This is a genomic window from Mongoliibacter sp., from assembly GCF_007692705.1.
Taxonomy (GTDB): Bacteria; Bacteroidota; Bacteroidia; order Cytophagales; family Cyclobacteriaceae; genus Mongoliibacter.
Map to the genome: position 1 here is coordinate 1 of NZ_REBN01000161.1, position 41,202 is coordinate 41,202.

The 41,202-nt window shown below is 40.1% G+C and carries 38 protein-coding genes; 18 read left to right on the forward strand and 20 right to left on the reverse strand.

What is annotated here, in order from left to right:
- From EA341_RS10375 to EA341_RS10390, 4 genes are all read right to left on the reverse strand, one after another.
- Nucleotides 1-2,266 (reverse strand): outer membrane beta-barrel protein (locus EA341_RS10375; RefSeq protein WP_293013826.1); only part of this gene is annotated, 2,266 nt, incomplete at its 3' end.
- 376 nt (nucleotides 2,267-2,642) lie between these two features.
- Complete coding sequence (locus EA341_RS10380; RefSeq protein WP_293013828.1) at nucleotides 2,643-3,248, reverse strand: superoxide dismutase; 606 nt, start codon at nucleotides 3,246-3,248, stop codon at nucleotides 2,643-2,645.
- A 103-nt stretch (nucleotides 3,249-3,351) separates the two neighbouring features.
- Nucleotides 3,352-3,795 (reverse strand): nucleoside deaminase, encoded by a 444-nt coding sequence (locus tag EA341_RS10385; RefSeq protein WP_293013830.1) that lies wholly within the window; start codon nucleotides 3,793-3,795, stop codon nucleotides 3,352-3,354.
- 79 nt (nucleotides 3,796-3,874) lie between these two features.
- Nucleotides 3,875-5,005: a hypothetical protein gene (locus EA341_RS10390; protein WP_293013833.1), complete on the reverse strand. Its 1,131-nt coding sequence runs from the start codon at nucleotides 5,003-5,005 to the stop codon at nucleotides 3,875-3,877.
- A 385-nt stretch (nucleotides 5,006-5,390) separates the two neighbouring features.
- On the opposite strand from EA341_RS10390, the gene EA341_RS10395 reads away from it, so the two are divergent.
- Entirely contained in the window at nucleotides 5,391-6,515 is a 1,125-nt protein-coding gene (locus tag EA341_RS10395; protein WP_293013836.1) for a Na/Pi symporter, read from the forward strand.
- On the opposite strand, the gene deoC is transcribed toward EA341_RS10395, so the two are convergent.
- Nucleotides 6,512-7,174: a deoxyribose-phosphate aldolase gene (gene deoC / locus EA341_RS10400; RefSeq protein ID WP_293013839.1), complete on the reverse strand. Its 663-nt coding sequence runs from the start codon at nucleotides 7,172-7,174 to the stop codon at nucleotides 6,512-6,514. The two genes, EA341_RS10395 and deoC, sit on opposite strands and share 4 nt — an antisense overlap.
- Nucleotide 7,175: 1 nt before the next feature.
- The gene (locus EA341_RS10405; protein ID WP_293013842.1) at nucleotides 7,176-8,390 is read right to left on the reverse strand and encodes an NAD(P)-dependent oxidoreductase; all 1,215 of its coding nucleotides are present in this window, start codon (nucleotides 8,388-8,390) and stop codon (nucleotides 7,176-7,178) included.
- Between the two features lie 124 nt (nucleotides 8,391-8,514).
- Here EA341_RS10405 and EA341_RS10410 point away from each other — a divergent pair, with 124 nt between their 5' ends.
- Nucleotides 8,515-9,111: an isoprenylcysteine carboxylmethyltransferase family protein gene (locus EA341_RS10410; RefSeq protein ID WP_293013845.1), complete on the forward strand. Its 597-nt coding sequence runs from the start codon at nucleotides 8,515-8,517 to the stop codon at nucleotides 9,109-9,111.
- Between the two features lie 25 nt (nucleotides 9,112-9,136).
- Here EA341_RS10410 and EA341_RS10415 read toward each other — a convergent pair whose 3' ends face one another.
- Genes EA341_RS10415 through EA341_RS10430 form a run of 4 tightly spaced genes read right to left on the reverse strand, consistent with a single transcriptional unit; the run spans nucleotide 9,137 to nucleotide 12,212 of the window.
- Complete coding sequence (locus tag EA341_RS10415; protein ID WP_293013848.1) at nucleotides 9,137-9,685, reverse strand: FKBP-type peptidyl-prolyl cis-trans isomerase; 549 nt, start codon at nucleotides 9,683-9,685, stop codon at nucleotides 9,137-9,139.
- Nucleotides 9,682-10,242: an FKBP-type peptidyl-prolyl cis-trans isomerase gene (locus tag EA341_RS10420; RefSeq protein ID WP_293013850.1), complete on the reverse strand. Its 561-nt coding sequence runs from the start codon at nucleotides 10,240-10,242 to the stop codon at nucleotides 9,682-9,684. Before EA341_RS10420 ends, EA341_RS10415 begins: the two co-directional genes overlap by 4 nt.
- Nucleotides 10,243-10,246: 4 nt before the next feature.
- Nucleotides 10,247-11,185, reverse strand: coding sequence for an FKBP-type peptidyl-prolyl cis-trans isomerase (locus EA341_RS10425; protein WP_293013853.1), 939 nt, complete (start codon nucleotides 11,183-11,185; stop codon nucleotides 10,247-10,249).
- A complete protein-coding gene (locus EA341_RS10430; protein WP_293013856.1) occupies nucleotides 11,172-12,212 on the reverse strand; it encodes a bifunctional oligoribonuclease/PAP phosphatase NrnA in 1,041 nt (346 codons plus the stop codon). Before EA341_RS10430 ends, EA341_RS10425 begins: the two co-directional genes overlap by 14 nt.
- Before the next feature lie 190 nt (nucleotides 12,213-12,402).
- On the opposite strand from EA341_RS10430, the gene EA341_RS10435 reads away from it, so the two are divergent.
- Nucleotides 12,403-12,825, forward strand: coding sequence for a nucleoside-diphosphate kinase (locus EA341_RS10435; protein WP_293013859.1), 423 nt, complete (start codon nucleotides 12,403-12,405; stop codon nucleotides 12,823-12,825).
- Nucleotides 12,826-12,955: 130 nt separating this feature from the next.
- Here EA341_RS10435 and EA341_RS10440 read toward each other — a convergent pair whose 3' ends face one another.
- From EA341_RS10440 to EA341_RS10450, 3 genes are all read right to left on the reverse strand, one after another.
- On the reverse strand, nucleotides 12,956-14,155 hold the full coding sequence (locus EA341_RS10440; RefSeq protein ID WP_293013861.1) for a redoxin domain-containing protein: 1,200 nt from the start codon (nucleotides 14,153-14,155) through the stop codon (nucleotides 12,956-12,958).
- Between the two features lie 308 nt (nucleotides 14,156-14,463).
- Entirely contained in the window at nucleotides 14,464-15,324 is an 861-nt protein-coding gene (locus EA341_RS10445; RefSeq protein WP_293013864.1) for a TIM barrel protein, read from the reverse strand.
- Nucleotides 15,325-15,335: 11 nt separating this feature from the next.
- On the reverse strand, nucleotides 15,336-16,646 hold the full coding sequence (locus tag EA341_RS10450; RefSeq protein ID WP_293013868.1) for a Gfo/Idh/MocA family oxidoreductase: 1,311 nt from the start codon (nucleotides 16,644-16,646) through the stop codon (nucleotides 15,336-15,338).
- 189 nt (nucleotides 16,647-16,835) lie between these two features.
- Here EA341_RS10450 and rbsK point away from each other — a divergent pair, with 189 nt between their 5' ends.
- The 5 genes from rbsK to EA341_RS10475 all read left to right on the forward strand — a co-directional run bounded on the left by rbsK (nucleotide 16,836) and on the right by EA341_RS10475 (nucleotide 22,833).
- Nucleotides 16,836-17,744: a ribokinase gene (gene rbsK / locus EA341_RS10455; RefSeq protein ID WP_293013870.1), complete on the forward strand. Its 909-nt coding sequence runs from the start codon at nucleotides 16,836-16,838 to the stop codon at nucleotides 17,742-17,744.
- Between the two features lie 22 nt (nucleotides 17,745-17,766).
- Entirely contained in the window at nucleotides 17,767-19,206 is a 1,440-nt protein-coding gene (locus EA341_RS10460; RefSeq protein ID WP_293013873.1) for a hypothetical protein, read from the forward strand.
- Between the two features lie 97 nt (nucleotides 19,207-19,303).
- Complete coding sequence (locus tag EA341_RS10465; protein WP_293013876.1) at nucleotides 19,304-20,788, forward strand: nucleoside hydrolase-like domain-containing protein; 1,485 nt, start codon at nucleotides 19,304-19,306, stop codon at nucleotides 20,786-20,788.
- Nucleotides 20,789-20,800: 12 nt separating this feature from the next.
- A complete protein-coding gene (locus EA341_RS10470) occupies nucleotides 20,801-21,826 on the forward strand; it encodes a nucleoside hydrolase (RefSeq protein WP_293013878.1) in 1,026 nt (341 codons plus the stop codon).
- 8 nt (nucleotides 21,827-21,834) lie between these two features.
- A complete protein-coding gene (locus EA341_RS10475) occupies nucleotides 21,835-22,833 on the forward strand; it encodes a GRP family sugar transporter (protein ID WP_293013879.1) in 999 nt (332 codons plus the stop codon).
- Here the strand turns inward: EA341_RS10475 and EA341_RS10480 are convergent.
- The 3 genes from EA341_RS10480 to EA341_RS10490 are packed head-to-tail and all read right to left on the reverse strand — an operon-like array spanning nucleotide 22,830 to nucleotide 26,588.
- Nucleotides 22,830-23,867, reverse strand: a complete 1,038-nt coding sequence (locus EA341_RS10480) for an ABC transporter ATP-binding protein (RefSeq protein WP_293013881.1) — start codon at nucleotides 23,865-23,867, stop codon at nucleotides 22,830-22,832. The genes EA341_RS10475 and EA341_RS10480 overlap by 4 nt on opposite strands.
- Nucleotides 23,868-23,876: 9 nt before the next feature.
- The gene (locus EA341_RS10485) at nucleotides 23,877-25,514 is read right to left on the reverse strand and encodes an iron ABC transporter permease (protein WP_293013883.1); all 1,638 of its coding nucleotides are present in this window, start codon (nucleotides 25,512-25,514) and stop codon (nucleotides 23,877-23,879) included.
- A gap of 9 nt (nucleotides 25,515-25,523) precedes the next feature.
- Nucleotides 25,524-26,588 carry a Fe(3+) ABC transporter substrate-binding protein gene (locus EA341_RS10490; protein ID WP_293013885.1) on the reverse strand — a complete coding sequence of 355 codons (1,065 nt, stop codon included), beginning with the start codon at nucleotides 26,586-26,588 and terminating at the stop codon, nucleotides 25,524-25,526.
- A 99-nt stretch (nucleotides 26,589-26,687) separates the two neighbouring features.
- Between EA341_RS10490 and EA341_RS10495 the strand changes: the two genes are divergently transcribed.
- The 3 genes from EA341_RS10495 to EA341_RS10505 all read left to right on the forward strand — a co-directional run bounded on the left by EA341_RS10495 (nucleotide 26,688) and on the right by EA341_RS10505 (nucleotide 30,755).
- Nucleotides 26,688-27,620, forward strand: coding sequence for a hydrogen peroxide-inducible genes activator (locus EA341_RS10495; protein ID WP_293013888.1), 933 nt, complete (start codon nucleotides 26,688-26,690; stop codon nucleotides 27,618-27,620).
- A 177-nt stretch (nucleotides 27,621-27,797) separates the two neighbouring features.
- A complete protein-coding gene (locus tag EA341_RS10500; RefSeq protein WP_293013890.1) occupies nucleotides 27,798-28,928 on the forward strand; it encodes a BamA/TamA family outer membrane protein in 1,131 nt (376 codons plus the stop codon).
- A gap of 678 nt (nucleotides 28,929-29,606) precedes the next feature.
- On the forward strand, nucleotides 29,607-30,755 hold the full coding sequence (locus EA341_RS10505; RefSeq protein ID WP_293013892.1) for a DUF4221 family protein: 1,149 nt from the start codon (nucleotides 29,607-29,609) through the stop codon (nucleotides 30,753-30,755).
- Nucleotides 30,756-30,943: 188 nt separating this feature from the next.
- Here EA341_RS10505 and EA341_RS10510 read toward each other — a convergent pair whose 3' ends face one another.
- Entirely contained in the window at nucleotides 30,944-31,954 is a 1,011-nt protein-coding gene (locus tag EA341_RS10510; RefSeq protein ID WP_293013894.1) for a dipeptide epimerase, read from the reverse strand.
- A gap of 89 nt (nucleotides 31,955-32,043) precedes the next feature.
- On the opposite strand from EA341_RS10510, the gene EA341_RS10515 reads away from it, so the two are divergent.
- The 3 genes from EA341_RS10515 to EA341_RS10525 all read left to right on the forward strand — a co-directional run bounded on the left by EA341_RS10515 (nucleotide 32,044) and on the right by EA341_RS10525 (nucleotide 34,916).
- The gene (locus EA341_RS10515; protein WP_293013896.1) at nucleotides 32,044-33,519 is read left to right on the forward strand and encodes a M14 family zinc carboxypeptidase; all 1,476 of its coding nucleotides are present in this window, start codon (nucleotides 32,044-32,046) and stop codon (nucleotides 33,517-33,519) included.
- Between the two features lie 27 nt (nucleotides 33,520-33,546).
- Nucleotides 33,547-34,278 carry an SIMPL domain-containing protein gene (locus EA341_RS10520; protein ID WP_293013898.1) on the forward strand — a complete coding sequence of 244 codons (732 nt, stop codon included), beginning with the start codon at nucleotides 33,547-33,549 and terminating at the stop codon, nucleotides 34,276-34,278.
- Between the two features lie 176 nt (nucleotides 34,279-34,454).
- Nucleotides 34,455-34,916 carry a DUF1456 family protein gene (locus EA341_RS10525; protein WP_293013900.1) on the forward strand — a complete coding sequence of 154 codons (462 nt, stop codon included), beginning with the start codon at nucleotides 34,455-34,457 and terminating at the stop codon, nucleotides 34,914-34,916.
- 61 nt (nucleotides 34,917-34,977) lie between these two features.
- Here the strand turns inward: EA341_RS10525 and EA341_RS10530 are convergent, their stop codons facing one another.
- The 3 genes from EA341_RS10530 to EA341_RS10540 form a co-directional block, all read right to left on the reverse strand.
- Nucleotides 34,978-36,549: an Rne/Rng family ribonuclease gene (locus EA341_RS10530; protein ID WP_293013902.1), complete on the reverse strand. Its 1,572-nt coding sequence runs from the start codon at nucleotides 36,547-36,549 to the stop codon at nucleotides 34,978-34,980.
- 185 nt (nucleotides 36,550-36,734) lie between these two features.
- Nucleotides 36,735-37,553, reverse strand: coding sequence for a tetratricopeptide repeat protein (locus EA341_RS10535; RefSeq protein WP_293013904.1), 819 nt, complete (start codon nucleotides 37,551-37,553; stop codon nucleotides 36,735-36,737).
- Between the two features lie 20 nt (nucleotides 37,554-37,573).
- Nucleotides 37,574-37,882, reverse strand: a complete 309-nt coding sequence (locus EA341_RS10540) for an HU family DNA-binding protein (protein ID WP_293013906.1) — start codon at nucleotides 37,880-37,882, stop codon at nucleotides 37,574-37,576.
- A 161-nt stretch (nucleotides 37,883-38,043) separates the two neighbouring features.
- Here EA341_RS10540 and mutY point away from each other — a divergent pair, with 161 nt between their 5' ends.
- The 4 genes from mutY to EA341_RS10560 form a co-directional block, all read left to right on the forward strand.
- Nucleotides 38,044-39,117, forward strand: a complete 1,074-nt coding sequence (gene mutY / locus EA341_RS10545; protein WP_293013908.1) for an A/G-specific adenine glycosylase — start codon at nucleotides 38,044-38,046, stop codon at nucleotides 39,115-39,117.
- Nucleotides 39,118-39,168: 51 nt separating this feature from the next.
- A complete protein-coding gene (ssb, locus tag EA341_RS10550; protein ID WP_293013910.1) occupies nucleotides 39,169-39,615 on the forward strand; it encodes a single-stranded DNA-binding protein in 447 nt (148 codons plus the stop codon).
- Between the two features lie 63 nt (nucleotides 39,616-39,678).
- Nucleotides 39,679-41,028: a gliding motility-associated protein GldE gene (gene gldE / locus EA341_RS10555; protein ID WP_293013912.1), complete on the forward strand. Its 1,350-nt coding sequence runs from the start codon at nucleotides 39,679-39,681 to the stop codon at nucleotides 41,026-41,028.
- Nucleotides 41,009-41,202 (forward strand): hypothetical protein (locus EA341_RS10560; protein ID WP_293013914.1); only part of this gene is annotated, 194 nt, incomplete at its 3' end. The genes gldE and EA341_RS10560, both read left to right, overlap by 20 nt.

Below are 41,202 nucleotides of genomic sequence, written 5' to 3' on the forward strand. Positions count from 1 at the left end.
GACTTCTGAAAAGATCTGTACCATTTACAGTCAATGTCAGCTTTTCCTTCATCAGTGGCTTGGTAAAGCCCAAGTCCACCCAGCCGAAGCCTTTAATCACAGCCTGACCGTATTGTGCAGGTCCTACATACATTCCCATCAGTTCCGCCTTCAGTCCTAATGGTAGGGTAAAGGTGTGCTGCGTTCTCATGGTAACATTGGTCTGTGCCACATCCAATAAATCATCTCCAATCATGGATTTCCATTGGGATCTCGTGACCTGAAGCATATTAGAGGTATTCCACCAAGGCCTGATTTCTACTGGGATCATAGCCCTGAAATTCCAATTTTGTGCCCTGTCCAGGTTATCGGTAAAGGTAGTGGTTGTCCTGCTTTCCTCATCCTGGGTAAATATCTGCTGGAATACGTCAGTAGTCACAGAATAACCCATAGTGAACTGATACGCCCCTTTCAACACATGGTTCATTTCGAAGTTGTGGGCATATTGTGGCCTAAGGTTAGGATTACCTTGCTCTGTGGTCAGAGGATCTATGTAGAACACAAATGGATTCAACAACCTGTAGTTCGGCCTGGTAATCCTTCTGTTTGCAGAATAATTGATCTGGTATTCTTTGCTGATCTTTTGCTGTACAAAAACACTTGGGAATAGATCTAAGTATCTTTGTTTATTCACCTGATCCAAGGTCACCGAAGTCCCGGTGATATCAGAATGCTCAGCCCTAAGCCCGGCATTAAAACTTACCTTTTCAGAAATATTGCTCTTGTATGAAGCATAAGCCGCCAAGACATTTTCCTCATAGATAAACCTGTTGCTGTTTGGATCGGGAATAAAAGGTCCTTCTCCATCCGCACGGCTAAGGTCCAGGTTATTATCGGAATTCACCCAACTGCCTTTCAGACCGGTTTCGAGAACTCTGCCTTTTCCAAAAGGTTTTACAAAGTCTACCTTTGCCGTGAAAATACTGTAGTCCATGTCATTGAGGGTTCTGATAAAATCCCCTGTAGCCTGGTTTTCGTTGTCATTTACCCAATTGCTGTTGGTCAGTAAGGCTTCACTGTCCTGAACCATTCTGGTAAAATCCACATCTGCAGAAAGTCTGGTTCCTAAGGTATCCAATAAGCCTACATAATGCAGGTTACCAAAAATCCTGTTGTTGTTTACCCGCGTATCATTATCAGAACGGATAAACCATAGGTCATCAGTTCCCGGATTGCTGATTTCTGTCAATGATTTCCCGATATTTTCTTCCTTTCTCTTTGAAGCCTGAATACTGCCCCCGACACTGTGTTTGTCATTGATTTCATAATCAGATCCCCCCTGAAAAAAAAGGCTTTCATTGTACATGGTAATCGGACTATCCTGTTGGAAACTGGAGACTCCTTCATCAATTTGGAAATTCCTGTCAATATTCAGTTCGTTTTGGAAATTAAACTGATTGTAATTCAAACTGGCAGTATTGGTCCACTTGCCTTTTTTGACGTTTAGGCTGACGCCTGTATTGGGGCTTAAAAGACCATTGTACATCCCACCAACAGACACATTTCCAAAAACACCATCGATATTATTCTTTTTGAGCTTGATATTCACGATACCCGCCGCACCTTCAGCATCAAACCTGGAAGTAGGGCTATTGATGATCTCTATACTTTTGATGTTTTCTGCGGGCATTGACCTCAAGAAATTAGCCAAATCATTGGAGCTCATATAGGTCTGCCTGTCATTGATCATGACCGTGACACCTGGTCTACCGTTCAGATTGATGTTGTTGTCCTGATCTACATATATTCCCGGAGATCGAGCAATGACATCCAAGGCTGTATTCCCCTCAGCCATCACCGTACCTTCTACGTTCACAGTGGTTTTATCTGCCTCAATAGTGATTTCAGGCCTTGTTGCCCTTACTGTCACTTCCGAAAGGTTACTTGCCTCTTCAACTACTTTGATACTTCCAAAATCCTTTTTGATTGAGGCACGAATTTCAAATGGTTCAGACCTGAAAGTTTCAAATCCAATTGAAGAAATCACCAATTGAAATTGACCTGTTTTGGAAGTTTCAATTAAAAACTTTCCGTTTTCATCAGAAACAGTTCCCGTAAGCAATTTTTCAGAACCGGCTTCAAATAAAGCAATATTTGCAAAGGGAAGACTTTCCCCTTTTTCGTCTGTTACTTGACCGGTAAGGGTGCTGATATCTTTAGCGGCAAGGTTGCTCATTCCCAAAAAGAAGAAGAAAAGCGCTGTAAAAACTTGTGTTGAGGTTTTCATAATGTTGGTTTAGTATTCATGTCAATGTGCCAACTCTTTTGAAAAATTAATGCCACTAAATATATATTGGTCTATATCATTGATTTACAGTAATTTAACAAAAAAACAAGTTTTTAAACCTGTATCGTCACCGTACACTTTTACCGTACGATAGAGATACAGTAATGTCCATTCAAGGATGATTTTTGAACCACAACAGGGACAAGAGGGAACAAAAATGGGAGGCTAATGGTAACAGTTAGCCATATTACTTTTGGGACTTGTCTACTTTTCCCGATTTCGGGACCGGTAGTGGTGAAACAATTCCCATGACTTGCTCAAAAAAAAAACCCTGAAGTCTAAACTCCAGGGTTTGATAACTTACCGCAATTAGCAATTATTTTGCTGCAGCGTATCTTTTACTTACCTCGTCCCAATTGATCACATTCCAAAAGGCAGATACATAATCAGGTCTTCTGTTTTGATAGTTAAGGTAATAAGCGTGCTCCCAAACATCAAGTCCAAGGATTGGTGTTCCTTTTTTCTCAGCAACATCCATCAATGGATTATCCTGATTTGCTGTAGAACACACACAAAGTTCTTTTTTCTCATCTACACAAAGCCAAGCCCATCCAGATCCAAATCTAGTTGCAGCTGCTTTTCCAAATTCTTCTTTGAAAGCGTCAAAAGACCCAAATTTTGCATCTATATCAGCTGCAAGATCACCAGATGGGTTACCTCCTCCGTTTGGAGAAAGAATAGTCCAGAATAAGCTGTGGTTGTAGTGTCCACCACCGTTATTTCTTACGGCATTATTGGAACCAGCTACTTTCATCAAGTCTTCTATGCTTTTACCTGCCATGTCAGTACCTTCTACTGCATTATTCAGGTTGTTCACATAACCGTTGTGGTGTTTGCCATGGTGAATTTCCATGGTTTTAGCATCAATATGCGGCTCTAGCGCATTAAAGTCATAAGGTAATTTTGGTAGTTCAAATGCCATTTTCTAAAAGGGTTTATGATGAAACATTAAATAATTCTTCTTTCAATTTACGCTTTATCAACCAATTCTTTTTTCAAATGGTTCTGCTATCGTCAAAAAGGATTCAATTTCTCAGTTTTTTGAAGAAAGCGTCCAATAATTCTTTGGACTGTTCTGCCATTAACCCCTTACTGATTTTGGTTTTAGGGTGCAGGAGTTTTTCAGGATTATTGGAAAAACCTCTCTTGGGATCTGTGGCAGCATAATGAATTTCACCTATTTGAGACCAAAAACAAGCTCCCGCACACATGATACAAGGTTCCAGAGTGACATAGAGCTTACATTCCGGAAGGTATTTGGCTCCTAGTGAATTGGCTGCTGAGGTAATAGCCAACATTTCTGCATGGGCTGTAACATCAGTGAGTTTTTCGGTCTGATTATATGCGCGTGCAATGATTTTATTTCGGCAGACAATTACGGCGCCTACAGGGATTTCATTTTCTTCAAAAGCAATTTTAGCTTGCTTGAAGGCTTCATTCATAAAATAAGCATCGGTATAAATCTCCATAGTGCAAATTACTCATTACAAAAAAAAGACGCGGGTTTTTATGAAAAACCTGCGTCTTTTTTTTAGATATAAATGTTTTTTACCAGATCATTTCCCAGATTTCAGTTCTTATGCCTTCATTAATAATCAAGGCCAATATTAATGAGACCAACAGACCAATTCCTGCTTTAATAATGTCTTTACGGGCCAGGGAATAAGCTCTAAAAATCCTGGCTTTTCTCTTGGATAATTTTTTTGACTTGGCAAGCGCTATCGCCAATTCTCTTCCTCCCAAAAGCCCAATAAATACCCAGGTGGTACTCATAGGAATATTGTTGAGCATTTTGAAATAGAATAAAATAATAGCGTAAACAAAATCCACCAATGTGGCAGCCCTTACATCAGTCACCTTTGTTTTTTCATTTACGATGCCCTGGATCCTATCCCCTTTCATGTAGAAAAGGAATCCAAGACCAAAGAAAACAAAGCCTGCATAGCCTACAAACTCCCACACGTCAAGCTGCCTTGGAAGAAAAACAGCAATATTTGCTGCATCCTGCATGATCCACACTGCCCATAAGGTTCCTGATGTAATCCATTGCGCGACATACCAAGCGGGGTGAGCCTTTCCTTTGAGGAAGTTCTTCACAAATCGCTCTACTGCAAACCATACTGTGATGGCAATAAAAAAGGCCAAGACGTAGCCAAACAAACTTTTAGTAACAACATCTACTATTGTGCCTGCCTTATATGTGAAAACATTAAGAAGTAAAAACGTGGTAGACACCGGCATTCTTAACCTGGTCATTACCAGAAGGACAATAGGAGCTGCCAGTTGAAGGAAAACAAAACTCTCAGGGGCCTTGTCCAATCCAGGAACCTGAAGCCTTTGGTAGCTGACGTCTCCATTGAATGTAAACCAGCTGTATGTGACGGTACCTACGAAAATCAAACCCATAAATAACCACAACCAATACCACTTTCTGGTATGGTTGGAAGCTATGAAGGTACCAATGGTTTGTATACTGTCATTGGCAATTGCTGAATAGGCAGCCAAGCCAAATCCAAACCACATTGACAGGTATGTATATTCTGTAATGACCCCAGCGATGGAAATCAGAATACAGATAATAACTAGAAAGGATTTTTCTTTTTTGGTAAAATCAAAAAGTGAGTAGGCTACTTTGGATAAAGCGTCCTGATTAATATTCTGGTCTTTAAGTTTGGCCATAAGGTCGAATTGTCGGATGAATTATCCTGTGCAAATTTAAAGAAGATTAATTGGCTTCTATGTTAACAAATTGTTAAGAGACCTTACCCTGTCATTAAATTTTTGCGGTATAGGCCTCAAATTCTTATTATAAACTTAATATTGAATTTACATTCTTATTTCGAATGACAAAATTGGGGATATTTTCATAATAATGAAGCCTTGTTTGTGATTCCTGTTTCAATGTTAACAAAATCTTCATATTAAAAGCCCGATTTATTGTAAACCTTGTTTTTACTTTGTGTCAATTTAAACAGATTTCAAAACCCCAAAAGGGGTTTTTCTATAAATGGGCATAATCCAAGATTCCAGCGCTTCAATAAATAAGGTTTTTACTTTATTTAAAATGCTTCTTGCATTTTTACTTTTTATGCTCTCCATTGACATGCTGACAGTTTCACTGGTACAGTTCAACAGTGAATTTGCGCAACAACTATTTCAGGCTACCAACAACCCTTTTGTGGGGCTTTTCATTGGTTTGTTGATGACTGCTTTAATTCAGAGCAGCTCAACGGTAACGGCCATGGTAGTCGCTGTCGTTGCAGCGGGGACTTTGAGCCTCGAGCAAGCTGTTCCTTTGGTGATGGGGGCAAATATCGGAACGACTATCACAAGTACCTTGGTAGCTTTTTCATTTATCATGAAAAAAAATGAATTCAAGAAGGCCCTTTCTGCCGGTGTGCTACATGACATATTCAATATCCTAACTGTATTGGTGCTTTTCCCTTTGGAAGTGTATTTTGGTTTTCTCAGTCAGATGGCCATTTACATCACCAACACCTTTTTTGACACTACTGTAACGGACAATGGAAACTATACCTACAATGTACTCTTCACGAGGCCGGTAACGATGTGGCTGGTCAACCTTATTTCGCAGCCACTCATTTCCTTGCTCCTGGCGATTGCCTTGGTTTTTGCCTCCATCAAGTTTCTATCCGTATCTGTATTCAGAGTATTTATGTCTCCGAGTTACAACAATGCCAGCAAGCACATATTCCAAAGGCCTTACATTGCTTTTTTGTATGGGATATTTTTCACGGCAGCTGTTCAGTCAAGTACAGTCACAAGCTCTTTGATAGTACCGGCAGTGGCCAATAGAAAAGTTTCTTTGGTAAAAGCATTTCCATTTATCATAGGAGCGAATATTGGAACCTGCATCACCGCAGCCATTGCGGCAATTTACAAAACAGAGGCTGCGATCAGCATTGCTATTGTTCACTTCCTTTTCAACTTCTTTGGTGCCCTGCTATTCCTCCCCTTTCCAGCTATTAGAAAAATTCCTGTAAAACTCTCCACTTACTTGGGAAGGGAGTCCGTCAGGACGCGATTTGTAGGCTTTGCATATATTGTATTTACCTTTTTTATCATTCCTTTCTTGTTGATTTATTTCAACAAAGACGGGGATATAAGGCAAATGGGTATCAACCAAATTCAGAAACCTCAAACAGAGGAAGTTTTCAAAGCACCCTAATTATTACTCTGCGCTTCCTTTACAATCTCCACTCCTGAACTGGTACCAATTCTATCAGCTCCAGCCTCTATCATCGCGATTGCCTGCGCATAGCTCTTGATACCTCCACTTGCTTTGATACCCACATTAGAAGGCAGATTTTCCCGCATGAGTTTGATATGGCGGATCTGAGCACCATCTGCCGCAAAACCAGTAGAAGTCTTTACATAATCTACTCCTGCATCGGCACAGATTTTACAGGCATCTATGATTTCCTCATCACTCAGGTAGGCCGTTTCAATGATCACTTTGAGGATTTTTTCATGCTCATGGCAAAGGGAAGCCAATTTGGCCAATTCAATTTTTGGCCAATTCATACCGGTTTTAAAAGAAGTAGTAGACCAAACCACATCAATCTCATCCGCTCCATTTTTGATGGACTGTTCTGTTTCAAAGACTTTTGTTTCAGTCATATTATAACCTAATGGAAAACCCACTACAGTAACCAACTGTATATTGGCATCTCCAATTTCCCGTCTTGCTTTCTTCACCCAGAAAGGAGGCACACAAATCCCTACAAAACCATGTTCTTTGGCTTCAATTATCAATTTGTCTATATCCGCATCAATGGTTTGTGGTTTGAGTACGGTTTGTTCTATAAAACGCTGTATGTTCTTCATGTCAATCTGTTGTCTTTCCCTCTACAAAATCCTTTAGGTAAATAAACTCTATCGTGAGGTCCCCTTCTTTTGTAATGGTAGCTCGGTCAAGGATCTTCGACTCTTCTTTCAACAATTCAGGTATAAAATGTTCACTCAACTGACTCCCGAATTCCTCTGAGGCATCTCTAGGCAACTCTGTTGGTAGGTTGTCTATGGCCATCACCGAAATACTGTTCTGCTTTCCAAAAGCATCAATAATTTCAAAAGTTTCCCGATCCACATCATATACGGGGTCAGCAATGGTTGCGGGCTTAAGTGTAGTAGGTATAGAACCTTCTATATCACAGGTAATGTCTGCAATCACAGAAATACTGAAGTCTTCGGAATCAATATCTTTTCTAGTGAATAGCTCAGGCGCCCGATTATCCCAATAAGCTGCGGCAATCAACATGTCAGAAACTTCGGCATATTTCAGAAAATGACTTTCGTATTTGTGAGGCTCAGTATAAAATTCCTGTTGCTCATAGCCTCCATCTGTTTTTCTCCTGTTATAATCATCATTGTCCAAGACCGCAAAAACAGCCTCATCATAATAATAATGAATCAGGTCATGTGGACTTACTTGGCGGAGATTTATACTTTCCAAAACCTCAAGTACTCCTTTGCCTACTCTTCCGGTTCCTGTCACGACAATCTTGATGGGAGGAAGCTGTACTTTCTTCAATTCTTCTTCCATCTCCGCCCTGTCAAAACACTCAAAAGCTCGTTTTAAATCAAAAAGTCCTGACTTTTTCCCATAAGTCCATAGCCCATTGTAGGCTCCTACTATTCCTGCCCATCTGCCAAAAGCCACCGTTCGCTGGCCATTTTGATCTTTGAGCACTTCATAGTCCATCAGCTCTATGTTTTTTTCCAAGATTGCCTGAAGGAGGGGACGGTTGTACGCCTGTTCTTTGATGGTATGCGAAAAAAAGAGGTATCTCTTATTGGGAATCAATTGGGGAATAGGAACCTCCTTGACACCAATAAGGAGCTCACATTCGGAAACATCATCAACCACAGGTATTCCCAATGCACTATACTCTTCATCTGAAAAACAGCGGATGGGACTAGACTCAACAAGAAATTCAAATCTTCCTGGGAATTTTTCTTGTATTTCTTTTATCTGTTGAGGTGTATATGCTACCCTCTTGTCAGGTGGGTTTTTTCCTTCTTTGATCAGGCCTATTTTCATACATCGGTATTTAAAGCTTCAAATTAGAAAAACCCTTCCAATCAAAAAACTGAAACCTAAAAATCTCTAATCAAGGGAACTTCTAAAGATTTGATTTACTTGCATTACAAAGCCGCATCAATCTATGTCATACCTCATTCTCATAATCCTTTGGGCACTGTTTTATTCCACGCATACCTTCTTGGCGTCGCTAAAGGCAAAGGAAAAAATAAAATCTTCCCTGAAGTCAGGCTATAAATGGTACAGGCTGATCTATACCTTGTTTTCAGGTGTTTTCTTTCTGGGAATTCTGATTTATGCTGCTACGATTCCGGCTGAAAGACTTTTGGCAAGTACAGACCTCCTTACATACCTGGGCTATATGCTTGCCACCTTCGGAACCATCATCATTGTAAAATCATTTAAAAATTTTTCAGGGGCAAAGTTTGTCGGACTGATGCCTCATGATGATTTGGAAGAAAATGAGGCCCTCATCGCGAAAGGTGTTCATGCTTGGGTACGTCACCCAATATATGCAGGTCTGTTTTTGATTTTTCTGGGTTATCTTCTGTTTGCACCTTTCCTCAGTTCCCTTGTACACCTGATATGTCTCATCATTTATCTGCCTATCGGAATATATTTTGAGGAAAAAAAACTGATCAATATTTATGGTGAGGTCTATAAAAAGTATAAAAATGAAGTTCCCTCAATTTTTCCCTATAAAAAACCAAAGGCCGTCTAATCAGACAGCCTTTGTATTTTATTGATTAATCCATTCCGAGGAATTCAACCTCGAAGATAAGTATGGAATCTTCCGGTATAAAGGGTCTTTCCTGATCTCTATACGCCCATACTGATGGCACTATAAAAATTGCCTTGGAACCACTTTTGATATTTCTAAAACCAATACTGAATCCCTGAATGGCATCTCCACCTCCTAATGTAAACTGGAAAAGACGATAGAGCCTATTTTCTTCCCATATATCATTTTCGATAGCCAAGTCCTCCATATTAGTGTCCACTATTGTACCATCTAACAGCCTTGTAACATAATTACAATAGACCAGTGCAAATTCCTGTGGTCTCGCCCCATCTCCTTCTTCTTGCACAATAATAACTACTCCGTTTCTGTCATGAATACGGGAAATGCTATCCACTTCGTAGGTTTGAAGAAATTCCTCAATAATCGGAGCCTCTCTTGCCAAGTTGGCGTCCACATCATATGTAGGGCCAAAGAAGTTTGGGGGCTCTTGATTACAGGCAATCGCAAAGACAAGAAATGTCCCAAATAAAACTACTTTACTCAATCTAATCATATATCCTCCTCATCTTCAGAAGTAATCTTCCCTATTCTTACAATTTCCAATTCAAAAAGCAAAGGCGAATTTCTAGGAATATCAGGTCTTCCGTCATCACTTCCATAGCCGTAAAGAGAAGGAAAAAGTGTGGTAGCCTTATCTCCCTCTTCCATGATCGACAATGCGAATTCAAAGCCTAAAATCACCTGTCCATATCCTAAAAGCACTTCAAAAGGCTCATAAGGTCTATTGGCATTATAAATATTGTTTTCCCTTGCTACGGATTCAATGGAGGTATCGAAAACATTATTGTTTAGCAATTTACCCGTATAGTTTACAAAGAGCGTATCTCCAATCTCAGGCTTTATCCCACTCTCTGACAACTCTTGCCAGATTACCCTAATTCCAGTAGGCTCGTCAATAAACTCTTTTACAGATAAGATTGCATTGTCCTGAAGGTAATTTTCTATGGCTTCTTTATCTCTATTTAAAAGAACCTCAAGATTAGCATCATCGGAAATACAACCCGCAAATACCAAGAACAAAGCAATTGCTAAAACACTTAATTTTTTCATATGTTTATTTTTGAACGTCTGTGATTTCTACGTCGAAGATCAAGACAGAGTTGGGTTGGATCGGGCCACCTGCATTTCTGTCGCCATAGGCTAAGGTAGACGGAATCAAAAACTTGGCTTTTGCACCCTTGGTCAATAAGGCCAAACCTTCATCCCAACCTGGAATTACCTGTCCCATGCCAACCCTTACTTCTAACGGTCCGTAACCTCCCTGAGTATCTCTTGACTCATTGTAAGTACCTTGCTCTTGTGCAAGTGCCTTCATACTGGTGTCAAATAGAGTTCCATCCATCAAGTAACCTGCATAATGAACAAATGCCAAATCACCTGTTTCAATCTCTTTTCCATCACCTTCTTCTTCGATGACGTAATATAACCCGGATTGTGTCCTGGTGGCGTTCAAATTATTTTCAGAAATGTAATCTTCGATAAGCTGTGTATCAATTTCCAACTGCTTGATGGACTTCTCAGCCTGCTGTTTGGCCTGAGATTCCTGCATAGCTTGGAAATAGGTTTCTAATCCCTCCTGACTCAATACATCTACAACACCTATTCTTATTTTAACATTTTCATCTGCCTGTATAAAGAAAGGCACATTCTCTGCACCAAATATTTTCTCAGCTTTGGATTCAAATGCAATGCTATCACCTTTTTTCAAACCCAAGAATATCTCATCCATTCCCGTCTGCTTGGGAAGAGAATCATTATATTGGAGGTAACCTGGCATGTTCTGCTCATATGTAGAGATAAAAGTAGAATCGGAACTGGTTTTAACAATCAGGTGATATAGCACATACTCACCGTTTTTTGGAGATTCTTTTCCTTCCTTGATGTAAGTATATTCTATTCCATCAGAAGTGGTTTGCGTCTTTTTACAAGACATGGTTCCAAAGGCAATAATGGCAAATGCCAAGGAGTACAAAAGTGATTTAGTTTTTTTCATGGATGAGTTCTAATTGATTGAACAACGTTTTTTGATTTTCTTTAATTAGTTTTTCGAATTTTTCTGTAGTTTTCTTCAAGCCTAAAGGAGACTTTCCGCCTGAAGCATTTTTATGACCACCCCCATCAAAATATTCTGCCGCAAATTTATTAATAGCAACATCTTCAACAGACCTGAAGGAAATTTTAACTCCGTCTTCCCTTTCTGTAAACAAAGCAGCAATTTTGATCCCGTCCAAAGAAAGGGCGTAGTTGACCAAACCTTCAGTATCACCGGTTTTGGAGTGGTATTTACGTAGGTCCTTTTTGCTGATGGTAAAATATGCCGTCTGTAGGTCTTCAAGGATTATAAGCCTCCTGGTGATCGCAAAACCGATAAACTTGAGCCTGTTGATACTGTTGGTGTCATAGATTAAGCGGGAAATCTTACTGTTGTCAGCACCCATCTCAATCAATTCCGCAGTAATAAGGTGAACATTTTTGGTGGTATTGGGATGTCTGAAGCCTCCTGTATCGGTCATTATACCTGCATAAAGACAGTCGGCGATATCCTTATCAATAGCAGCTTTCTCTCCGAGCTTCGCAATCAGTTCAAAAACCAGTTCACAGGTAGCTGCCGCCTTGGTGCTCCAATACCTAAAATCTGCAAAATCCTTTGGATCCTGATGATGGTCTATGTTGACCTTATAGGCTTTGGATTCCTCCACTGATTCCTGCATATCCTGTATTCTACTCAAACAGGAGAAGTCAAGACAGAATATAACTTCAGCCTCGTCAATGTGTTTTTTTGCTATTTCCTGCTTACCCTTGTCTTCAAAATTGATGACCTTCTCATTACCTTTCATCCAATGAAGAAATGAGGGATAATCAGATGGAGTAATAACAGTAACCTTGTGCCCCTTCTTGATAAGAAAGTTAGCCATACCCAAAGATGAGCCCAAAGCATCAGCGTCGGGCTTGTGATGGGTGGTAATGACAACTTTTTTAGGGGTGGAAAGTACTTCTTTAAATGACTCTAATTCTTGCATTTGATTGCTTTAATACGTCCTCTACAGAGAGACATAGTCCGCAAAGGTCAGGATAATTTTTTAAATTTCCCAATCTGCATAATGGACTTAATTTGAAGACGATAAGCTAGATTTCATAACCTTTACATGGAGTTTCGACTAATTAAACTAATTTTGCACCCTGATTTAAAACTTCAAAAATAAAACGACAATGGCAGGAAAAAGAACATTCACCATGATTAAGCCTGATGCATTTGGAGCAGGTAACTCTGGTGCTATTTTGAAAATGATAGAAGAGGCTGGATTCAAAATTGTAGCATTGAAAGCTACTCAATTGACTTCTGAGCTTGCAGGTAAATTTTATGAAGTCCACAAGGAAAGGCCTTTTTATGCAGACCTTTGCAAATACATGTCTTCCGGACCTATCATTGCTGCTATCCTTGAAAAAGACAATGCAGTGGAAGATTTCAGAAAGCTTATCGGTGCTACTGACCCAAGCAAAGCTGAAGACGGAACCATTAGAAAAATATTCGCTAAATCTATAGAGGCCAATGCAGTACATGGCTCTGATTCTGATGAAAATGCTGCACTGGAAGGAAATTTTTATTTCAGTCAGTTTGAAAGAGTATTATAATTCCTCCAAATCCCCATAGGCTTTGTTTTAAGGATAATCCCGGAACTGGCAAAATAGGAATTCAATAAACGAAAAATCCCCACAGCAAACCTGTGGGGATTTTGTTTTTTTCCACTATCATATCATTATTTTAATAATACCTCCCTATCATAGGGTGGTCCACAATAGCCCGCTTCAATTCCAACGGCTTGATTTCTCCCATGACTTTGTGGGCAATATTTCCTCCCGGTTCGATCAAAAGGGTTATCGGCAAACTTCCATCCCAATCTTTTCCTACAACATCAATGACGGCATACTTATCTTCCGTGTCGATGAGGTAATTGGGGACTGCCGAATATTTGCTTTTCAGGAACTTGAGAACTTTGTCCTCTTGATTGGGATTATCCATGCTGAGGCTGACAAATTGAAAATCTCTATCGCCATACATACGCTGTATTTCAATGAACTCCGGGTATTCCACAATGCATGGCCCACACCAAGTAGCCCAAAAATTGATCAGAAGCAATTCATCAGTTTCGTTTTTGAGTAATTTGGCTAATCCCTCAGGTGAGATTTTCTCTACATCTACAGGCTTTTTCTTCCACTCCTCATTTGTCTTTTTGGTGAATTCGTTTTTCCAAGCCCATTTGGTAGAACAGCCAAACGCCGGGGTGATGGCTTCATCTTCATCCAAAGCCTCTCCAGCCAGTGTTTTTTCAATAGCCTTTCTTAGATCTTCAGCATTTGCTGTTCCTGGTTTTTCGGAAGCATCCAACCTTCCCGAGTAACTGAGTTTTCTTTCTTTGTCAAAAACAAAAACATGTGGGGTAGCAGTGGGACCGTAGGCCAGTGAATATTCGTGAATATCTCCGTCATAGAGGTAAGGGAAGTTGTAATTCATATCCTCGTACCGGATCTGCATGGCTTCAAAATCATCACTCAGGTCCGTATAGCCCAATTCTTCGGGAAGTAATCCAATGGGGCTATTGGGTGAAATGGCCACAAAGGCTACATTTTTGTTTTTATATTCATCTACCACATCGATAAAGCGCTCCTCGTAGGCTTGTGCTGTAGGACAGTGATTGCATGTAAAGTTGATCACCAAGACATCTGCATCTTCAAAATCATCTATGGACACAAATTTCCCATCTATATTGGGTAACCTGAAATATGGAGCCTTGTCACCAATGGCCAATTTGGATACCTCTTGTTCTTCAAGTTCCTGAGGATTTGGAACAAAAGTTTCTACCTCTTCATAAGCATTGGAATCTGTTTTTTCTTCCTGAGCACCACATGCAAATAGCAAAATGGAGAAGCTCAGAATAGCTGTGGATAATCTTATTGTCTTCATAATAATAGGGTTTACCAAGTGAATTACTGGCTATGGTGCAAAGGATTTTCCTTGCTACTGAAACTCCCCCCAAAACTCGTGGGAAGTTCGATATCGGCAGTTTATTTATAGAAATCGTGTTTTACTGTAATTGGTCCTTTAGAATATTTCCATTATTCTGTAATTCGCATGTTCAACAAGATATAAACAGGAAGGCTTAGCGATTGGATTTCCCTTAAACTTATATCCTTGCATACCGTCAAAAAAACAGATCAAGCCTGTTGAAAGTAGACTTAGTTCATGTTTTTTGATCAAAAATACCTTAGGCTTTATTTGACAAAGGAGGAGCTGTTCAGGTATTCAAAACTTTTCATGACACTTTCAAGCGGTTCATAATTGTAGCGTTCTACTTCTACAAAGAAATCTTTCATACCATGAGCGTATGCTGTTTCAAAGATATCCTTGAAATCCATGGTGCCACTCGCTCCGATTTCTTCCTCGTCTTTGATATGGAGTACAGGAAACCTTTTTGGGTACTTGTTTAAATAATCTACAGGGTCCTGTCCACCTTTTTGAGCCCAATACACATCCAATTCATAAAAGACCAGTTTTTCATCTGTATTTTCGATCATGTAGTCCAGCATGATTTTTCCTTCAATTTGCTCAAATTCACGGGCATGATTGTGGAAACCGAACATCATTCCTGATTTTTTGGCTACCTCTCCTATAGAATTGTAGTAATCACACCATTTATCTAATTCACTGAGTGTTGTTGGGATGGGCATAGAGGGCTTGATGATGTACTTTGCCCCGGTAGCCTTATGGTCAGATACTGCCTTTTTCCACCAATCCATCAAGTCCTCTTTGTTGCTGCCATCAAACTGAGGCCCACCCACATGAGCACTCCGCATTTTGAGTCCTAGATCTTCAATATACCTACGGAAAAATACTGGTTCCATACCATAAATGAGCCCCTCACTATAATTGGCAGTTTCCAAGGTTTTGTATCCTATGGATGCAACCATTCTCAGTGTATTCTGAGGATCTTCTCGCATATCGGCGCGTACAGAATAAAGTTGAAGTCCGATTGGTTTTTTAGCAGGAAGACCTGCAAAAAGATCGGATGGCTTCAACAAGGCCCCTACAGCTAAGGCTCCTGTGGCTTTTAGAAATGCTCTTCTGTTATTCATGGTATATGGGTTTAAAGTGTATAACCGTTCTCGTAATTGTAGTGCATTTTCGACTGTGCTTCCCAGTCCTTAGGAAATGTTTGTTTGTCAGGATCCCAATCCAGAGGTCTTCCCAATTCATTGGCAATATTTCCTATGGTACAGATGACACAGGTACTATGACCAACCTCTACGGGTACTATAGGGTCTTTTCTTTTAATGACGGAATCAATAAAATCCCAATAATGAGCTGAATATCCCAAGTTTGGCCTTTCCATAGTTGGATTAAGGGAAGGATCTGAAGATTCAAAATTTCCTCTTGAGACCTTGATCCAGCCTTTATCGCCTATGAATTTCACTCCTTGCCTGCCTTCATCAAAGGGCCCAACAATCATGTCTGCGCCATTGGCATATTTGTAAGTTAGCGGGCTATTTTCTGTTCCGGGAATTACTTTTATAGGACCACTTCGATCCATGCCAAGGCCCCACTGCGCAATATCAAACATATGTGCTCCCCAATCAGTCATATATCCTCCGCCGGTTTCTCTAAACCAGCGCCAGGCACCCCAAAGTTTTTCATTTTCCTCCGGATCTAAAGAAATAGGGGGATTCAGTTGTTCATTGAAATGCATATGGGGTAAAGGGCCAAGCCAGGCTTTCCAATCCAAGCCACTTGGGATAGCTTGCTCTTCAAGGTCGTAGGGTTTGGGGTGTTCGGGTTGGCCTACATGCACCAATACCTGATTGATTTTGCCGATTTTACCTTTGAGTGCCATACGGGCTGCATGTTGGAAATTGAGATCAGAACGTTGCTGACTTCCCACTGCCAATACAGCTCCGTGACTTCGCACAGCTTTTATAAGTTCCTGCCCTTCTCGAATGGTAAGCGTAAGTGGTTTTTCGAGATATACGTCCTTACCTGCTTTGCAGGCATCAATGGCCATCAATGCATGCCAATGATCCGGTGAAGCAATGACTACGGCATCAATGTCCTCTCTTTTCAACAGTTCTTTGTAATCTGAGTAGACATCTACTTTCGAAGAATTTGATCCCAATTCTTTGCTTATCCTATCGAAGCGTTGTTTGAATCGCTCTCTTTTGATCTCATAAACATCAGCACAGGCTTTGACTTCTACACCCGGGATGCGCATCATGCCATTGAGAATTCCCATGGCCTGACGGCCAACCCCTATGAAGCCTAATCTTACCTGATGAATGTCTTCTGCAAAGAGTCTCTGAGGAAATGCCTCAGACCATCCTGGGAGAAAGGAAAATCCGGCTGCACCTAAAAGGGATGTTCCAAGAAATTTTCTTCTGGAAAAAGTAAACTTATTGTTTTTCATGCTACAATGGGTTTAGGTTGATTCGCTCATCACTTACTTTAGCCTGAAATCATATAATTATTTGCTAGTTAGAAATAAGCGCAGTATAATATTACTTTAAAAAGTGCTTTATTGAAAATTAAAAAACCTAAAAAGGCCAGAGCTTCAGCTACAGTTTGATAAAGGGCCTTAATCTTTATTTGTAAGGTAATGCCAGATTCTCCCAAAATTCTTGTCATCGGAAGTGCCAATATGGACATGGTAATTCAGACCAGTCATTTCCCAAAACCGGGAGAAACAATCATGGGTGGAAATTTTTCTCTTATTCCTGGAGGAAAAGGGGCCAATCAGGCAGTGGCGGCAGCAAGGTTGGGTGGATCTGTATGTTTTATATCGCAATTGGGCACTGATGTTTTTGGAGAAACCAATCTGGAAAACTTCAAAAAAGAAGGCATTGACATTTCCCAAATCAGACAAAACCCTCATCAACCTAGTGGTGTAGCTTTGATCACAGTTGATGGAAAAGGAGAAAACACAATTATTGTAGCACCAGGAGCCAATCATCATATCAGAGAAGAAGACATTCAGGCTGCAGAAAAACATTTTTTGGAGGCAGATGTCATTTTAATTCAGTTGGAAATCCCGCTGAGTGTGGTTTTGGCCTCTCTGCAAATGGCTAAAAAATTCGATAAAAAACTGATTCTCAACCCTGCTCCCGCAACAGACTTAGGGCCTGAATATTATGATGGTTTGTATATGCTTACTCCTAATGAAACAGAGGCGGAATTGCTTACAGGCATCAAAATCATAGATGAGCGTTCAGCAAAAGCAGCCTCGGCTGTCCTTATTTCCAAAGGGGTATCAAATGTAATTCTAACAATGGGGGCTTCCGGCGCATATGTGTATTCTGAAAATTATCATGGCTTATTGCCCACTGAAAAAGTAAAAGCCATAGATACTACAGCCGCAGGGGATACCTTTAACGGTGCTTTGGCAGTTGCCTTAGGTCAAGGAAAAGGGATAAATGATGCAGTTCATTTTGCAATGCAGGCAGCTACCTTTTCTGTTCAAAGGCTAGGTGCCCAGTCTTCTATTCCCCATTTGAGAGAATTGAAATAAGCTTCTATTTCCGACTAAAATCATGAAAATCAGATTCGCTCTCTTCTATATTTCTATATTCCTTAACTTCAATTCTCTCTCCTCAGGTTTTGCTCAAACCGAAAGGAAGACAGCAGTAAGTATTGAAGGTGAAAAATTCCATATTAATGGAAAACCAATCTTTGAGGGTAGAGTATGGAATACGGCAGAGGGTGAAGCATTTCCTATTGAAGGCCTTTTGTTTAATTCCAGAATGGTTCAGGGAGTTTTTGATGACCTTAATAAGGATACTCGTGGGCAGTGGGCCTATCCTGATACCCAAGAATGGGATCCCGACCGCAACACAGATGAGTTTATCCAAGCCATGCCTGCCTGGTATGCCCATGGCTTGATGGGTTTTACGCTGAATCTTCAGGGAGGGTGCCCTTTTGGTTATTGCAATAATTTTCCCTGGGACAATTCTGCATTCAATCCAGACGGCTCTTTAAGGGATTCTTTTATGCATAGAACAGCACGGATCCTTGACCGTGCAGATGAATTGGGAATGGTGGTCATTTTGGGCCTTTTTTATTTTGGCGAAGACCAGAATTTAAAGGATGAAAGAGCGGTCAAAAACGCAGTCAGGAATGCTGTGACTTGGGTTTTGGAGAAAGGTTATTCCAATGTCATTATCGAAATCAATAATGAGTGTTCTGTAGGAGCCTATGATCATGATATTCTCAAATGTGACAGGGTGCCCGAGTTGATCATGCTGGCCAAAGAACAAGAAAAGTATGGAAGGAGCTTATATGTATCCACTTCTTTGGCAGGAGGCCATGTGCCTACAGACAAAATCGTGGAAGCTTCAGACTTTATATTAATTCATGGCAATGGAGTTGATGATCCAAATAGGATAGCAGAGATCTCTGAAGAAATCCGCAGAAAAAATGTGTACAGTCCAAAGCCGTTGGTGAATAATGAAGATGATATTCCATGGAGAAATCCAAATCAAGGTTGGGAGGATCAAGGAAACAACTTTGCAGCAAGCGTCCGAAGCTATACTGGCTGGGGCTTTTTTGATTTTAGATTACCCGAAGAAAATGAGCTTTACAATCAGGGATACCAAAGTATTCCTGTCAACTGGCAGCTTTCTTCTGATCGTAAGAGGGATTTTTTCAAACTATTGGCAGAGATCACCGGAAGTGAAGGTACTCCCTATTTGGATTTGAAATTTTCAGAGAAAATCGGGGAATCCATCCAAGTGGAAATGGAAAATGTACCTGGTGCAATGGTCATCCAAAGCTTTGAAGTGATAATTAACAATCAGGTAGTGGCTACCTATTCAGAATTAACAAAAGAGTTATCCACAAAAAACCTGGAAAATGAATTCCTATCTTCAACCCATTGGATCAAGGTTAGACTTATATACATGACAAAAGGCCAGGAGGTAATGGTGGAATCTCCCTATTACAAAAACCCTTGGTGGCCCTATGGTGGATTTTGAATGAAATTCTTCATTTAAGTTCAACTTTCAAGATGTACCTATAATATTATCAATAAGCTCAGAAATGGCTTTGTAGAACAATTTAGACCAAAATCAAATGACCAAAAGCCTACCTTTTCTTCCTATCTTGATTTTATTCCTAATCGCTTGTGAATCTACGGATCAAAAGGGGAAGGTTTTGGAAAAAGAAAAAATCCGAACAGTAATTCTGACGGATATGACCCATGACGATGGCAATTCTTTAATCAGGTATTTGTACTATGCTTCTTATTTTGATTTGGAAGCCATGGTAGTCACCAATCAGCTTCCTGACTTTAAACACGACGAAACGGGGCCTTGGGATAAGGCCATGTCTATTTTAAGTGCTTATAAAGACGAGTTACCTCAACTGCACAAGCATGATCCGGATCTACCCGAATATGAAGATTTGATGGCAATAACCAAACAAGGACGAGGAGCATTGCCTATTGTTTGGCTAACCAATACATTGGAATTTTCTGACAACATAGCAGAACGCTATGTGACAAGTTCGTGGGATTCTGTGTATTACCATGATTGGATTGGTGAAGGAATGACCCCTAATCAGGAACCTAAAGATTCTGAAGGCAGTGACTTTTTGGTAGAGATTTTCGAAAAGGATGATGAGCGGCATATTTTCGTACAAGCTTGGGGAGGAACCATCACCCTTGTGCAGGCAATGTATCGTTTTCGCGAAAAACACGGTGAAGAAAGATTCAGAGAACTGCTTCCAAAGATTCACTTGTTTGGAATACTTTTTCAGGACATCTCCTTCGAGTTTTTTGCGGATTTTGTAAAAATGCAGGAGGAAACCTGTGCAGACTTTGGAACGGCCATCCCCACCTATGGATATGAACCAGTTACATTGGGTTCAGTAATGTATGACAATGGACACTTTTGGCACTACGTATGGAGCAGGGATCCCAACTGGAAAAAGCCCGTAAGTCCTGCGGATGTTAATGGTCATGGACCCATGTCCGAGATTTATGACAATGGCGGTGAGGGAGACAGTCCTTCCTATTTTTACCTTTTGAGTTCAGTCTTTGGATTGAATGATCCGCTTGACCCCACTCAGGGAAGCTGGGGTAGTTTGTTTAAACCTATGGGAAGTAGTTTTCCTGAAAACTACTATGCTACCTGTGATGTAGCACAAGAGGAACTGAGCAGATGGGATATGGCAGTTACAAACAGTTTTAAAAACCGTCTACTTTGGTCTGTGAAAGAGCCTGGAGAGGTTAACCGCGAGCCTGTAGCCGTAATCACTGACTATCCTTCGGATCAGATTATCAAACTATCTGTAGCACCGGGAGAGGAAGTCACCTTAGATGCCACTTCATCTTATGATCCAGATGAAGATGCTCTTTCCTTCAATTGGTTCAGGTATAATATGGCGGATAGCTATACGGGAAATTTCGAAATATCATCTCCCTCCCAGCCCATGCAAAAACTAATCATACCCAAGGATATTGGAAATTCAAGCATACACGTGATACTGGAAGTGGAAGATAATGGAACCCCTTCACTCACCACTTACAGAAGAGTAATTATAGAAGCACAAAAATAAACCTAAAAGCACATGAAGAAGTACTATCTCTTACCGATTATCTGCATACTGTTGTTATGCTCCTGCCAGCAGGAGAATAAGGAAGCTAAACAATCTGAAGAAGAAGCAAAGCCAAAAATAAGGTTGATTTATGATACCGATGCCAACAATGAGCTGGATGACCAGTTTGCCCAGATGTATATACTGGTCAATGGCGAAACCTTTGACCTGGAAGGAATAACAGTCAATGCGACTTTTAATGGTGGCGACATAGATGAACAATACGAGGAAGCCAAGCGAATTCTTCAATTAGGTCAGCGATATGGGCAGATACCTCTACTGAAAGGAGCAGATGGTTCATTTGCCAATATCAAAGAAACTATCAGTGACGCTGATTTTGACGGAAAAGCAGGAGTGGACTTTATTATTGAGCAAGCTAATCGGAGTCATGATCAGGAGTTGATACTGCTCGCTGTCGGTAAGCTGACCAATGTAGCATTGGCTTTAGAAAAAGACCCTAGCATTGCCCAAAAGATGAGGGTAGTTTGGTTGGGTTCCAACTATCCAAAACCAGGCGAATACAATCAAGATAACGATACGGTTTCCATGAATTATGTCTTGAATACTAACGTTCCATTTGAAATGGTGACGGTGCGTTATGGAGAGCCCAGCGGAACAGATGCCGTAAAGGTCACCCAATCCGAAATCAATGATCAAATGCCCGGCATGGGGCCTCAAATTGAAGACCCCATCACAGGCCGTCATGGAGGTGAGTATTATAATTTTGGAGACTATGCAGTCAGCCTTTTTCAGCATATAGATTATCATGGTGACCCTCCCTCAAGAGCATTGTTTGACATGGTAGCTGCAGCAATTTTAAAAAACCCAAAATGGGGAGAAAAATCAGAAATCCCTGCACCGATTTTGATAGACAACCAATGGGTGGAAAGACCAGATAATCCAAGAAAGATCTGGGTTTGGGAAAATTTCGATAGAGATGCCGTCATGCAGGACTTTTATCAGACGCTGGATAATTACAAATTAGTAGACCCTAAATAAGCCTTGTCATGTATATCATAGAATCATATTCACTGGCTGTAGTTTTTTGTATCATTACGATGCTATGTTGGGGTTCTTGGGCAAATACCCAAAAACTTGCCGGGTCTTCTTGGAGATTTGAGCTTTTCTATTGGGATTATGTGATAGGAATCGTCCTTTTGTCCCTGGTATTTGGGCTGACACTTGGAAGCACAGGGGATGCAGGAAGGAGTTTTATGGAAGATCTTTTTCAGGCTGATTCCAAAAGCTATACCCTCGCATTTGTTGGAGGTGTCGTGTTCAACTTAGCCAATATTCTTATAGTGGCAGCGATTGCCTATGCTGGCATGTCTGTAGCTTTTCCGGTTGGAATCGGACTTGCTCTCGTATTGGGTGTGGTTGTCAATTATATTTCGGAAAAGCAGGGAGACCCCTTACTATTGTTTTTTGGGGTGGCTTTAGTTGTGATGGCGATCGTCATGGATGCCTTTGCCTATAAAAAGCTGGCACAGAGTTCCCAAAAGAGTCCGAAGGTAGGTTTGATGTTGGCTTTGGCAGGAGGGTTTTTGATGTCCTTCTTTTACTTTTTTGTAGCCCAGTCTATGTCTTTGGATTTCAGCAATCCAGCAGGAGGAAAGTTCACCCCTTATGGGGCTGTATTCATATTTTCCATAGGAATACTATTCAGTAACTTCATTTTCAATACCATATTGATGCGCAAACCCATAGAGGGAGGTCCACTAAAAGCGACAGACTATTTCAAAGGGGGGCTTGGGGTACACTTGGTAGGAATTCTTGGAGGGATAATCTGGTGTGTTGGGATGTCGTTTAGCATCATAGCAGCAGAAAAAGCCGGTCCTGCCATTTCATATGGACTTGGTCAGGGTGCAACTTTAGTAGCTGCATTTTGGGGGGTATTTATCTGGAGAGAATTTAAGACTGCACCCAAAAACACCAATTTCCTTTTGGGAGGAATGTTCCTCTTATTTATAATTGGGCTTTCCTTGATCGTGTATGCGGGTGTTTAAAATGCGGCTTCCACATCGTATTTCCATAGGTAAAAAAAGGCCCTTTCCATTCCTTCAAATGACCGTCCGGGATTGGTCCGGATGGTTACCCTTTTGCCCTCTTCATCGGCTAATTTTACCATTTGATGGCTTCCAAAATAGGAAATTTTGACAATCCTACCGCTGAGTTGCTGCCCATCTCTCCGAACCACTTCCCCATGTTCAGGCCGGAATATCAGCCTGACTTTTTCTTTGTACTTTTTTGCTAGAGGATCAGTAATAAACCCAAAAGTGGTGTGAAAACCATCTTCTCTCGGCACAGCCATGATTTCATTTCTTTTACCGAAAAAATTGGCTACGTAAGGGTTGATAGGGGTTTCATAAAGGTTTTTTGGAATATCAATCTGCTGAAGGTATCCCTTGTGGAGGATGGCAATTCTATCTGCGGTAGATAGTGCATCCTTGGTGTCATGAGTCACAAAAATTGCGGTGACTCCTGTCTTTTTGATGATTTGACGAATTTCTTCCCGTACCTGATCTTTGAGCATGGCATCAAGATTACTGAAAGGCTCATCCATCAAGAGTATTTTTGGGTTGGGCGCGATTGCCCTAGCCAGTGCAACACGTTGCTGTTGTCCGCCAGAAAGTTGATGAGGATACTTTTCATAATCATCGGTGAGTCCTACAAGTTTAAGGGTATCTTTGGCTACCTGAAGCGGGTCACTCACGTTTTTTTTGAGGCCGAATTTCACATTTTCCAAAATGGTCAAGTGTGGAAATAAGGCATAGTCTTGAAAAACCATACCCACCTGTCTTTCATGTGCAGGTACTGACCTTTTGCCTTCTACTATCACCTGACCCATCAGGGAAATGCTTCCTGCATCGGGGTGCTCTAATCCTGCAATCAATCTCAGTACAGTGGTTTTGCCAGAGCCACTTTCACCGATAAGCGCTAGTATTTCTCCTTCTTCCACCTCGAAAGAAACATCATTGACGGCAAAATCTTTTGCCTGTTGGTATTTTTTTGAAATTTGCTTGAGTGAAAGAATCCTCATCCTGTTTTTCTAAAGTTCTCTTTTTTTGATCAGCCTATTAAGGAAAATGATAGGTATGATGCCAGTCAGGATAATGATCAGGGCAGCATTGGCAGACTCAGCGATCATTTCGTTGGTAGCCATATCAAATGCCTTCGTAGCTAAAGTTTGATAGTTGAATGGGCGCAGGATCAAAGTTAAGGGTAATTCTTTCAATACATCTACAAAAACCAGCAATATCCCAGAGATTAGACTGGTTTTGATAAGTGGCAAATCTATTTTCCAGAGGGTTTTGGTACTTCTTGTTCCTAAAAGCCTACTTGCTTCATTGACGTGAATTCCTATTTTTTGAAAGCCTGCTTCCACAGGATTGTAGCCTACTGCCATAAACCTGACTATATAAGCAAAAACTAGGGCAAATAAAGTTCCCGATAGAAATAAGCCGGCTGCTTTTGAGGAAAGAAAAGTAGCAAAAACCCATTTGTCAAAAGCCAAAAATGGTATCATCACTCCTACAGCAATCACTGCTCCAGGTACTGCATAGCCTAGCGTGGCTATCTTTGTAATGTTTTTAACCCACCTAAATGGACTTAACCTTAAGGCATAAAGTAAAACAATTGAAAGGATAACGATCATTACCCCACTTATGGCAGCTAGTCCAAAACTTCTGAAAATCAACAGGAAAAAATCCTGGTTGACTACCTTGGAATAGGTCATGCTTACCCAGTGTAATAACTGAAGAAAAGGAAAAAGGAAACTTAAGAGGAAAATAGAGCCACAAAGTGCTGTATAAAAGATTTTCTTTCCCAGGGTAGGATGCAACCTAACCAAAGGCTTTTGGACATCTTTTCCCGAAGAATATTGCCTGTTACCTCTTTGGATGGACTCAAGGTATAATATGACAAATACAAAAACCATAAGAATAGCGGCCAAGTAAATGGCAGTGCCTGCATCTCCCATGGAAAACCAAGCCCTGAAAATCCCTGTGGTGAAAGTGCTTACTCCAAAATATTTTACTGTTCCATAATCGTTCAACACCTCCATGGATGCCAAAGCAATCCCGGCAACTATTGCCGGCCTAGCCATAGGTAAGGCTACTTTAAAAAAAGTCTCAAACCTGTTACTGCCTAATAAAAAAGAGGCTTCCTGCAAAGTCTTGCTCTGCTGTACAAAAGACGACCTCGAAATCAAAAATACGTACGGAAAGAGCGTAATGGAAAGGATGAATATGGCACCTGGCAAATTCATAATATCCAATAAGCTGCCCTTGATGTGTATGTCAAAGCTGTTTCTTAAAAACACCTGTATGGGCCCGGTATAGTCCAAAATACCCACGTAGGTATAGGCCATGATATAGCCGGGAAATCCAAGTGGCAGAATCAGCAACCATTCAAAATATCGCCTTCCTGGAAATTCATAATTGGAGACTAGCCATGCAGTGCTTACGCCCAAAAGAAAAGTGAGGGCAGCTACCCCTAATAGGATAAGGATAGTGTTCTGAAAATAACCAAAAAGGAGATTGTTCGCAATATGCGACCAACTCCCTCCTGGTTTTTCAAATAATTTGAAGAAAATGGTAAATAATGGTGTAGCTATCAACAGCAAAATCAGCAATGAGTAGCCAGTCCACTTATTCCACCAATAATAATTGCGTTTAACTGTATTCAAAACTCCGGGTTATTTCCAGCCTACCTGATCGAAGATGACCACTGCATCACTGTTGTTATCGCCCAATACTGAAAGGTTAAGGTCATCTGATTTAAAATCACCCCAGTTTTTCAACATTGGTGAAAATTCCACATTTGGATTGACAGGGTATTCAAAGTTGATATTTGCCAAAAATTCTTGTGATTCAGCATTAGATAAGAATTCAATAAGTTTGATTGCATTTTCTTTATTTGGAGCATATTTTGTAACTCCAGCACCTGAAATGTTGATATGCGTGCCTCTGTCATCCTGATTAGGGAAGAAAATTGCAATTTTTTCTGCAGCTTTTCTTTCTTCTTCATTGGAGTCATTCAACATGATTCCGATATAATAAGTATTGACAATTGCTACATCCCCTTCACCTGCTGCAACTGCTTTGACCTGATCCCTATCCGAACCTTTTGGGTCTCGGGCCATATTGGCTAAAAGTGCAGTGGCCCATTCTTGAGCACCCTCTTTACCATGATGAGCAATTACAGATGCCAAAAGGGATTGATTGTAAATGTTCTCAGAACTACGTGTAAGTACTCTACCTTTCCACTCAGGCTCTGCCAAAGCTTCATAAGTGCTAAGCTCTTCAGGATTTACCCTTTCTTTGCTGTAAGCTAAGATCCTAGCCCTGTAAGTCAAACCAAACCAAAATCCATCAGGATCTCTAAATTTGGAAGGAATATTGGACGCCAAAGTTTCTGAAGAAACCGATTGAAGCAATCCTTTTTCTTCTGCCCTATGCAACCTTCCAGCATCTACTGTAATCAAAACGTCAGCAGGAGAACTTGCTCCTTCGAGTTCCAGTTTTTGGATAAGTTCATCAGCAGAGGCAGATACGACATTTACCTTGATGCCGGTGGCTTCGGTAAACTTGTCAAACAGCTGTTGATCTGCTTCGTAATGTCTATGCGTATACACATTGACTACATCTTCTTTTTCTCCGCTTCCGCAGGAAAACAGGATGGCTCCGAATATGGTTATTAGTGTTGTTTTTAGGATTGTTTTCAACATAATAGATATCAATTTGAAGGCGAAATTAATCATTATTTAAATCAAATCTAAATAAAAAGAAAAAGATTTTTATATTTGCCACACCCGGTAAAATGGGCTTCTATACAGTATGGTGGCTTTTTTCTAAATATTATGACAATCCAACAGCTAGAGTATATCATCGCAGTAGACAAGCAAAGGCATTTTGGTCATGCGGCAGAGTCCTGCTTTGTGACCCAGCCCACACTCAGTGCCCAAGTAAGTAAGTTGGAAAGGGAATTGGATGTGATCCTCTTTGACAGAACAAAAATGCCTGTGATTCCAACAGAGATTGGTATGCAGGTAATAGAACAGGCAAAAAGGGTGGTTTCTGAAAGTAAGGGGATATATGAACTTTTGGCGCAGCTAAAAGGGGATGTAAGTGGTGTGATCAAAATAGGCATTATTCCCACCTTGGCACCTTATCTTCTTCATAGGTTTATCAAATCGTTTTTGGAAAAATTCCCCAAAGTCAAATTGCAGGTGGAAGAAAACGTGACAGATGAAATTCTTCGAAAATTGAAAAACGATGAGTTGGATTTGGGAATAGTTGTTACGCCTCTTTCCGAGCCAGGAATTGTGGAGAAGTCCATTTTTTATGAAAAATTCTACGCCTATTTATCCAAAGACCATAAGCTCTTGGAAAAAAAGGAACTGAAAGTCTCTGACTTAAAACCTGAGGATATGTGGGTGCTTCAACATGGACATTGTTTTAGAGACCAAGTACTTAATCTTTGTGACCAAACCAAGTTTGAACGGATGAACTTCCATTACGAAAGTGGATCGTTAGAAGGCTTGAGAAATATGGTTAATCAGTACACAGGGGTAACTCTATTGCCTGAATTGGCAACCATTTCTTTAAATGAAGAAGAAAGAAGTAGGTTGAGGAAGTTTGAAGGCGAAGAACCTACGAGAGAAGTAAGCATTATTTTGACCAGGAGTTTTTTGAAGAAAAAGCTTGTAGAATTACTTTATAGGGAGATTTCGGATAATATTCCCCAAGAGATGACCTCCAAAGCATATGGCAAGATGGTCAGGTTCAAATAGCAGGTATGGCCTAAACTGAAAAATAGGATGATCCTTTATTAGACGATTTAGAACTTTGGCTTTACATTTCTTATGTTTATAAGAGTTTTCTTTTTGTCAAAGGAACTTAGCATGATGTCCCCTCACTCCTTATAGAGATACTCCCGGTGTATGCTCGATTTCAATTTTATGAATGCCATGGTTAAAAGATTACTGATACCCCTGCTCCTTATTCTGCTTTCTGCAGAATACGTTCAGGCGCAGAGTTTTTTTTCCCGGTACATCAATAGTATTTTAATGGATACTTCGGATATCAGTAAACCCCAATTTTTGGTTTATCCAACCATTGCTTATGCACCTGAAACCAGCTGGGAAATAGGTCTTTCCTCCCTTTATGTATATTACGCTAAGAGAGATACCACCAACAGGCTCAGTGAAATCAACGGCTTCACTTTTGTTACTCTTGAAAATCAATACGGGATTTGGTTTGATCATGCTATTTATTCTGACTTGGATAAATGGTTTTTTTTGGGGCGGATACGGATTCAGAGTTTCCCTCTTTTTTACCATGGGATAGGCATGGATTCCCCGAAGGATTATATTGCTTTGGTCGATGCCAATCAGGTTCTGATCAAAGAGAGGGTGCTTCGTGAACTGAGGAAAAACCTATATTTTGGTTTGGAATTTGATTACCAAAGGATTTCGAGCGTGGATTTCAAAATTGCCAGTGAACAGCAGAATATCAATCTTCCTCTTGGCAACGAAGGTTCAGATAATTTTGGTTTGGGTTTGGGGCTGGTTTATGATGATCGCCATAATGTCCTCAACGTACGCAAAGGGATTTTTTCCGAGTTAGCCTACCTCAAATATATGCCGGCATTCAGCGACTTCGGCTTTCAAACCATCATATCAGACAATAGGATTTACCGACCTGTTGGCAAAAATAATGTCATCGCGGCACAACTTCTTGGGCAATTCAATACGGGAGAGGTTCCCTTCAATCAACTGGCCTTAATGGGTGGTGACAGTATGATGAGGGGCTATTATCTAGGTCGATTCAGAGATAGAAATCAAATCGCTACGCAGGTAGAGTTCAGGATGCTGCCATTGCCTTTAGGTTTTACCGATAGATTGGGGGCTGCTGCTTTTGCAGGAGCAGGAACAGTTTTCCCTGATTTTTCCAAGGCAGCGATTCATAAAGTAGTCTGGTCGGCAGGTGGTGGATTACGTTTTTTACTTTTTCCCAAAAAAGATATCTATACCCGGCTTGATGTGGCTTTCACGCAGGAAGGAACCGGGTTTTATTTCTTTATTGGAGAGGCTTTTTAGGTAAGGGAGAAAAAAGGGTTCACGCATAACTTGTCCCGAATCGGGATTGCGCAGAAGGCAAAGAGAGTGAAAAGCTTCACCATGCCATGTCGAACGGAGTGAGACATATTTCCCTCAAGCCGTTCGTGGAGACAGGAACAGCGGCCGCAGACATCTGTGGAAATCTGTGTGGATCAGCGGTTAATTAAAGATCTGAGGATCACTGAAAATAAATTAACCACACATGGCGCAGATTAACACAGATTTTGAATGGTGCAGTTGTATCAACAACATTCCGAAGTTAGGGAAGGGATATCGCCGCAGTGAGTGTCTTCACTCACTGCTTGCATATTCTTTTATTTTTTAGTCCCGAGGAACTTGTTCCGAGAATCGGAATCACGCAGATATTCGCAGATTTATTTCTTGCAACGAATCCGCAACGTGGATATCAGCGAAAATCATCGATATCTTGAGCCTACGGAGAAGCCAAGGTCTTACCAACGGCATATTTCCATTTGGTACAACACCACCGCTTCAGAAAAAGAAAATTTTTAAACTATAAGTTGTTGGATGTTTTATAGGTTTCGTTTAATATAGAGGGGAGTTTTAGTTTAAACTTTATTGTTTACCAAATTTATAATCCATTTTAGGTAAACTTTTAATTAGCTTCTTTTTGAGAAATCAAAAACCACAGCAACTATGAAAAAGCTGATTTTTGGACTTTCAGCGATCTTTTTGGCCGCATGTGGAGGCAATGACGGTAAGGAATCCGGAAATATTTATCAAGACCTTACCATCAGTATGGATACGGTGATGGTGGATGCCGGGGAAGATTTTCTGTACTTGAGGGAAAATCTTTGGCTTTCTGATATTTCAGCAGATGGCAGATACCTTTTCAACTTCAACAGAAACGATGCCGTGCTTGAAAAAATTGACTTGGATAGGCTTGTTTTAGATAAGAAGATCAAGTTTGAAAAAGAAGGCCCAAACGGAATAGGAACATTTATTTCCAATTTTTCCATCACCTCGGAGGAACAAATTATGATCTGGTCTTATGGACTAAGTGCTGTATTTGACCAGGGTGGGCAACTGGTAAAAAACCTAAATCTTGATAAAATCACTGCGGATGAAATCAAGGAATCGGATGCATTTCTGATGGCACTGTATGAAAACCCCAATGACAAAAACCGGTATGTTGGATTTTACATTAAATGGGAGGACAGAAGTTATTTTTTATTAGATCTGGATATTGACAAAGAAACTTACAAAAAAATCGAGCTTCCAGAATTAAAAAATCTAGATGACTATGCTGTTGAGCTGATGTATGAAGGTCAGTTTGTAGGTGCTTTTGGCACAGGAACGCACAGCCTAGATGCAGGAAATATAATTGTAGTAAGCAATTTGGTTTTTAATGAAGCCTACATACACGATTTTTCATCAGGTGGCCTAATGTTTAAGTCTTGGGATGGACCCTTGATAGGAAGTAAGAAAACATACATCCCTCCAAAACAGGTAGATTTCCAGTCAAGCCAACACTGGGAAGTCAGTAAAAAAATTGATGAGGACATCAATTATGGAAAGATGCTCTGGGATCCTAAAAACGAACGTTACCTCAGGTTTTCCACCATGGAAAAATTTGGAGATGATAAGGAAGAAAACGGAGCCTTCAAGCCAATTGGAGCAAATGTTTTTTTAAGTGTTTTTGACAAGGATTTTAATTTAGTGGCTGAGTCATTGGTGCCAAATCTGAATAAAAAGCCGCTAAAACATTTTGTCAAAGACGGGCAGATTTGGATTTTCGAGAATATGGATGATGAATTGGCATTTTTAAAGTTATCAGTTGAATAGAACTTTCACTTCAAATATTTACTGATTTCTTTAACTTTTCAAATCAAGCTTGATCAGTAAATTCAATCTGGTAGCTCATAAGCCTATAGTTTTTTACTACAATATCAATCTATATCCAACCGGCATGTGAATTTGAGATACATGGTAATTAGTATCCCAATATCCATAAATATCATTTCCAATATCCTTTAAACCAACTCCGCCCCTATTCCATTTCCTTCTGGAAATGTGACTTTTTCAGGGGTAATTTTCACCCCTTTGGCGATATCTTTGGAAAGCAACATTGCTCCATCCATATCCACATAATCCAAAAGCGGAGCAATATGCGCAATGGCAGTGATGCCTACGGAGGATTCTGTCATACAGCCTACCATTGTTTTCATGCCAAGTGATTTTGCCTCTTCTATCATGCGTAAAGCAGGGGTGATTCCTCCTGCCTTTACCAATTTGATATTGATACCATGAAAAAGTCCCGAACACTTTTTTACATCAGACTCTACGATACAGCTCTCATCGGCGATGACGGGCAGTTTGGAGTACTTAAAAACCTCCTTCATCCCCTCCAAATCATCCTTCCCCAAGGGTTGTTCCATAAATTCCACATTGAGCTTTAGCAATTCTTCAGAATAAAGAATTGCTTGGTCGGCTGTCCAGGCACAGTTGGCATCAATGCGGAAAACGGAATTGGTATGTTTCCTCAGTTCCCGGATGATTTCAAGGTCATGATCAGTTCCCAGTTTGATTTTATACAATGGCCAATCCACCTCTTTCATCTTCTCTACCATTTTTGCTACGTTGTCTATTCCGATGGTAAAGTTGGTGGTTGGTATTTTTTTTGGATCCAAATTAAGGTACTCATACAATTTCTTCCCTTTTTTCTTTGTGTAATAGTCCCATGCGGCCATATCCAAGGCGCATTGAGCAAAGGGATTTTTAGAAAAATCATCTTTACATAAATCCCAAAGGGCAGCAGGATTTTCCCAATCCAGGGATTCGACTTTTCTTGTAACTGCCTGCAGGTTTTCACAGATATTTTCTGCTGTCATCCCATAAAACGGGTTGGTGGTGGTTTCACCAAGCCCATAAAAGTCCCCATCCTCCAATTTGACAATCACTGTATCCTGTACATCACGGCTTTGATGGGCGATCGTAAAGGTGTGTTTTAGGGGTAGATCTTTAATAAAATACGAAAGCTTCATTTTTAAATTTTTCTGAATATGGCAAAAGTAAATCTATTTTTTTGGCTAAGTTCCTAACTTAGCGTAATAAATACAAGCAAACTTAGTTTATGAAAGCCAATATCTTCTCTTATACTGCCTTATCGTTATTTTCAATATTGATTCTCTTTGGAGCTTGTCAGCCTGAGAAAAAATTCCAGGAGTTGGATTCTTCGCAACTTTTTGATGCCTATGAAAAGTACAAAGAAGAAAGTGTTTCGCAAAGGAGGTTTAAACATGCTGAGGTGATGCCATTGATCAGGGACAGAGCGAATGATGATTTTCAGGTAGAAGAAATCGGAAAATCTGTGGAGGGTAGAAGCATATTTCAAATGACTTGGGGGAATGGCCCCACCAAGGTGATGCTTTGGTCTCAGATGCATGGTAATGAAAGTACCGCTACCATGGCCCTGTTTGATCTTTCCAATTTTATTGAAGGAAAAGATGATGACTATGATGAGCTGAGAACTTTTTTGAAAAATGAACTGACCATACGATTTATCCCCATAGTAAATCCTGATGGAATGGACAGGTGGATCAGAAGAAATGCACTTGACATTGACCTGAATAGGGATGCAATCAGCCTTGCTTCTCCGGAAGCAGTATTGCTGAAAAATGCCAGAGACTCATTTTCTCCGGAATTTGGCTTCAACTTACATGATCAATCTACATTTTACACTGTAGGAGATACCGAAAAACCTGCTACAATCTCGGTTTTGGCGCCTGCTTTTAATTATGAGACGGAAGTAAATGACGTAAGAAAAAGGGCTATGCAGGTAATTGCAGGCATGAATGAATTATTGCAGGAAGTGGTACCTGGTCATGTAGGTAAATACAACGATGCGTTTGAACCTAGAGCATTCGGAGACAATATTCAGAAATGGGGAACAAGTACCATTCTTATTGAGTCAGGTGGATTTCCAAACGATCCCGAAAAACAGGAAATAAGAAAATTGAATTTCTTGGCTATGCTGCATGCATTACAGCAGATAGCCAATGAAAGTTACGGGAAGTACAGCCTAGAAACTTACTATGCGATCCCTGATAATTCCTTCCGCCTGATGGATGTGATTATCCGCAACCTCCAGCTCAGCAAAGGTGTCTTCCAGTACAAAGCCGATATTGGAATAAAGAGAAAAGAGTCTGACGTAAAGGGGGATTTTTATGTTACGGGTTCCATAGATGATATGGGAGACCTATCCATTTTTTACGGGTATGAAGAATTGGATGCGTCAGGTTTTGAAATTGTACAGGGGAAAGTATTCGAAGAGACTTTTGAGAGTTCAGACGCAATCAGTAAGGAGAAATCTTTTGAACTTCTTCGAGAGGGCTTTTTGGCTATAAAAGTGAAGGAAGGTGACGAATTACACGGATTGCCTTTATTGGTACTCAAAAATCAAACTGAGATTCCCGAAATGATAAGTATTGGAAATGCTCCCAATTTTTTCCTAGCCAAAGACGGAGAGTTGAAATTTGCCTTGGTGAACGGCTACCTGATAAACTTAGAAAATCCCAAAGAGGTGGATTTCAAGCAAAGATTAATGTAAATTGACGAAGTCATTTAATCCCTATCTATGAAAAAGCATTTATCAGCCTTTATTTTTTCCTTGGCTATTATTGTGGCTTCAGCTTTACTAGGTAATGCTTTTATCAATAGGCATCAGCGTTCTGGCGCCATTGAAGTCACCGGCTTGGGGCAGCAAAATTTCAGTTCTGACTTAGTCGTCTGGGAAGGGAATTTCAGCAGAGAAAATTTAAATATACAAAATGCTTATGCAGATTTGGAGAAGGATCGAAAAGCTGTCCTTGAATACTTGGTTTCAAAGGGAATTCCTGAGACACAGGTCATTTTTAATGCAGTCAACACCAATCCTATGTATGAGCAAAATTATAGCAGTACGGGAAACTATATAGGACAGACTTTAAGAGGTTATCAGCTCAATCAGTCTCTTCAGATAGAATCCAAAGACATAGAAAAAGTAGAACAGGTTTCAAGAGAGGTCACAGAACTTTTGCTCCAAGGAGTCAAATTTTATTCTCAAGCACCCAGGTATTATTACACCCAATTAGAAAGTCTGAAAATAGAGATGATTTCCAAAGCTACCGAAGATGCGAGATTGCGGGCGGAAAAAATCGCAGAGAATTCGGGGGCTACTTTAGGTAAATTGATTTCAGCCAACATGGGTATTTTTCAGATTACCGGCCAAAATTCCAATGAGGAGTATTCCTGGGGAGGGACCTTCAATACAAGTTCAAAAGAAAAAACAGCTTCTATTACCATGCGTCTTAGTTATTCTGTCCGGTAAATACCCTTTGAAAAGGGAGTTCTTGAGGACTTGAGTTGACAGAAATTACATTACTTGAGTCCATAGCGTTGATTTTTTCAGTTTGATTGGGTATATCTCCCCTGCGTCCAAAAATTTCCCATTAATGAAATCTGAAATCCTTCGGGAATTTTGCTCAGTACGGTTTAAATTGCAATATGAATAACAATGATATTTTAAAGTCTCTCAGGTACACCTTTGATTATGGTGACGATCAAATGATAAAGCTTTTTAAGCAGGGAGGAAGAGAAACCGACAGGGAAGAGGTAAGCAATTGGCTCAAAAAAGAAGAAGATGAAGCATATAAGCCGATTTATGATATAGATTTGGCCGCTTTTTTAAATGGGTTTATCATCAAGCATCGTGGCAAACAGGACGGAAAAGAACCTGTCCCTGAAAAAAGGCTAAACAATAACACGATATTCCGAAAATTGAAGATAGCCTTGGAACTTAAGGACGAGGACATTCTTCAGATCCTTGATGATGCTGATTTCAGATTTTCCAAGCATGAATTGAGTGCAATTTTCAGAAAACCCACTCAAAGCCAATACCGGGACTGCAAAGATCAGGTTTTGAGGTATTTTTTGAGGGGACTGCAGGTAAAATACAGAAATGACTAAAACTGAGGCTGGGTTTAATTTACAACTGACTTTTTTCTAAAAAAGCATAAAAAAAGCGAGACTATTCAGTCTCGCTTTTTACAGTTAGTTCTATTTCTTCACCTGATTCGTCTAGGAATCGGTATTCCGTCACAGGTAGGGAAGAATCTTTTATCAGTTTTACCCACTTAAGGTATTTGAAAAACCACTTTACTCTTTGTGAAATCAGCCCATTGGTGAAGTAGGCATAAAGATAAGGGTGTAGACCAATGTGGATGTTAGAAACATTTTGAATAGTAGCTATGTGCTCAAGGTCTTTTTCCAATTGATCAGCCACCAATATAGAGGCTTGGATCTTTCCTGTTCCATTACATGAAGGGCAGGTTTCCTTGGTGACAATGTTGACTTCCGGTCTTACACGCTGCCTGGTAATTTGCATCAGACCAAATTTGGTCAGTGGCAGTACAGTGTTTTTGGACCTATCATCCGACATTTCACTTTTCATGGCATCAAAAATAGCTTTTTTGTTATCAGCTTTTTTCATGTCTATGAAGTCAATGACGATGATTCCTCCCATATCCCGGAGGCGCAATTGTCTGGCAATTTCTTTAGCTGCGACCAGGTTGGTTTTTAAAGCCGTCATTTCCTGTTCGCTTTCCTGGTTGGACTTGTTTCCACTGTTTACGTCTATAACGTGAAGGGCTTCAGTATGCTCAATAATGAGATAGCCACCCTGTGGAAGACTTATAGTCTGACCAAACAAGCTTTTGATTTGCTTTTCTATTCCAAAATTTTCAAAGAGCTTTGCTTTTCCGTTGAAAAGCTTAACTATTTTTTCCTTTTCAGGGGCAATAGACCTGATATAAGACCTGATTTGATCATAGATCAATTCATCCTCTACGGTGATTGCATCGAACGATTCGTTGAGTAGGTCTCTGATAATAGAGGAAGCCATACTCATCTCTCCAATTATTTTATCCCGGTTTTTGGCTTTGTTGAGCTTCTTCATTCCATCTTCCCAAGTAGTCAGGAGATTTCTCAGATCTTTATCAAGTTCTGTAACTGACTGACTTTCGGCTACCGTTCTGATGATAACACCAAAATTGGCAGGTTTGATGGAGGTAATGAGGCGAACCAATCTTTTTCTTTCTTCTGCACTACGAATCTTTTTAGATACATTGACAGTGTCGGAGAATGGTACCAAAACCAAATAGCGACCGGCGATGGAGAGCTCACACGATAGTCTTGGCCCCTTAGTGGAGATGGGTTCTTTGACCACCTGCACCAAAACCTGATTGTTTTTAGAAAATACATTGGAGATTTTTCCAAGCTTTTCTATATCAGCTTCTTTCTCAAATCCTTTAAGATTGACATTTGGGTAATTGTTGTTTCGGACCAGCTTGGTAAACTTGTTGAGGCTGTTGATCTGAGGACCCAAATCCTGATAATGCAGGAAAGCATCCTTGTCATACCCCACGTCAATAAAAGCTGCATTCAGCCCATTGACGATTTTTCTGACTGTCCCTAAGTATATATCACCTACTTTGAATTGGTTTTCTCCACCTTCTGAGTGGAGTTCTACCAGATTCTTGTCCTTGAGAAGGGCAATTCGACTACCGCTTTGAGTAGAATCAATTAATAATTCTGTGCTCAATCGTGTCTGATTTTAAAATATAAATGAACGTGTTGTGTAAAAACTCAAAAAGAAGAAGTAATTAATTACTTCTTCTTATGTCTGTTTTTTCTAAGTCTCTTCTTACGCTTGTGCGTAGCGATCTTATGTCTTTTTCTTTTTTTACCGCAAGGCATATTTTTAAAGATTTAAAGTGGAACAATTATTTATAACCTATCAAGATAGCTCTGAACACTTGCAAGGACCATAGGGTCTTCGGTAATGTTTTTTACTTCCTGAAATTGCTTTTTTGCTTTATTGTTTTGTTTGGACTCAAAGTAGCTGACAGCGAGATAGAACTGACCTTGAATGTTATCTGGATGAAAACGTACAAGTTCTTCAAATCGTTCGGCAGCCCTCTTATATTGGCCTGATTGCATAGAAAGTACTCCCATATTGAATAAACCATCCTCGTTGGTGGGGTCCGCTTCAAGTATTTCCCTAAGCATGGTGATGCCCTGCATAGGATTGTTGGAAGACACATATGTCATGGCAACCTTGGTCTTTAAGTCCAATCGTGAAGGATCTTTATCCAACACTTTATTTAAATAGCTCCTTGTTTTGTCTGCAAGATAAGCTATTTTTTGTTCGTTTAAGGCAAATGTATAGGCTTCATAATATGCAGTACCTGTTTTTTCCCATAGCTCTTTGTCTTCAAACTTTAGAGCTGCGCGTTCCAGATAGTAGGCTGCGGAATCAAATTTTCCAGCCTGCTCATATTCTGATGCCAATGATTCTGCCAAAGAAATGACTTTTTCCCTATCAGACTCCTTTTCCATCCTTTCGGTCAAAGAAGAGATCTTGTTTCGGATATCAGGGGAAATTTCAGCATCATGAAGAACCGTCGCGTCTGGTGCTTCGCTATCTGAATCGGCTCTGATTTCCGAATTTCCTTCATCGTTGTCCACTACAGCAGTAGGAAGCGAAAATAGAATCGCAATACTGACTACTCCAACAATTAGAACAATGATTTGGGATTTTTTCATAAGGAAAAAAGCACTCAGGATTAATCCTGAGGTGCCAGTTCTTTAATTTTTTTACTGTTTTTTATCTTTTCGATAAATACTTTGGATGGCTTAAAAGCCGGAACATAATGCTCATCGATAACAATAGCGGTATTTTGAGAGATGTTTCTCGCAATTTTTCTCGCTCTCTTCTTGTTGATGAAGCTTCCAAATCCTCTTACGTAAATATTCTCGCCTTCTGCCATGGAATCTTTTACCACTTTGAAGAATGCCTCAACAGTTTGAGTTACATCGTCTTTCTGAATGCCGGTTTTATCCGAAATCTTGGTGATTACTTCTGCTTTAGTCACTGTTTAATTAATTTAAATTATTATCAAATAAGCTTAACGACCTATTAACCAACTAATTTTGGGACTGCAAATTTAACGGAAGCAATTCAATATAAAAACAAAAAGCCCAAAATAAGATTGAATTGTTTAACATTGCCATCACATTAAAAATTCATAGCGTTTTGAGTTTGCACCCTTTTGTCAATACTTTATTGGACTGGTATCCCCAACACAAAAGGGATTTGCCATGGAGAAATACGAAAGACCCGTACATCATTTGGTTATCAGAAATCATTTTGCAGCAAACCCGTGTAGCTCAGGGGCTACCTTATTTTTTGCGGTTTGCGGAAAATTACCCAAAAGTTGAAAACCTTGCCCATGCTCCGTCCGAAGAAGTGATGAGGTTATGGCAGGGGTTGGGTTATTACAGCAGGGCAAGGAATCTTCACGAATGTGCCAAAATGGTTGTGGATGAATTCGGGGGGAATTTTCCGGAAAATTATAAAGAACTGCTGCAATTGAAGGGCGTAGGTACTTATACTGCTGCAGCGATTGCTTCATTTGCCTTTGGACAAACTGTTGCAGTTGTAGACGGAAATGTGTTTAGGGTACTATCAAGATACTTTGGCATCAGCACTGATATTGCGAGTCCTGCCGGAAAACGAGAATTCGAAGATTTGGCGAATATGCTTATTCCAGATGAATTCCCTGGTACATTCAATCAGGCAATCATGGAATTTGGTGCACTACAGTGCACTCCCAAAAGCCCAGATTGCTCAGAATGTCCACTTAGAACAGGATGTATAGCCTTTAGAGAAAAAAAGGTTGCTGAACTCCCGGTTAAAATAAAGAAACTCAAAATCCGGGAAAGGTATTTTAAGTATGCCCATATTACTTGTGGGGATTTCATCGTTGTCAAAAAAAGAGGAGAAGGAGATATTTGGCAAGGTTTATTTGATTTTCCCATGGCTGAAATTGCGGATAAAAGCCAGCTAAAGGAATATTTACCCGACTTTGTTTCTGAATTAAAAAAACTTGGGACACTTAATGTCGAAAAATCTTCACATACTTATAAACATATCCTTACCCATCAAAGAATTTTCGCCAACTTTGTAATGTTTGTGATTGACCCCAGTCAGATTAAACAACTAAATGATTGGACAAAAGCATCAGGATTTCAGTTAGTAGAGTCCTATAAGCTTGAGGCTTTAGGAAAACCCAGACTGATATTGAAGTATTTGAACGATGAAAAATAATACTTAATTTTAATCATAAACTTTTTGTTAAACCTTTAAACAATTAACGTTATGGCCGGAGTAAATAAAGTTATTTTAGTAGGCAACTTAGGGGCAGACCCAGAAGTGAAGCATTTGGAAGGCGACAAAGTAGTTGCAAATCTAAGATTAGCAACCACCGAAGCTTACAAAGACAAGATGGGAAACAGGGTAGAAAATACCGAATGGCACGATCTTGAGCTCTGGGATGGTCAGGCAAGAATTGCTGAACAATACCTCAAAAAAGGTAGTCAGCTATTTGTGGAAGGAAAAATCAAGTCAGATACCTGGCAAGATGAGCAGGGTAATAACCGTAAAAGGATGAAGATCCGTGTACTGAGTTTTACCATGTTGGGGGGAAGGCCTGACAATGCAGGCGGTGCACCGCAAGGTGGTGGATATAATCAACAAACAGCAAAAGCGGCAGCGCCAAGCGCGGTCTCTGAAGGCCCGGAAGAGGAAGATGATTTACCCTTCTAAGCCAAATAGTTGAAGAATTGATTGGGAAATGTTTAATTTTGCAATCATCATCTTAATAAATTGATGGACGACCCATACCCGAGTATTACATTGCTGGCTGAAATCAATCAGGTTTCGGTCAGCTATCTTATATTAAATGCATTAATTTTTGTCTCGTTGCTTATATTCTCTGGCCTTGTGTCAGGATCTGAGGTTGCTTTTTTCTCCCTTAGCTCAGAAGATTTAAAAAATATTCAAGATAAAGCTGATACCAGATCTTCACGGGCAATATCCCTTATCGAATCTCCAAAAAACCTACTCAGTACCATATTGATCCTCAATAATATGATCAATATCGGCATGGTAACGCTTACCACCTTTTTGGCTTGGACTTTATTTGGATTTAATGCGACAGGAATATTGATCATTGTGGTCCAAACCATAGGTGTTACTTTTGCGATTGTTTTCTTTGGGGAAATTGTACCCAAGGTGTATGCCACAAAAGCCAATGTAGAGTTTTCACTCTTGATGGCGCCATACATTTATTTCTTCTCTATAATCCTAAAGCCACTCACGTTTTTACTATTGTCCATATCCAATGTCATAGAACAAAAAATAGAACGGAAAGGGTATTCACTATCTGTTGATGAATTGAATCAGGCTTTGGAAATTACCACAGAAGACACCTCAGAAGAGGAAAAGGACATATTGAAAGGCATTGTAAACTTCAGTACACTTTCGGTCAAACAAGTAATGCGCTCCAGGATGGACATTACCGCAGTTGATATGGATATGGACTTTCATGAACTGATGGATAAGATCAATAAGAGCGGCTACTCGAGGATTCCGGTTTATAGCGAAACCATCGACAATATTGAAGGAATACTCTATATCAAGGACTTATTGCCCCACATTGACCATGACGAGGACTTTCAGTGGCAAAGCTTGGTCCGGAAGGGTTTTTTCATTCCCGAAAATAAAAAGGTAGACAGCCTGTTGAAGGACTTTCAACAGAAAAGGGTGCATATGGCCATAGTAGTAGATGAGTATGGAGGTACATCCGGCTTAGTGACTTTAGAAGACCTAATCGAAGAGATCATCGGAGAAATCAATGATGAGTTCGACGATATCGAAGACTTTTTCTTTAAAGCTATTGATGCGAAAACGTTTATTTTTGAAGGTAAGGTATCACTGAATGATTTTTGTAAAAAGCTTGAAATTGATGCCCAGATCTTTGACGATGTCAAAGGAGAAAGCGAATCTCTTGGCGGTTTGTTACTGGAGTTGAATTCCAATTTTCCAAAGAATGGGTCAAAAATCAAGTTTGATATATTTGAATTTACGGTCATGGCAGTAGACACCAAAAGAATCAAAAAAGTAAAGGTTCACCTTCTTACAGAAGAAAAACATATTGGTGGAGAAAACCACGACTAGTCAAAACCCAACCAAAGATTATTTTGAAGGTTTTGCCTTACACAGTATTATTGATTTTTCAATGAAACAAGAACTTTCTTGTCTGATTCCCAAAAACAACAATTACATAAAAAACCTGAATTATTTTTTAAAAAAATTATTTGAAACCAGGTTTTGTGAAAATTACAGTTATTA

Bases quoted from the DNA above. Each gene is read 5' to 3' on its own strand.
- EA341_RS10505 (WP_293013892.1), top strand. From the start codon at position 29,607: ATGAAAAAGCTGATTTTTGGACTTTCAGCGATCTTTTTGGCCGCATGT.
- EA341_RS10430 (WP_293013856.1), bottom strand. From the start codon at position 12,212: ATGCAAGAATTAGAGTCATTTAAAGAAGTACTTTCCACCCCTAAAAAA.
- EA341_RS10395 (WP_293013836.1), top strand. From the start codon at position 5,391: ATGCTTCTTGCATTTTTACTTTTTATGCTCTCCATTGACATGCTGACA.
- EA341_RS10450 (WP_293013868.1), bottom strand. From the start codon at position 16,646: ATGAAAAACAATAAGTTTACTTTTTCCAGAAGAAAATTTCTTGGAACA.
- EA341_RS10405 (WP_293013842.1), bottom strand. From the start codon at position 8,390: ATGAAAATAGGCCTGATCAAAGAAGGAAAAAACCCACCTGACAAGAGG.
- EA341_RS10420 (WP_293013850.1), bottom strand. From the start codon at position 10,242: ATGAAAAAATTAAGTGTTTTAGCAATTGCTTTGTTCTTGGTATTTGCG.
- gldE (WP_293013912.1), top strand. From the start codon at position 39,679: ATGGACGACCCATACCCGAGTATTACATTGCTGGCTGAAATCAATCAG.
- EA341_RS10475 (WP_293013879.1), top strand. From the start codon at position 21,835: ATGTATATCATAGAATCATATTCACTGGCTGTAGTTTTTTGTATCATT.
- EA341_RS10415 (WP_293013848.1), bottom strand. From the start codon at position 9,685: ATGATTAGATTGAGTAAAGTAGTTTTATTTGGGACATTTCTTGTCTTT.
- EA341_RS10520 (WP_293013898.1), top strand. From the start codon at position 33,547: ATGAAAAAGCATTTATCAGCCTTTATTTTTTCCTTGGCTATTATTGTG.
- EA341_RS10465 (WP_293013876.1), top strand. From the start codon at position 19,304: ATGACCAAAAGCCTACCTTTTCTTCCTATCTTGATTTTATTCCTAATC.
- EA341_RS10535 (WP_293013904.1), bottom strand. From the start codon at position 37,553: ATGAAAAAATCCCAAATCATTGTTCTAATTGTTGGAGTAGTCAGTATT.
- EA341_RS10500 (WP_293013890.1), top strand. From the start codon at position 27,798: ATGGTTAAAAGATTACTGATACCCCTGCTCCTTATTCTGCTTTCTGCA.
- EA341_RS10380 (WP_293013828.1), bottom strand. From the start codon at position 3,248: ATGGCATTTGAACTACCAAAATTACCTTATGACTTTAATGCGCTAGAG.
- ssb (WP_293013910.1), top strand. From the start codon at position 39,169: ATGGCCGGAGTAAATAAAGTTATTTTAGTAGGCAACTTAGGGGCAGAC.
- deoC (WP_293013839.1), bottom strand. From the start codon at position 7,174: ATGAAGAACATACAGCGTTTTATAGAACAAACCGTACTCAAACCACAA.
- EA341_RS10390 (WP_293013833.1), bottom strand. From the start codon at position 5,005: ATGGCCAAACTTAAAGACCAGAATATTAATCAGGACGCTTTATCCAAA.
- EA341_RS10480 (WP_293013881.1), bottom strand. From the start codon at position 23,867: ATGAGGATTCTTTCACTCAAGCAAATTTCAAAAAAATACCAACAGGCA.
- EA341_RS10425 (WP_293013853.1), bottom strand. From the start codon at position 11,185: ATGAAAAAAACTAAATCACTTTTGTACTCCTTGGCATTTGCCATTATT.
- EA341_RS10495 (WP_293013888.1), top strand. From the start codon at position 26,688: ATGACAATCCAACAGCTAGAGTATATCATCGCAGTAGACAAGCAAAGG.
- EA341_RS10435 (WP_293013859.1), top strand. From the start codon at position 12,403: ATGGCAGGAAAAAGAACATTCACCATGATTAAGCCTGATGCATTTGGA.
- EA341_RS10470 (WP_293013878.1), top strand. From the start codon at position 20,801: ATGAAGAAGTACTATCTCTTACCGATTATCTGCATACTGTTGTTATGC.
- EA341_RS10385 (WP_293013830.1), bottom strand. From the start codon at position 3,795: ATGGAGATTTATACCGATGCTTATTTTATGAATGAAGCCTTCAAGCAA.
- EA341_RS10410 (WP_293013845.1), top strand. From the start codon at position 8,515: ATGTCATACCTCATTCTCATAATCCTTTGGGCACTGTTTTATTCCACG.
- EA341_RS10445 (WP_293013864.1), bottom strand. From the start codon at position 15,324: ATGAATAACAGAAGAGCATTTCTAAAAGCCACAGGAGCCTTAGCTGTA.
- rbsK (WP_293013870.1), top strand. From the start codon at position 16,836: ATGCCAGATTCTCCCAAAATTCTTGTCATCGGAAGTGCCAATATGGAC.
- EA341_RS10510 (WP_293013894.1), bottom strand. From the start codon at position 31,954: ATGAAGCTTTCGTATTTTATTAAAGATCTACCCCTAAAACACACCTTT.
- EA341_RS10440 (WP_293013861.1), bottom strand. From the start codon at position 14,155: ATGAAGACAATAAGATTATCCACAGCTATTCTGAGCTTCTCCATTTTG.
- EA341_RS10490 (WP_293013885.1), bottom strand. From the start codon at position 26,588: ATGATTAATTTCGCCTTCAAATTGATATCTATTATGTTGAAAACAATC.
- EA341_RS10460 (WP_293013873.1), top strand. From the start codon at position 17,767: ATGAAAATCAGATTCGCTCTCTTCTATATTTCTATATTCCTTAACTTC.
- EA341_RS10525 (WP_293013900.1), top strand. From the start codon at position 34,455: ATGAATAACAATGATATTTTAAAGTCTCTCAGGTACACCTTTGATTAT.
- EA341_RS10515 (WP_293013896.1), top strand. From the start codon at position 32,044: ATGAAAGCCAATATCTTCTCTTATACTGCCTTATCGTTATTTTCAATA.